47 protein-coding genes (1 of these 47 running past the window's edge) are annotated in these 57,671 nt (G+C 50.9%); 26 read left to right on the top strand and 21 right to left on the bottom strand.

Annotation, left to right across the window (positions count from 1 at the left end):
- Together AAF564_03065 and AAF564_03060 are read left to right on the top strand one after the other, a co-directional pair.
- On the top strand, nt 1–281 hold the 3' portion of the coding sequence (locus tag AAF564_03065; protein ID MEM8484499.1) for a RidA family protein. 109 nt of this gene lie to the left of the window's left edge; 281 of the gene's 390 nt are visible here — the last part of the coding sequence; the start codon falls outside the window, past its left edge; it ends in the stop codon at nt 279–281.
- A gap of 29 nt (nt 282–310) precedes the next feature.
- Entirely contained in the window at nt 311–1,072 is a 762-nt protein-coding gene (locus tag AAF564_03060) for a PIG-L family deacetylase (protein MEM8484498.1), read from the top strand.
- Nucleotides 1,073–1,138: 66 nt separating this feature from the next.
- Here the strand turns inward: AAF564_03060 and AAF564_03055 are convergent, their stop codons facing one another.
- Nucleotides 1,139–1,789: a CDGSH iron-sulfur domain-containing protein gene (locus tag AAF564_03055; GenBank protein MEM8484497.1), complete on the bottom strand. Its 651-nt coding sequence runs from the start codon at nt 1,787–1,789 to the stop codon at nt 1,139–1,141.
- Nucleotides 1,790–2,057: 268 nt separating this feature from the next.
- On the opposite strand from AAF564_03055, the gene AAF564_03050 reads away from it, so the two are divergent.
- Nucleotides 2,058–2,513, top strand: a complete 456-nt coding sequence (locus AAF564_03050; protein ID MEM8484496.1) for a DUF411 domain-containing protein — start codon at nt 2,058–2,060, stop codon at nt 2,511–2,513.
- 166 nt (nt 2,514–2,679) lie between these two features.
- Here AAF564_03050 and AAF564_03045 read toward each other — a convergent pair whose 3' ends face one another.
- The 3 genes from AAF564_03045 to AAF564_03035 all read right to left on the bottom strand — a co-directional run bounded on the left by AAF564_03045 (nt 2,680) and on the right by AAF564_03035 (nt 6,807).
- Nucleotides 2,680–5,439: a pitrilysin family protein gene (locus tag AAF564_03045; GenBank protein MEM8484495.1), complete on the bottom strand. Its 2,760-nt coding sequence runs from the start codon at nt 5,437–5,439 to the stop codon at nt 2,680–2,682.
- Nucleotides 5,440–5,780: 341 nt separating this feature from the next.
- Nucleotides 5,781–5,969, bottom strand: coding sequence for a hypothetical protein (locus AAF564_03040; protein MEM8484494.1), 189 nt, complete (start codon nt 5,967–5,969; stop codon nt 5,781–5,783).
- 49 nt (nt 5,970–6,018) lie between these two features.
- On the bottom strand, nt 6,019–6,807 hold the full coding sequence (locus AAF564_03035; GenBank protein MEM8484493.1) for a DJ-1/PfpI family protein: 789 nt from the start codon (nt 6,805–6,807) through the stop codon (nt 6,019–6,021).
- An 84-nt stretch (nt 6,808–6,891) separates the two neighbouring features.
- Here AAF564_03035 and AAF564_03030 point away from each other — a divergent pair, with 84 nt between their 5' ends.
- The 7 genes from AAF564_03030 to AAF564_03000 all read left to right on the top strand — a co-directional run bounded on the left by AAF564_03030 (nt 6,892) and on the right by AAF564_03000 (nt 14,961).
- Entirely contained in the window at nt 6,892–7,560 is a 669-nt protein-coding gene (locus tag AAF564_03030) for a DUF4159 domain-containing protein (protein MEM8484492.1), read from the top strand.
- A gap of 124 nt (nt 7,561–7,684) precedes the next feature.
- Nucleotides 7,685–8,863, top strand: coding sequence for an alpha/beta hydrolase-fold protein (locus AAF564_03025; protein MEM8484491.1), 1,179 nt, complete (start codon nt 7,685–7,687; stop codon nt 8,861–8,863).
- Between the two features lie 577 nt (nt 8,864–9,440).
- Nucleotides 9,441–9,791 carry a hypothetical protein gene (locus AAF564_03020; GenBank protein MEM8484490.1) on the top strand — a complete coding sequence of 117 codons (351 nt, stop codon included), beginning with the start codon at nt 9,441–9,443 and terminating at the stop codon, nt 9,789–9,791.
- A gap of 347 nt (nt 9,792–10,138) precedes the next feature.
- Complete coding sequence (gene glyA / locus AAF564_03015) at nt 10,139–11,446, top strand: serine hydroxymethyltransferase (protein ID MEM8484489.1); 1,308 nt, start codon at nt 10,139–10,141, stop codon at nt 11,444–11,446.
- A 75-nt stretch (nt 11,447–11,521) separates the two neighbouring features.
- Entirely contained in the window at nt 11,522–12,124 is a 603-nt protein-coding gene (locus AAF564_03010; protein MEM8484488.1) for an orotate phosphoribosyltransferase, read from the top strand.
- 36 nt (nt 12,125–12,160) lie between these two features.
- A complete protein-coding gene (gene tatC, locus AAF564_03005) occupies nt 12,161–13,054 on the top strand; it encodes a twin-arginine translocase subunit TatC (GenBank protein ID MEM8484487.1) in 894 nt (297 codons plus the stop codon).
- A 242-nt stretch (nt 13,055–13,296) separates the two neighbouring features.
- Nucleotides 13,297–14,961 carry a S41 family peptidase gene (locus tag AAF564_03000; GenBank protein ID MEM8484486.1) on the top strand — a complete coding sequence of 555 codons (1,665 nt, stop codon included), beginning with the start codon at nt 13,297–13,299 and terminating at the stop codon, nt 14,959–14,961.
- 189 nt (nt 14,962–15,150) lie between these two features.
- Here the strand turns inward: AAF564_03000 and AAF564_02995 are convergent, their stop codons facing one another.
- Nucleotides 15,151–15,348, bottom strand: a complete 198-nt coding sequence (locus AAF564_02995; protein MEM8484485.1) for a dodecin family protein — start codon at nt 15,346–15,348, stop codon at nt 15,151–15,153.
- Nucleotides 15,349–15,555: 207 nt separating this feature from the next.
- On the opposite strand from AAF564_02995, the gene AAF564_02990 reads away from it, so the two are divergent.
- Nucleotides 15,556–16,755, top strand: a complete 1,200-nt coding sequence (locus tag AAF564_02990; protein MEM8484484.1) for a M20 family metallopeptidase — start codon at nt 15,556–15,558, stop codon at nt 16,753–16,755.
- A gap of 135 nt (nt 16,756–16,890) precedes the next feature.
- On the opposite strand, the gene AAF564_02985 is transcribed toward AAF564_02990, so the two are convergent.
- Nucleotides 16,891–19,830, bottom strand: coding sequence for a spondin domain-containing protein (locus AAF564_02985; protein ID MEM8484483.1), 2,940 nt, complete (start codon nt 19,828–19,830; stop codon nt 16,891–16,893).
- 422 nt (nt 19,831–20,252) lie between these two features.
- Here AAF564_02985 and AAF564_02980 point away from each other — a divergent pair, with 422 nt between their 5' ends.
- The gene (locus AAF564_02980) at nt 20,253–20,489 is read left to right on the top strand and encodes a hypothetical protein (GenBank protein ID MEM8484482.1); all 237 of its coding nucleotides are present in this window, start codon (nt 20,253–20,255) and stop codon (nt 20,487–20,489) included.
- Here AAF564_02980 and AAF564_02975 read toward each other — a convergent pair.
- The 6 genes from AAF564_02975 to AAF564_02950 form a co-directional block, all read right to left on the bottom strand.
- A complete protein-coding gene (locus AAF564_02975) occupies nt 20,486–21,709 on the bottom strand; it encodes an allantoate amidohydrolase (protein MEM8484481.1) in 1,224 nt (407 codons plus the stop codon). The two genes, AAF564_02980 and AAF564_02975, sit on opposite strands and share 4 nt — an antisense overlap.
- Before the next feature lie 87 nt (nt 21,710–21,796).
- Nucleotides 21,797–22,942 (bottom strand): HD domain-containing phosphohydrolase, encoded by a 1,146-nt coding sequence (locus AAF564_02970; protein ID MEM8484480.1) that lies wholly within the window; start codon nt 22,940–22,942, stop codon nt 21,797–21,799.
- On the bottom strand, nt 22,932–24,149 hold the full coding sequence (locus tag AAF564_02965; GenBank protein MEM8484479.1) for a response regulator: 1,218 nt from the start codon (nt 24,147–24,149) through the stop codon (nt 22,932–22,934). The genes AAF564_02970 and AAF564_02965 overlap by 11 nt, the downstream gene beginning before the upstream one ends.
- Nucleotides 24,146–25,801, bottom strand: a complete 1,656-nt coding sequence (locus AAF564_02960) for an ATP-binding protein (protein ID MEM8484478.1) — start codon at nt 25,799–25,801, stop codon at nt 24,146–24,148. The genes AAF564_02965 and AAF564_02960 overlap by 4 nt, the downstream gene beginning before the upstream one ends.
- Nucleotides 25,802–25,803: 2 nt before the next feature.
- A complete protein-coding gene (locus AAF564_02955) occupies nt 25,804–26,349 on the bottom strand; it encodes a heme NO-binding domain-containing protein (GenBank protein MEM8484477.1) in 546 nt (181 codons plus the stop codon).
- Nucleotides 26,350–26,380: 31 nt separating this feature from the next.
- On the bottom strand, nt 26,381–26,767 hold the full coding sequence (locus AAF564_02950) for a response regulator (GenBank protein MEM8484476.1): 387 nt from the start codon (nt 26,765–26,767) through the stop codon (nt 26,381–26,383).
- Nucleotides 26,768–27,026: 259 nt separating this feature from the next.
- Here AAF564_02950 and AAF564_02945 point away from each other — a divergent pair, with 259 nt between their 5' ends.
- The 6 genes from AAF564_02945 to AAF564_02920 all read left to right on the top strand — a co-directional run bounded on the left by AAF564_02945 (nt 27,027) and on the right by AAF564_02920 (nt 33,547).
- Entirely contained in the window at nt 27,027–28,184 is a 1,158-nt protein-coding gene (locus AAF564_02945; GenBank protein ID MEM8484475.1) for a trypsin-like peptidase domain-containing protein, read from the top strand.
- Between the two features lie 218 nt (nt 28,185–28,402).
- On the top strand, nt 28,403–29,461 hold the full coding sequence (locus tag AAF564_02940) for a hypothetical protein (GenBank protein ID MEM8484474.1): 1,059 nt from the start codon (nt 28,403–28,405) through the stop codon (nt 29,459–29,461).
- Between the two features lie 157 nt (nt 29,462–29,618).
- Nucleotides 29,619–31,148 (top strand): AAA family ATPase, encoded by a 1,530-nt coding sequence (locus tag AAF564_02935; protein ID MEM8484473.1) that lies wholly within the window; start codon nt 29,619–29,621, stop codon nt 31,146–31,148.
- Between the two features lie 67 nt (nt 31,149–31,215).
- The gene (locus AAF564_02930) at nt 31,216–31,707 is read left to right on the top strand and encodes a GNAT family N-acetyltransferase (GenBank protein MEM8484472.1); all 492 of its coding nucleotides are present in this window, start codon (nt 31,216–31,218) and stop codon (nt 31,705–31,707) included.
- A 16-nt stretch (nt 31,708–31,723) separates the two neighbouring features.
- Entirely contained in the window at nt 31,724–32,458 is a 735-nt protein-coding gene (locus tag AAF564_02925) for a glycosyltransferase family 2 protein (protein MEM8484471.1), read from the top strand.
- A gap of 162 nt (nt 32,459–32,620) precedes the next feature.
- The gene (locus AAF564_02920) at nt 32,621–33,547 is read left to right on the top strand and encodes a branched-chain amino acid transaminase (GenBank protein MEM8484470.1); all 927 of its coding nucleotides are present in this window, start codon (nt 32,621–32,623) and stop codon (nt 33,545–33,547) included.
- Nucleotides 33,548–33,614: 67 nt separating this feature from the next.
- Here the strand turns inward: AAF564_02920 and AAF564_02915 are convergent, their stop codons facing one another.
- The 3 genes from AAF564_02915 to AAF564_02905 are packed head-to-tail and all read right to left on the bottom strand — an operon-like array spanning nt 33,615 to nt 36,212.
- Nucleotides 33,615–34,364 carry a queuosine precursor transporter gene (locus AAF564_02915; protein ID MEM8484469.1) on the bottom strand — a complete coding sequence of 250 codons (750 nt, stop codon included), beginning with the start codon at nt 34,362–34,364 and terminating at the stop codon, nt 33,615–33,617.
- A 21-nt stretch (nt 34,365–34,385) separates the two neighbouring features.
- A complete protein-coding gene (locus AAF564_02910; GenBank protein ID MEM8484468.1) occupies nt 34,386–35,480 on the bottom strand; it encodes an ATP-binding protein in 1,095 nt (364 codons plus the stop codon).
- 3 nt (nt 35,481–35,483) lie between these two features.
- Nucleotides 35,484–36,212 carry a response regulator transcription factor gene (locus AAF564_02905; protein ID MEM8484467.1) on the bottom strand — a complete coding sequence of 243 codons (729 nt, stop codon included), beginning with the start codon at nt 36,210–36,212 and terminating at the stop codon, nt 35,484–35,486.
- Nucleotides 36,213–36,611: 399 nt separating this feature from the next.
- On the opposite strand from AAF564_02905, the gene AAF564_02900 reads away from it, so the two are divergent.
- The 4 genes from AAF564_02900 to AAF564_02885 all read left to right on the top strand — a co-directional run bounded on the left by AAF564_02900 (nt 36,612) and on the right by AAF564_02885 (nt 42,086).
- Entirely contained in the window at nt 36,612–36,986 is a 375-nt protein-coding gene (locus tag AAF564_02900) for a hypothetical protein (protein MEM8484466.1), read from the top strand.
- Between the two features lie 264 nt (nt 36,987–37,250).
- On the top strand, nt 37,251–39,281 hold the full coding sequence (locus AAF564_02895; protein MEM8484465.1) for a FlgD immunoglobulin-like domain containing protein: 2,031 nt from the start codon (nt 37,251–37,253) through the stop codon (nt 39,279–39,281).
- Between the two features lie 29 nt (nt 39,282–39,310).
- Nucleotides 39,311–41,497, top strand: a complete 2,187-nt coding sequence (locus AAF564_02890) for a PEGA domain-containing protein (GenBank protein ID MEM8484464.1) — start codon at nt 39,311–39,313, stop codon at nt 41,495–41,497.
- Nucleotide 41,498: 1 nt separating this feature from the next.
- The gene (locus tag AAF564_02885) at nt 41,499–42,086 is read left to right on the top strand and encodes a hypothetical protein (GenBank protein ID MEM8484463.1); all 588 of its coding nucleotides are present in this window, start codon (nt 41,499–41,501) and stop codon (nt 42,084–42,086) included.
- Nucleotide 42,087: 1 nt separating this feature from the next.
- Here the strand turns inward: AAF564_02885 and AAF564_02880 are convergent, their stop codons facing one another.
- The 3 genes from AAF564_02880 to AAF564_02870 form a co-directional block, all read right to left on the bottom strand.
- Nucleotides 42,088–43,518 carry a DUF1501 domain-containing protein gene (locus AAF564_02880; protein ID MEM8484462.1) on the bottom strand — a complete coding sequence of 477 codons (1,431 nt, stop codon included), beginning with the start codon at nt 43,516–43,518 and terminating at the stop codon, nt 42,088–42,090.
- 52 nt (nt 43,519–43,570) lie between these two features.
- Entirely contained in the window at nt 43,571–46,621 is a 3,051-nt protein-coding gene (locus AAF564_02875; GenBank protein ID MEM8484461.1) for a PSD1 and planctomycete cytochrome C domain-containing protein, read from the bottom strand.
- A 248-nt stretch (nt 46,622–46,869) separates the two neighbouring features.
- Nucleotides 46,870–48,849, bottom strand: coding sequence for a heparinase II/III family protein (locus tag AAF564_02870; GenBank protein MEM8484460.1), 1,980 nt, complete (start codon nt 48,847–48,849; stop codon nt 46,870–46,872).
- A gap of 177 nt (nt 48,850–49,026) precedes the next feature.
- Between AAF564_02870 and AAF564_02865 the strand changes: the two genes are divergently transcribed.
- Nucleotides 49,027–52,404: a carboxypeptidase regulatory-like domain-containing protein gene (locus tag AAF564_02865; protein ID MEM8484459.1), complete on the top strand. Its 3,378-nt coding sequence runs from the start codon at nt 49,027–49,029 to the stop codon at nt 52,402–52,404.
- Nucleotides 52,405–52,495: 91 nt separating this feature from the next.
- Here the strand turns inward: AAF564_02865 and AAF564_02860 are convergent, their stop codons facing one another.
- Nucleotides 52,496–53,740 carry a serine hydrolase domain-containing protein gene (locus AAF564_02860; protein MEM8484458.1) on the bottom strand — a complete coding sequence of 415 codons (1,245 nt, stop codon included), beginning with the start codon at nt 53,738–53,740 and terminating at the stop codon, nt 52,496–52,498.
- Between the two features lie 157 nt (nt 53,741–53,897).
- On the opposite strand from AAF564_02860, the gene AAF564_02855 reads away from it, so the two are divergent.
- Nucleotides 53,898–54,335, top strand: coding sequence for a BLUF domain-containing protein (locus AAF564_02855; GenBank protein MEM8484457.1), 438 nt, complete (start codon nt 53,898–53,900; stop codon nt 54,333–54,335).
- 13 nt (nt 54,336–54,348) lie between these two features.
- The gene (locus AAF564_02850) at nt 54,349–54,846 is read left to right on the top strand and encodes a BLUF domain-containing protein (protein MEM8484456.1); all 498 of its coding nucleotides are present in this window, start codon (nt 54,349–54,351) and stop codon (nt 54,844–54,846) included.
- A 63-nt stretch (nt 54,847–54,909) separates the two neighbouring features.
- Here AAF564_02850 and cmoB read toward each other — a convergent pair whose 3' ends face one another.
- A complete protein-coding gene (gene cmoB / locus AAF564_02845; protein MEM8484455.1) occupies nt 54,910–55,881 on the bottom strand; it encodes a tRNA 5-methoxyuridine(34)/uridine 5-oxyacetic acid(34) synthase CmoB in 972 nt (323 codons plus the stop codon).
- A 156-nt stretch (nt 55,882–56,037) separates the two neighbouring features.
- A complete protein-coding gene (cmoA, locus tag AAF564_02840; protein MEM8484454.1) occupies nt 56,038–56,817 on the bottom strand; it encodes a carboxy-S-adenosyl-L-methionine synthase CmoA in 780 nt (259 codons plus the stop codon).
- Nucleotides 56,818–56,930: 113 nt separating this feature from the next.
- On the opposite strand from cmoA, the gene AAF564_02835 reads away from it, so the two are divergent.
- A partial coding sequence (locus AAF564_02835; protein MEM8484453.1) for a sodium transporter occupies nt 56,931–57,671 on the top strand: 741 nt, incomplete at its 3' end.

Below are 57,671 nucleotides of genomic sequence, written 5' to 3'. Positions count from 1 at the left end.
ATCCGCTAGGGAAAGTGGTGGGTAAAGATGATGCTTATGCCCAGACTAAACAAATTCTCCGTATCATCGATTCGGCGCTGCGGGCTACGGAAGCGCGCCTGCAAGACGTCGTACGGACGCGGATCTACGTTACAGATATTTCCTTGTGGGAAGATGTTGGCCGGGCGCATGGCGAAGTGTTCGGCGACATTTTGCCCGTAGCTACGATGGTTGAAGTCAGCCGGCTCATTAATCCCGACATGCTCGTGGAAATCGAGGCAGACGCGATCATTCCTGAGTAATCCATACCAAAACGAACAACCCACCCAACATGTCAAAAACCATCCTGGTTATCCAGGCCCACCCAGACGACGCAGAAATTTTTTGTGGCGGTACCCTCGCCCTTCTCAGTGAAAAAGGGCATCGCATTGTTATTACAACCATGACGTCGGGCGGCATGGGTGGTGTTGGCATGGATGAAGCAACCACCGCGCTAACCCGCAAAGGAGAAGGGGCCGCTGCAGCAGCTGTAATTGATGCCGCTTATATCTGTATGGATCAGCGTGACGGCTACCTCTTTGACAGCCCAGAAATGCGCATCGAAACAACTGACTTAATCCGCCGGGAGAGGGCTGATGTGGTGCTCACCCATCTTCCCAATGACTACCACCCCGACCACAGGGCAACCAGTTCTATCGTTGAATCCGCAACCTTGCTTGCAACCCTGCAGAACGTACCGAGCAAGATGGAGCCATTGAAAGAAACACCCATCCTCTATCACACCACCCCGTTGCACCTGATGGGCCACCTTGGCACGCCGTACGCACCCAATTTCTACGTCGACATTAGCAGCGTAATCGACACCAAACGCAAAATGATTGCCGCACACCACTCACAGGTTGAAGTTATCCGGCAGATGTTTGGTAAAGACCAGTTTGTGGAAAACATGCTGGATGACCACGACAGAAAGCTGGGCCCCAAAATGGGCAGCGAATACGCAGAAGCATTCCTCCAGCACAAAGGCGGTGGCTTCCCTCAGACGCCTTTTATTCAGCAAGCATTGCGTGAGTATACGCGGCTGCAGTTGACGTAGGCTGCACCCCATCCTGCAGTATTACTCCCTGCAGTTTTACTCCCTGTGGTGTTTTGCCGGCAATGTTTAGCCCGTAAAACCAATTGCTTTGTGTGCACCGTCGCAAAACGGTTTGTTTTTGGAGGCACCGCAACGACACAACGCGCACTTTTCTCCTTCAACGTGTTCTGCGCGGCCAGCTGTATACACCGTGTGAACCCCTTCGACCAACAACGGACCGTTTTCAGCGAGGCGAATCGTGAGTCCGGCTGAAGCATCTTCACCAGCCGGCTTCACCTTTGGATTTTCAAAACCCGCGGCATCAGCAAATCCTACCTTGTTGTGCCGGCCATCACAAAGGGGTTTGTTTTCTGAAGCGCCACAGCGACACAACGCCACACGGGTATCTTTCAAGACAACCGTACCTTCTGCACCTGTAATTTCCATATTGCCACGAACGTAAAGCGGTCCATCCGCAACAACATCAACCGTGTTCTCCTCAGGCACTTCCGCCGTTTTGCCATCAGACAAGGTATACTTCAGGGCACCGGTCGGGCATTGCAGAATGACCTCCGCAACGGTGTCAGTTGCCGCCTCATCTGGTGAAACCCATGGCTTTTTGGCCGGATCAAATACACCAGGCAATCCCTTCACACATGCTGCCGCATGTATACAACGTTTGAGGTCATATGACACAGTGACTTCTTCACCAGCATACTCGTATAGTTTTTCCTTCATGATGTGCACTTGAAAATAAGCAGTTCCAATATGAGCAATTTATCAGCATAGGCTAGCAAGTTCGCAGAGCGAATGCAAGTCCTGCACGCAACAGACAAACAGATTTATGTATATCTTTTACACAACGATCGGATTTCCTACCTACAACAGATCAGTTCCATCAAAAGAAATTACGTGATCGTAGGCAAGCCGGGGTCTAAAAGAACACAAGCCGTCTTTAGCCGTATTGCGATAATACAGTGCCTGCAAACAAACCTCTTCTCGCAACATGAAACTCCTTCGCTACACGTTTTTTAGCCTGCTGGGCCTATTCCTGGTCTCTGCATGCACGCCCAGCAACAGCCAACCTCGGCCTAATATGGTCGTCTATAAAACACCTACCTGTGGGTGCTGCAAAAAATGGGTTACGCACCTTGAAACGGCGGGCTTCACTGTAAAAACAACTGACCTGGATGACCTGAGCGACATCAAAACGCAGTTTGGCGTTCCACAGAAGCTGCGGTCTTGCCATACAGCTGTTGTCGACGGATACATTGTAGAGGGCCATGTGCCGGCTGATGTTGTCGAGAAAATGCTGCGTGAGAAGCCAGATATAGCCGGCATTTCCGTCCCTGGTATGCCCATTGGAAGTCCGGGCATGGAGGTGGAAGGCCGTCCTGCAGATCGCTACAATGTGATGGCTTTCAATAAAAATGGCCAGACCAGCATTTACGCACAGCGGTAAGCGATCCTAAAATTTGCCCACAAAAAAAGACTGGCGCTCAGTTGAGCGCCAGTCTTCAGGCAATCACTTACAGCCTGACCACATTGGAGGCAACATTGGGTGCTGGCAGCGCACCACCAAACAATGATATGGGTTTGTAGATGCAGCCAGCAGAACGTTACATGCCTTAGTCCATCACTTCTCCGTTCTCGTCGAGCAGGTAAATGTCACCCAAATCGAGGTCACGAATACCAGCTTCAATCTTCGCACGATCGCCTACGATAACCCATACCAGGTTGTCTGGCTTGAGCACCGTTTCAGCAGCGCTTGCGATTTTATCGATACTCAATGAGCGCACCTGGCTCGTGTACGTATCGTTATAATCGTCAGGCAGATCGTACTGCACCATTTCGGCTACCGAGCTCATCACAGCACCATTGGTTTCCCAGCGGCCGGCCAGTGTAAGGGTCTGGTTGCGCTTTGCACGGTCAACTTCTTCCGGCGTCACAGGGTTGTTGTCGAGGATACCTTTCAGCTCCATGACAACTTCCTGCATCGACTCTTTCGTTTTGTCGGTTTGCACGGGTGCGTAGACGAGGAAAGGGCGCTGGCCTTTTGCGTCCCAAATGAGGCTTTGAGCACCATAGGACCAACCTTTGTCTTCGCGCAAGTTCATGTTGATGCGCGAAATGAAGGCGCCACCAAGGATGGTGTTCATCGTCTCAATTGCGATTTCATTTGGGTTGCCTTTTGGCGGCGCAATGTGGCCGGCAAAAATGATGGACTGCTGTGAGCCCGGACGATCCATAATGTAAACGCTGCTACCCGGCCGGTGCGCTACTTCATTGATGTTCTTCTGTGGCACTTTGCCTTTTTTCCACTTGGAAAAAGCGCCTTCCAGCATAGGCTTGAGTTCGTTCATCGAAACATCGCCAACAACAATCATTGTAGCATTGTTTGGCTTGAACCAGGTATCGTGGAATTTCATCAGGTCATCGCGCTCAATGGACGTAACCGACTCAGTTGTTCCAGATCCCGTGAGTGGCAGACCATATGCATGATCGCTACCGTAAAGCAGGCCAGGAAAAACGCGAAGCGCCATCTGAACAGGCGTTACTTTTTCACGTTGGATGCCCACAAGTCTCTGCTGTTTTAGCCGGTTAAAGTCAGCTTCCGGAAAAGAAGGATTCAACACAACATCCGCATACAAGTCGAGCGAAGCTCCGAGTTCTGACTTCAGGGATGAGAGCGTTACAGACGAAGCATCAAGGCCCGAAAATGCGCCAATGCTGGCACCGAGCAGTGCAAGTTCTTCACTGATTTCGAGTGCCGTTTTATCCTTGGTCCCTTCGTCGAGCATGCTCAACGCCAGGCCGGCCGTACCTGGCTTCGCAAACTGGTCAGCCGCATAGCCGGCGTCGAAGACAAGGCGGAAGTTCACAACCGGTACAGCATCCCGTTCAACCAACACCACATTCAGGCCATTTTTCAGCGTTGTCTTCTGCATGGTCGGAAAAACCGCGTTTGGCGGATTTTCAACCTCAGGCATTACAGAGCGGTCAACACCTTCACCCGTGGCAGCAAGTTCAGGGTATGGATGTACTTCAAGCGAGAAGACACCATCTGACAACCACTCACGCGCAGCCTGCAACAGATCGTCTTCAGTTGCGCGCTGTACGCGCTCCAGACCTACCTGATAGAAATCTGGCGTACTGGCGTACACTTCGTTCTGTGCGAGAATATCCGACTTACCACCAAAACCACCAATACGCTCAGCACCACGGATGAAGCTGGCGACGTACTGCGTTTTCACACGACGTAACTCGGTTGCCTCGATGCCGTCTTCGAGCAATCGCTGCAGTTCTTCCTCTACAGTAGCTTCAACAGTTGCCAGGTCAACGCCAGGCTTTGCAGTTACCTGAATCTGGAATTGGCTACCAATTTCACCGGTGGAGATGTACGCAGCAGCAGCAGTTGCAATCTGGTCGTTGTATACAAGCCGCTCATATAGCCTGGACGTTTTGCCAGAACCGAGTACATCTGAAACCAGGTTGAGATGATCCAGGTCAATGTGACCACGCTCAGGAACGTTCCAAACTTTGTAGATACGCGCCTGCGGTACGCGGTCTTCCATCGTCATCCGGGTTTCACCGGTGCGTCGCGCAATCCAGGCTTCTTTCTTGGCAATGGGTGGTCCCGGTTCGATGTCGCCAAAGTACTTTTCTACTTTTTCGCGTGCCGCCTGTGGGTCGATATCGCCGGCAATCACGAGGGTAGCATTGTTCGGGCCGTAGTAGGTCTTAAACCATTCCTGTACATCTTCAAGCGATGCTGCATTCAGGTCTTCCATCGAACCAATAACGCTCCACGAGTAAGGATGGCCTTCGGGATAGGTATTTTCTGCGATGGTCGTCCATACTTTGCCGTAAGGCTGGTTTTCGCCCTGTCGTTTTTCATTCTGAACAACACCACGCTGTTCGTCGAGCTTGCCCTGGTCAATAGCACCAAGCAGGTGCCCCATACGATCCGACTCCATCCAAAGCGCCAGGTCGAGTGCATTAACAGGCACATTCTGGAAATAGTTGGTCCGGTCTTTATTGGTGGTACCGTTCAAGTCGGTAGCGCCAACTTTTTCGAGGACCTGGAAGTAGTCGTCATTGAAATTTTCTGAGCCGTTGAACATCAGGTGTTCAAACAGGTGAGCAAAACCAGTTTTGCCTTTGTTCTCATTTTTTGATCCGACATGATACCAGAGGTTAACCGCAACAATGGGCGCTTTGGCATCCTGGTGCACGATAACGGTTAACCCGTTATCCAGCACAAATTTTTCGTAGGGAATCTCGATCGGGCTCTTGGAAGCTTCAGGGGAAGCAACGGGATTCGTATCCTGTGCAAACGCCGGCAAGCTGATGAGAAAGAGTGTCAAGACGTGAGCAAGTATCCGCATGCAATAAGTCTCCTTGTTATTTTTCAGAGTTATTTTTCAGAAAGCACTTCTCACAGGTCGGCACCAACAAGCTGTACAACTACACCTGGTAAAAGAGAAGAGGGGTTACCATCTTGCGTGCAATTTTGTGTATTGCATTTATACATAAACACGCAAGAATGGGATAACAACGACATGCCATCAGGCAATAAAAAGGCGGGATCAGTGGCAGTACCAACCCAATTCTAAACGGCACATCTCTCGGGCGTACGAAAGGATCTTCGTTTTGTTGTACGTAGAAACAGGGCAAAAAATATGGGACACCGCCGCTTGTTCGTCAGGGTATCGCTTGACGTGTATGGCTACAACATGGCGTTCAATTCATCTGTCAGCATAGCGCGTTCTTCTTGTGAAAGCTTCTCCGCGTCAACAAAGTTGCTATCATCTCTGGCTTCATCTTTACTGGCGCGCTGTTGAACTGCGTTAATAATGACTGCCGCTGCGCCTGTTGCCACTGCAGAAATAATCAATGCGCGAAAGAGTTTGGACATATCAGAACTTACAGGTTTACAAGTTTAGCATTTCGGACCTTTAGCCCATCTATGGGGATTCTACGATCAAGTGCGGGACCTGTTCGAGATCCCAGCCCCATACCAGGCCGCTGGCTGTTTTATCAGCATGTGATTTTGAATAGACGTGTTCTACCAAATAGAAAGCCGGCTCGTAACTCATCGCTCCGCCTACTGAAGTGATGTACTTTCCATCTACAACAAATCGTTCCTCATACCGCACATCAATGGACGGAAACATCGCCGCAAACCGGTCTCGGTCTCCAGGGAATGTAGTAGCAATCCGTCCATCCAACACACCTGTAGCTGCCAGAGGGAAAGCGCCGTCACAAACGGTTATGACGTACCTGGCAGCATCAACCGTTTCAGTCAGCCAGCTCATGAATACTTTGTCTTCAAGATCTGCAGTCATGCTGTTCACGGTACTCGGCACAATGAGTACATCGATATCGGGATGGGTATCAAAGGTGAAATGTGGCACGACTTCTATGCCTTCGAAGGTTACCACAGGGTCCAGCGATGGCGCCACAATAAATGGCTGCATATAACGAAGCGAGTCCCGAAAAATGCTATGCTGGATCACGTCGTACGGGGCCATCAGTTCGGAATTGTAAACACCTTCCAATACGACAAATCCCACATTCAACACGTCGCCGCCAGCAGCCTCTGCTGCGTCCGCAAGTGCCATCTCTTCCATAACCCGAATGCGGGAGGCCGCTTCAGTTACAGATTCAGCCGGCGCACAAGCTGTTGCAACAATTAGAATTCCTGCCAGCATGAAACCGGCAACGGTATTGACGTATAAACGAAACTGAAGCATTGAAATCGAATGAGTCTGGTCCATAGCCGGACGCTATTCGCCCCGGCCTGATCGGCTACAGAATACAACTTTACCGCATAAATAATGATACGCGCGCTGTTCACGTTCTTTATCATCCTCCTTGTGCTGCCCGCACCCACGGCCCACAGCCAGGATGCCCATACTGTTCAGATTGCACGCATCAAATACGGTGGTGGAGGCGACTGGTACAGCGATGACCAATCGCTCGTAGAGCTTCTCAAATATACGCGCGCACAAACCCTGATTGACGTAGCCCCACGCGAAGAAGTAGTAGAACTCGGTAGCGATAAAGTTTTCACCTATCCCTATCTCTACCTGACTGGCCACGGCAACGTACGGTTCACTTCAAGTGAAGCCCAGCGCTTGCGACGTTATTTGGAAGGCGGCGGCTTTCTGCATGTTGATGACAATTATGGCCTTGATCGCCATATCCGGAGAGAGATGAAAAAGGTTTTTCCAGAGCAGGAGTTTGTAGAAATTCCGTTTAGCCACTCCATTTACCACACCCATTTCAAATTCCCCAATGGCCTGCCCAAAGTACACGAGCATGATGGCAAGGCGCCACAAGGCTTTGGCCTCTTTCACGAGGGCCGCCTTGTTGTTTTCTATTCGTACGAAAGCGACCTCGGCGATGGTTGGGAGCCAGAAGCCGTGCACAATATCCCTGAAGACAAAAGACTCAATGCCCTGCGCATGGGGGTTAACATCCTGGCTTACGCCATGATGCAATAGGTACGATGTAATAGCGACACAGCTACAATCCTGATGCTGCTTTCCATCGAAATGACAACAAAGCAGTTGGGTGCGGGTCTTCTACCAAACAAATAGCCCCTAAAGACCCAGTAGCACAATCCCAATGTATAATCCAGTCCTTATTGTTCTATGCCTCCTGCTTTTGCCGGCGCTTCCGGGATACGCGCAGTCTGGAGGAGAAATTGTCATTGGCAACAAGTATTACATTAACTCGGAGCAGCTCGATGAGGCGCGCGAGTACTGGGTAAGCCTCCCCAGGTTTTACAACGACGACGCACAAACACACAAAACGTATCCAGTGCTCATCATCCTGGATGGACATTCCCATTTTCGCCCGTTATCGGGTGCCCTGCGGTTTATGGATGCTCCCTGGGGTGGCGGCCGGCGCGTTCCTGAGATGATTGTTGTTGGCATTCCAAGTACCAACCGGGAGCGGGATTTTACGCCCGACAAAATTGTTACCACACGAAAGAATGATACCGGCGGCGCAGACCAGTTCCTCAGTTTCCTCGAGCAAGAGCTTCTACCTGTTTTACAAGACAAGTACCGCGTTGCACCGTACAACATATTGGTTGGGCATTCGCTAGGCGGCTTGTTTGCATCTCACGTTTACATGAAAGAGGACACAGCATTCAATGCCTTCGTGGCTATTGATCCAAGCTTTGGAACATGGGATGTGGCAACGATGGATCAAAAAGTGGAGGCTACAACAAACAAATCCTTTGACCGATTCCTCTATATCGCAACCGCAAACTGGGGGACGAGAAATCTCAGAAACCGTGACCGGCACGTACGATTCTACGAAGCTTTGAACAAAAAAAACCCGGCACCACAATTCAGGGCAAAACTCACGTATTACGAAGATGAGCATCATGGCTCTATACCGTTGATCGCATTTTATAACGGCATCGCTGCGATGTTCGAAGGCTATGGATTGACGTATCGGGACGTTAAATCACCCGAACAACTGACGGCTCATTATAACACAATCTCAGACCGGCTATCTTTTAATTTCCTGCCACCAGAATCACTGGCCCAGCGAGCGGGTGTTGCTATGTTGAGAAGTGATGATCCGCAGGTACAAGCCGGCGCCATCGCTTTGTTGACATTGAATACGGTGAACTACCCAAATTCATCCAACGCGTTTCAACAACTGGGTACAGCTTATGCTGCGCTAGACGAAAAGCAGAACGCCATTAAAAATTATCAGAAATGCCTGGAGATAAATCCGGACGACGCGTTTGCCCAGCACCAGATCAGTTTGCTAAGAGGCGAGAATTAAGCGTTGCGTTTAATGCAGATTGTCGGGTGGCGAATACGAAGTGGTTGTTCTTGTTTTGATAAAGACGCATACAACAGCAGTGCTACCTGCGCCGCAACAGTGCAAAACGGAAGCACGAAAACACAATAACACGAAAAAAACTGGATCATGCTTCCAACCTTTAAATCGCATCAAATACAACCTTTCAGTGTTATGCGTGACGCATTTAAAGATTGCGCGAGCGCTGGTCGCAGCCACGCAGCACGTTGCAGGGCAAACAACCAGAACCTGTATGCTACGTAGTTCGTCTAATGAAATGAGCGTGTGTCATGCAATGGGTCCTGGCTTGTCAGCACATCATCCGGTAAAGTAATGATCTGCTAAGATTGGCGCGGTAGTTGCATGTTGATTTGCGCTTCTGGCTCCTGTTACATTAAGTTTTTAGCGCAATGTGTGCGGAAGCAGCCTGTAAGGGAGCCTGCCTGTTGTAGTGGCGTAACATTATGCGCTACTTTACAGTATCCCGTATTGATGGAAGCAAAATCCCGTTTTGCTATTGTGTATTTGTTGGATAACTATTTAACACATCTAGCGTCCAATGCGTACTTTTTTAATCTTCATCTTCGTGGTCGTTGTATCACTGTTTGTTTACAATCCGGAGCTTGATGATTTCAAGACCTACCTGGAGAAGTCTACACAGCAGTCTCAGTTTCAGCAGGAGCGTACGGCATTAACTGACCGTATGTTTAATGCTGACACAACCACTGCTGAACAGCAGCCTACTGGCTACAACACCGAACGAAACAACTTCTTTTTCTTCAGCATTTATCGCATCACCCTGACCAACGACTTCCAGGACGAAGAAGTTGGGAAATACCTGGGTATTGCAACCATGTTTTTCCAGATTGGCGAATCGGAAAACATGACTGCACATGCAGCACAACCTTAATGTGACAGGATGCGCTCCTGTCGTTTAATGGCAGGAGCGCAAGCTTTCTTTGTGCCCCACTACGATGCGGTATCATGCGCGCCGGCTCCTGATTTAGTATACCGGGAGCCCATGCTGCGTTGTGTCAACCGCACCCTCACCTTTCTGATTTGTGATCTACCACACATCCGGGCCTCGTGCCCGTATTTTGTTTACAGATTTCTTTGCAGAAATTGACACTTTTGGTGGCATTACTTGTTAGCTTTTGGACTATCTTATACCCTTTCCCAGATGCCATCCACAATTCCATGAATCGAAGGGGCATCGTTGATTATTCTTTCCATACGATTCTTTCATAGATACCGCTTATGAGCGAGTTGCAGTTTAACGACCCGGAAGTGTATGCAGCCATTGAGGCCGAGGTAACCCGGCAGAACGAAGGCCTTGAACTCATTGCATCGGAGAACTTTGTCACCCGAGCAGTCATGGAGGCCATGGGATCGCCCCTGACGAACAAATATGCAGAAGGCCTGCCGGGCAAAAGATATTACGGCGGCTGCCAGTTTGTTGATGTAGCAGAGGATTTGGCCAGAACACGCGCCAAAGCCCTGTTCAACTGCGATTGGGTGAACGTCCAGCCTCATTCAGGTGCCCAGGCCAATGCTGCGGTGTACCTGACGCTCCTGAAACCCGGCGATACGCTGCTCGGCCTGGACCTTGCGCATGGCGGCCATCTCACCCATGGCAGCCACGTTAATTTCTCAGGCATTATCTACAATGCAGAATTTTATGGCGTGGAGCCCGACGGCCCCAATGCCGGCCGCATCGACATGAACAAGGTGTGGGATACGGCAAAGAAAATTAAACCGAAAATGATTTCGATCGGGGCGAGCGCTTACCCCCGCGATTTTGATTACGAAGCGTTTCGTGACATTGCAGATAAAGTGGGAGCGTTTCTGTGGATGGATATGGCCCATACAGCCGGCCTCATCGCTACCGGTGCACTGAAAAATCCCCTCCCGCATGCACACGTTGTCACAACAACAACCCATAAAACCTTGCGCGGTCCTCGCGGAGGCATGATCCTTGTTGGATCTGACAGTGAAAATACCCTGGGTAAAGTTGCTCCCAAAAGCGGGCGCGTCAAAAACATGAGTGAACTCTTTGACGCAGCCGTCTTCCCCGGCACCCAGGGTGGTCCGCTGATGCATGTCATTGCCTCAAAGGCTGTTGCTTTTGGGGAAGCACTCAAACCTGAATTTGCGACATATTCAGCCCAGGTAGTTAAAAATGCCAAGGCTATGGCCAATCGTTTTACCGAAAAAGGCTACAACCTCGTATCGGGCGGTACAGACAACCACCTGATGCTTATCGATCTCAGAAACAAGCATGTCTCTGGCAAAAAAGCTGAAGCTGCGTTGCAGGCTGCTGAGATCACGGTCAATAAAAACATGGTACCATTTGACGACAAAAGTCCATTTGTCACAAGTGGGATCCGAATTGGTACACCAGCGATGTCTACCCGGGGCTTCAAGGAGGCAGAATTCGAAACAGTTGTTGATTTGATCGACCGCGTACTCTCCGCGCCAGACGATGTAAATGCGATCGAAAAGGTCAAATCGGAAGTCCATGCACTCTGCAAAGAATTTCCGCTCTATGATTTTGTTATAGCCTGATCGGAACGGATCGCAAAAAATGAGGTTCGTAACAAACCCTCGGCCATGTTTGGCACCTAGCATGAATCCAGTCGAATGAATCAAACGACGTCTAGTACTTCCACCCTTCCGACTACGACCTACTCCGATCTTGTGGAGCTGGGCCGTCGTTTATATGAGATGTCCCTCGTACGCCGTGACAAAGAAATGATCACGGATCCCCGGGGACAACCCATAGGATGGTTGCTCGACACACGGATTCCGATGCTGGATGCAGACATTTTCCAGGAAGTAGGCGCAGTGCTGGGAGAGCGCCTGAAATCCAAAGGCATTGAACAGATTGCCGGCTACGGGTTTGGCGCATACTCTCTTGTCTGTGCGGTACTGTCTGCATCAGGCACGCCAGCTTTCAAAGGCGGATTTATCCGCGACCAACGCAAAACCCACGGACGCCGCCGGCTTGTTGAAGGCCCACTCGACCGGACTAAGCCAGTTGTATTGCTGGATGACATCCTGAACAGTGGCCGCAGCGCAGTACGCGCCATCGGCCTCCTGCAACGCGATGGGTTTGAAGTGGCCGGCCTCACAACACTGTTTAACTTTACCTGGAGCGGAGGCCGTACCCGCGTAGAAGCAGAAGGCCTCTGGGTTGATTCGCTGCTCGACTTGAACTTGCGCGACAATGCCCACTCTCCTTGATACCCTGTACAAGCCTCACCTGCCATACACAATCCAATGAAGCTTTTTGGACTCAAATCGCTGGGAACGCTTGCCAAGCTGGGTAAAACAGCTGCAAGCTTGCCTGGTGGCGATGGTGCCTCTAACAACGTCGCCCCGCCCCCTACGGACGAGGAAATGGCCGAAATGGGCTTTTTGGATCACCTCGAAGAACTGAGAAAAACGCTATTCCTCGGACTTGGTGGCATTCTTGGCGCTACCATTATCCTCAGTTTTTTCAGTACCTGGATTATTGACGTCCTCCTGCTGGGGCCGGCGCAAAGTGACTTTTTCATCTACGAATTGCTCGGCATCGAAGCCAATACCCTGCAGCTTCAAAACCGTGTACTAACAGGCCAGTTCTTTGTACACATCGGTGTCATCCTCTCCGTAGGCATCGTTGTTGGGTCTCCCATTTTTATTTACTCGCTCTGGCGCTTTATTGAGCCCGGGCTGTACAAAAACGAAAAAAAGGGGCTCAGGTTTGCAGCCGTTTTTGCTACCTTTTTCTTTATGCTCGGCATTGCTTTCGGCTATCTCATCATCACACCGATGGCCATCCAGTTCTTCTCGAGCTATCAGATTTCATCGATGATTGTCAATGACTTCGATATCACCAAGTATTTTTCAATGGTGACGTTCTGGTCTCTCGGTACAGGTATCCTGTTTGAATTGCCAGTTGTCATCTACTTCCTGGCGAAGATCGGTATTGCAACACCTGAAGCACTGCGTGCCTCGCGTAAGTATGCCTTGCTTGGCTGCCTCATTGTAGGCGCATTCTTCACACCTCCAGATCCGTTTTCTCAGATTCTGGTGGCCATGCCGCTGTTACTGCTGTACGAAGCATCTATCTACGTTTCAGCATATGTAACCCGCAAGCGCGAACGCGAGATGAATGAAGCCCTGAAATAACGGCACTACCTGTAACGTACAATCTCAATCGGGACTGCTGTTTGTATAAACCAGACAGGAACGTCCCTCCTTTCAACACGTCACTATATCAGCTTCCCTACCTTTTCAGGTAGTGCCTCTTTTCAAGGCAATTGTGAACTGCTGTTCCTTTCCTGATTGTTGTCCGTGCCTAACTGTTCCTTTGGAATACTTCGATACTCTCAAATCTCTGCGCAAATACGACCCCAAAGCCCTTTATCATCATGAGAATAAATAAACAAACGGCACTCGTCTTCTCTTTTCTCTGTGTGCTCAGCGTTGGATTCCTTGCAGGATTCTGGATGCACGATGATGACGACAAGTACTTTGCGCTTCGTAAAAACTTTCAGATTTTTGGCGCCCTCTACGAGCAACTGGTTACCGACTATGTAGATGATCTAAATCCGGAAACGCTCATGCGTACCGGGATTGACGCCATGCTCACAAACCTCGACCCGTACACCAACTTTTTCGATGAAGCAGACAACGGTGACATTGAGATTATGACGCGTGGTCGGTACGGCGGTGTTGGCCTCAACGTAGGTATGCGGAATGGAAAGATGACGGTCATCTCTCCGACTGAAGGCACAAGCGGTTATTTGCAAGGAGTACGCACCGGCGATATTCTTATCGAGGTTGCCGGGCAGCCTACAAGTGGACTGTCTTTCTCTGATGTTCGCAATATCTTGCGCGGAGAGCCTGGGACAGCCGTAGAAATTTCGCTGAGCCGCGAAGGCATACCGGAGCCACTCGATTTCCTGCTAACCCGCGAAGAGATCCAGTTGAAAAACGTCACCCATGCAGGCTTCATTGGCGAAGGTAAAGAGGCCGGCGTAGGATACGTCAAACTCGCCCGTTTTACCCGTGATGCAAGCAAAGAGGTCAAAGAAGCCATAGAGCAAATGCAAAAAGAATCGCAGGTAAAAGGTCTCATCCTTGACCTGCGCGACAACAGGGGCGGCCTGCTGGATGAAGCTGTTTCCATTGCCCAGTTCTTTGTGCCCAAAGGATCTGTTATTGTGTCTACTCGAGGCCGCTTACCTCAAACGGAAAACACCTATCGCAGCAAGGTCACGCCTATTTTCCCAGACTTGCCCGTTGTGGTACTTATCAATGACATGAGTGCTTCCGCGAGTGAAATTGTCGCCGGTGCATTACAAGATCTTGACCGCGGCGTCATTATAGGCAGCACATCATTCGGTAAAGGGCTCGTACAGATAGTTAAACCGCTGCCGTATAACACGTCCCTGAAAATCACCACCTCGCAGTACTTCACGCCTAGCGGAAGAAGCATACAAGCAATTGACTACAAACTCCATGACGGCGCATTCTCCGAAATCCCCGATTCGCTGCGGCGCACATTTAAAACAGCTGCTGGACGGCTTGTAAAAGACGGGCGCGGTATCGAACCGGATCTCCCTGTTTCCCTTGGTGCGTCCAGCGAACTGGAACAGGCGTTGATCAGGCGCGCTGCATTTTTCTTTTTTGCCAACCACTTTGCTGCCAGCCAGCCTACAATCAACACAGATTTTGTAATCGACGACAAACTTTATGACGCGTTTCGGGCCTGGCTGAACACACAAGACTTTTCATATCGCACCCGGGCAGAAATGGCTGCGGAGCAATTGGGCAGCAACCTTGAAGATATAGGATACGCAGCGGTTGCAGATGAAATGTCAGCCCTTCAGGAGGCCATTAGAGAGGAAAAAGCAACCGACTTTGAACGACACAAAGTACGCCTCCAAGAACGGCTACGCGTCCAGATTCTTGCCCGCTACCATGGCGACGCCGCCCAAACCGAGGCTGCGCTTGCCGTTGACCCGCAATATGCATCCGCAATCGAGATGTTAGGCGACCACAAGGCATACCAGCAGGTATTCCTGCCCTAACGAAGGCGTCTCAAGCACATAATTACCCTGCTGATAGAACATTTTCACGTAGGCACTGCGCCTTTACGTGCTCCTCATCCTGTGTACTCACTTCAACTTTCGGGTATATGAAAAAACTGCGTTCCGAGAGATGGGCCTGATTTGCCCGGAACGCAGTGCTTTTTTGGTCTTCACCAGGTCAAATCCTGCCTAGCTAATAACAAAGGTCACTTTGCAGTTTACCCGAAAAGAAGTCACTTTGCCGTCTTCGACTATTGCCTGAATGCCTTCAGCATATACACCACGCACGTTTTTCAGCGTTTTGGACGCCTCTGATGCGGCATTTTTGATTGCATTTTCTACGGTATTGCCTTCTGCAATGACTTCAATCACTTTTGCTACGGACATATGTCTCTCTATTGTTTGTTGGTGAATTAATTCAATAAGCCCTCATATATAACATTTTGTGTGTACATCTGCCAATAACCAGCCCTAGAAATGCGCGCTGTATGCACGTCATTGTTACGTAGTTGTAAATAATGGCGGTGTCATGACCCGTTTCTCGCATAAAGGGTGTTGTTATATATGTATCCCTCACCCAACCAGGCCTCCCTCATGCATGAACTTGCCGCCTGTGTTTCGTTTTTACAACGACTCATTCAAACACCCAGTTTACCCGGTAAAGAAAGTCAAATTGCGCAACTCGTAGTGCAAGAGATGACAAACCTGGATTACGACAACGTCTACATCGACGACGCTGGCAACGTAATCGGCCATATACATGGCAGCGGGGAAGCCCCAGCCATGATGCTGAACACCCACCTGGATCACGTTGATGTAGGTGATCATTCAGCATGGCCTTTTCCGCCGTTCGAGGGCAAGGTTCACGATGCGCAAATTTGGGGCCGCGGTGCTGTAGACATCAAAGGGCCGCTTGCCTCACAGGTCTATGCTGGTGCACGCTTGCTCAATGATAGCAACCGTCCTCCCGGTGATGTGTACGTAACAGCTGTCGTTTTCGAAGAACTCGGTGGTCTGGGCGCCCGGCACATGGCAACACACTTGTGTCCGGAGCTTGTAGTCATTGGTGAACCAAGCGGCAATGCGTTACGACGTGGACACCGTGGCCGGCTGGAAATAATGGTACATGCCAAAGGCAAAAGTGCCCATGCCAGCGTACCCCACCTGGGGATAAACCCTCTGGATAGTATCGCGGCCTTCATTCTAGCCATGGAGCACATGGATATGGCGCATGACGTGGACCTTGGCACCAGCACCGTGGCAAAAACAATTATCAAAACAGACCAAATCAGTACCAATGTAATTCCTGCTGAAGCATGGCTTACACTGGACTGGCGTAATGTGCCGGCCGAATCTGAAGCGGATATCATCACCAAGCTGCAAACTGTCCTGGAAGCAAATTTACAATCCGGAGCCTCGGCATCTGTCGCACTCCCTCGGACCATAAAAACGTGTTACACCGGGTATCAAATGGAAATCCCTGCGAATGCGCCATCTTTTGTTACCCGGGCAGATGATACCGTGCTCCTCGCTGCCATAGATGTCCTACAAAATTCGATGCAACGCCCCATGCCAGCTGGTATCTGGAATTTTGCAACGGATGCCGGCCATTTTGTAAAACAAGGTGCTACCTGTATCGGAATTGGGCCCGGCGACGATAAACTTGCCCATACCATAGATGAGCGGATTCCTGTTTCACAGGTAGAAGAGGCGCTTTCAATCTATGAAGCATTATCCCGACATTGGCCGGCCAGGGTTACAAGCATGACGCCAGACACCTCTGTTCCAGGCTGAACTATTGCTAAAATTAAAAAGCTGCAGCCTGCTTCCGATCTTGCCGGATATACAGGCTGCAGCTTCTCTATGCTTGCAACGTGGGTTTGCTGGGGGCTAGCCTCAGCCAGCGTCACGTTGGTGCTCTTTTAGCGCTTACTTGAGCAGGGTCATGATTTTAGACTGGCTCTGCTGACCGTTGTATGTCAACCGGTAGAGGTAGACTCCAGAGGCAGCAGTTTGACCACTCAGGTCACGACCATCCCAGTTAACTTCATACACACCAGCTGTCTGTGAACCACTAACCAGTTCAGCAACTTTTTGCCCGAGGACGTTGAAAATTGCAAGCCCCACGTTTCCACCCTGCTGAATTTCGTAGCGAATGGTAGTGGTTGGGTTAAATGGATTCGGATAGTTGTTGTGCAGCGTGAAGCCGTCCGGCACTTCAAAAGCATCTTCGGTTGACACTGCTGTACCACCGTTGATGGTTACTCTGATTACGTCAGCAACATTTGGGTAAGAAAAACCACCAGGGCCCATTGTGCCATCTGCAATCAGTACTACAGGTCCGTTTTCATCATCACCTGTATTCGGACCCGACTGCCGTGGCGCCTGGTTTGCACCAAGTCCTGGCTCTTCGTTCACTTCCGTCCCACCATCCCACAAGAGGATCTGGCTGGTAACGTCGCCGTCTATTGGCGTTTCGCCATCGAACAGCGGGATGCCATTGCCGTCCGGTGCGTAGAACAAGTCGTTGGACTGTACAAACATGGTTGCCAGCGACAGGTAGTCTCCTGGTACTGCATATACGGTAAACTCATAGCCTTCGCCTGGGAAAATTGGCCCAGGTGCGTCTGCGCCGATTGGCGTATTGAAGTAGTCGCTTGAAACTACGCCGCTAAGGGTTGAGAGTGATGTTGCGAGTTCACCTGGACTACCGTCTTCTGCGAGTGCCTCAAGGCCTTCGCCACGGTCTGGTGCATCAACGGTAAAGAGTGGATCTCCCGATGTGTGCACAGCCCATACACCTGGGGCGAGCGGTACAGCTGCGCGGGCTTTGCCGGCAACCGAGTTCTCGTCCGACAAGTTCTCAACAAGGACGCGGAAAGGCGTCACAGGTGTTTGAGAAATTGTCACGCGGATCTGGCTGGCTACTGTTGGATAAGTGAAGCCACCAGGCCCCATTTCGCCATCAGCAATCAGCACAACGTTACCGCCCTCATCATCTCCAGTATTGGGACCAGCCTGACGCGGCGCCTGGTTTGCACCGAGACCTGGCTCTTCGTTCACTTCTGTGCCACCATCCCACAGATCAACATAGTGGGTGATGTTAGCGCGGCGCGCCATACCTTCTGCATCAAACAGCGGAATACCATTGCCGTCTGGTGCATAGAACAGGTCATTTGACTGGATAAACATCGTTGCAAATGACAGGTAGTCTCCTGGCAATGCTTCAAAGCTGAATTCATAAACGCCACCCGGGCCAATCGGGCCTGGTGCTTCAGCGCCTACAGGCGTGTTGAATACGCCAGAAGAAAGTACACCAGCTGTTGTTTCGAGTGCAGCCGCCAAATCAGTTGTAGCACCATCTTCAGCAAGTCCCTCAAGGCCATCACCGCGGTCTGGTGCGCCTACGGTAAAGAGCGGGTCTGGCGCATTGTGAACAGCCCAAACGCCTGGTGCAAACGGTACAGCCTGGCCCTCGCCATCAGCGGAAGCAACAGCGTCTGCAGCACCTACATTTTCTATACGGGCATAGAAGGTAACCGGCTCAAGCGGGGTCACGGTAACGCGAACGACTTCGTTAACAGCAACATACGTGAAACCGTCATTTTCGCCGTCGACTTCTACGATAACGCCATTTTCATCGACACCTGTGTTGGGGCCACTCTGGCGTGGTGCCTGGTTAGGCCCAACGCCGGGCTCTTCGTCTACTTCAGTTCCTGCATCCCAGAGGGCTACAGAAGCCGTGACGTCGCCTGATACCGGTGTATCACCATCAAACAGCGGCATACCAGCACCAGCCGGCGCGTAGAAAAGGTCATTGGACTGAATAAACATGGTTGCAAATGAAAGACCATAGCCTGGCTCTGCATCCACATAGAATGAGTAGCTACCACCTGGACCGATCGGACCAGGGCCCGCAGCGCCATCAGGCGTGTTAAATACGCCAGCACTGCCTACCCCCTCAACGCCAACGAGCGCATCAGCCTGGATTCCCGGGTTACCATCTTCTGCAATGGCTTCGATACCTGCGCCGGCAGCAGCGCCTGCTTCGAAGAAATTAACCGTAGGTGAATGTACTGCCCATGCACCAGGTGCGAGGGGTACCTGAACACCTGTAAGAGGCTCAAGCGCTGCATCATAAACGCCGGCGTTGCCATCTTCTGCAATGGCTTCGATACCTGCAGGCGCCTCGGTGCCCGACTCAAAAAAGGCAATTGCATTTGAGTGCACAGCCCATACACCTGGCGAAAGCGGAATGGTCACGGCACCGGTGGAGGTGGTGAGTCCATTTTCCACTGAAACGTTGGCAATGGTAACCGTGAACTCGGTACCACCATCGTGTGCCAGCGATACCTGGATAACATCCGCTACATTGGGATAGGTGTATCCGCCAATGCCCATTGCACCATCCGTAATCCGAGATAGTGTGCCATTTTCAGCAGCACCTGTATCAGGTCCTCCCTGACGTGGGGCCTGATCAGCACCTACACCAGGCTCCTGGTTAACTTCAGTACCTGCATCATACAGGAAAACACTGTTGGTAACGTCGCCTGTTACTGGCGCGCCCAATTCGTCAAACAATGCAAGCCCGGTACCTTCAAAGGTATAGAAAAGGTCGTTGGACTGGATAAACATCGTAGCCAGCGACAAGTAATTCCCGGGGCCGGCTGTAAAGCTGAATTCATAAGACTGTCCTGGGCCAATCGGGCCAGGGTCAGAAGCGCCAACGGGCGTGTTGAAGATACCCTTTTTGAGTACCGGCAATTCCGCACCCACGTTTTCAATGGTTACCTGGAATCGCGTGCTCTGGGCAAATGAAGAGGTTACACCCAACAGCAACAACGCCAATAGCGTAGTAATTTTTTTCATGATAGAAATTGATTGATTCTGATAATCTGTGCTTTGCTTTGAGGTAAAGTGCCTGACAGTACAGTTGCATAATTGTCTGCGCTTATCGCAGAAGAATCATGCCCACATCCGCTAATGAGAGATGACGGCTTCAAAGATGGGGGTAAGCGCTGTTGCTTTGTATCACAATTCTATAACAAGCCATAACAAATGTTGAAAGTTTTTCCGGCTCCCTCCTATAGTTGCCTTTCTGCGCCGGCCTATGTTGCCACCCAGGGCAACCCAATCAAGCTTTTTTACACCCTCCAAAGCGGGTAGGATATTTGCCTTCTGAACCCTATCTTTTGTCTACATTTCCTGTTACTGCGCTGCCTTTCATACTCGACTTCCAGGGAACGAAGACACACTTACCGACCGCCTTACGGCCCTAGCACATTCATATCATGACAGGAACGGAAAACACCCTCGGTTCCGTACCGATCCGTCTTGAAAAAGACATTCTCGACATATACCGCCTCATGCCCAGTCACGACGTTGAAAAACTGCTTCATCATATCGACTGGATGGAAGCAGAAATCACCCGGCTGAAACGCGAAAAAACCAAAGCAGAGACCGAATTAAAGCGCGTCAACGGTTTATTAAAAATCCAGCAAGGCGCCATCCGGCGCACCTCGTTTTAACGCCCCCCTGCAAGCTGTAGCACGGTATGCAATAATACATCTGCACCCGCCTCAACATCTTCAGGGCGCGTGTATTCGCGAACATTGTGGCTGACACCATCGCGGCTAGGCACAAAAATCATAGCCGCCGGATAGCGGCGCGCCAGTATTTGTGCGTCATGTGCGGCACCGCTGATCATGCGCCTGCACGAATAGCCAAGCGCTGCTGCTGCTGTTTCGACGGCCTCCACTGTTTCTGCGTTGAACGTGACCGGCGCCACTTCAGCAAGTGAGCGCACAGTGTAGGACAGTCCCTCTGCCTCAGCGATCTGACCTGCTGCTGCTTCTACTTTGCGCGCAGCGATCGCTAGCTGCGCTGGATCGGGATTTCGCAGATCAACGGTTACTTCGCCTGTTGCTGCTATAACATTGATGAGATTTGGAAATAGCTGGATGGCCCCTGTTGTAGCCCGCTGACCGGAACCCATGTCCGTTGCAATTTCGCGTACGGCGTGGGCAAGCGCTGCGACAGCATACCCCGCATCGTGCCGCATCGACATGGGTGTTGCGCCGGCATGATTTGCTACACCCGTGAACTTGTATTCGAGCCAGCGAATTCCCTGGACGCGCTCAACAGCGCCAATGGTAACCCCCTCACGTTCGAGCCAGGGCCCCTGCTCGATATGCAGTTCGACAAAGTGACCGATTTCCAGGTCTCGAAAATCCGCTGTACCTGCATATTGCAAACTGTCCAGATTTTCGCCAATCGTTGTGCCGTCTATCCCTTCAATCAAGCGAATTGTATCGAGAGACAACGCGTCAACCTGGTAGAGACTGCCCATCATATCCGGCATAAACCGGGCGCCTTCTTCATTTACAAAGGAAATCACCCCAATCGGCAACGCGGTTTGCAGGCCCGCATCGTTTAAGGACGCAATAACTTCCAGGCCAGCAAGCACGCCCAAGCTGCCGTCGAATCGCCCCCCGGTTTTCACGGTGTCGGTATGGGAGCCAGTGAGTATGAGTGGCCCATCTTGTTGGCCCTTGCGGATACCCAACAAGTTGCCCACGGCATCGATTTGCACATCGAGCCCCAACAGCGCCATCTGCTCAGCGACAAAGGTACGGCCGGCAAGGTCTTCTGCTGTAAACGCAAGCCGGCAGACCCCGCCACCCGGAATTTGTCCGATTGTGGCCAGGTCTGCCAGTTTTTGCTGAAGTCGGGTTGCATTGATTCGCATGACAGAACAGGGCTGGATTTTTAGAAGCGGTACAAAATAACACCGCCCTGCCAGGCACCCAACCTTCCCGTCAAACTATTTGTCGACTCAGGTAGCTTTTATCAGAATGCGTACCGGCTCGATGATATTTCTGTTTTCCGCGAAGTTGTGGATACACATCATCATGGCGTCTGAAATTTCCTGTTTTTCGGAAACCAGCAGTAAGTCACTTTTTGTGCGTACACCTTCAGCCAACAGCATGCCTGTAACTACGTGCTTGGCCCGAATTTCCTTCACCACATATTCTGCTTCAACGCCACTGAACACTTTTTTAAGCGCTTCAAGAACATCCGGATCATAGTGATCAGAGACGGCCAGCAACTGACCAAGCGCCGCTGTATGCGACTTGTCCAGTGACTTTTCGAGTTCGTAATCGTTGGCAACTTTGAGGATACGTGAAATGATTGGAATGCTATTTCCATAAACATCATCACGTGGATGTCCGCCGCCATTGAAGTGTTTTTCCTGGTACGCAACGGCTTCGGCAATTTCTTCGAGGCGCGGGATGTTACCCAGCAACTCTTTGCCGGCCTTCAAGTGTTTGAAGAACGTAAAGCTTTCGGTGTCATCCAGCTGTTGCCCCGAAAACCGTTTTGTAAGCACATCTTTTGGAATGGTAATACACCCAATCTGCGCTAACATTGCAGCAACTTCTACTTTCCAGACGTTGTCCAGCTCAAGCTGATCGGCGAGTTGCTTGGAGAGATCCCTAACCCGGGCAGAACGACTGAACAATTCGGGACTAACGATTGAGAGGATGTCACCAAGCAACTTGATGGTCCCTTTCAATGTCTGCTCGAGAAGCTGCTTCTCAGCACTCCTGAGGCGGTAGATTTCCAGGCCTTCATCCAGCGCCTGCCCGAGGGTTTCAGGCGGGCACGGTTTGGTTAGGAAGCGATAGATACGGCCGTTGTTTACTGCATCAATGGTATCTGACATGTCAGCCTGACCTGTGAGCAGCATCCGAACGCTTTCCGGGAAGTTCTGTCTGACAACAGAAAGAAACTCTGCCCCGTTCATACCAGGCATGCGCATATCAGATACAACAACCCCATACGGGCCGTTTGCTTCGAGCATTTCCAGGCCTTTCTCGCCACCCAACGCGGTATCTACTTCATAATCAAGACCGATATAACGCTGATAGCTCCGCAGGATGGCCGGCTCGTCGTCGACAAAAAGTATTTTATTCATCATTTTGCATCAAGGAATGTTGCGTTTCGAGACAAACTTGCCGCCAGTCTCCCAACTTTTCTGTTAATCCTAGGTTATTGAGGTAGTCCATGTGGATGATTGGCAATGCCCTGCAATTAGGATCGCCATATTCGTTTTCCAGCGCGTCCGCAATGTGTACTGCAGTGAGTGGAGAGAACGTTGTCCCCTTGCAGTCTTCCGGACGGTGATGGAAAGCCACCGCCTCTACAATGTTATCCCGGAAGCCCCACAAGCCAAGCAAATAGGCGCCAATTTCTGCATGGGTGGTATTGTAAACGGCCTCCTCGCCAAGTGCATAGGTCAACCCATGCGACTCTGCATAAATTGTGCTCTGGTCGTAATACTCCGGGAAGTTCGCTACAACAATCAACTTGCCCACATCGTGCATCATCCCTGAAATAAACGCGTCGTCTACAATGTCCTGAGGCTGCCCTTCAAACTTGGCAACTGTTTTTGCCAGCGCGCCTACAGCCAGGCAGTGGTTGGTAAATTTCTCTAGCGAAAACCGCTTGGATCCGTTGCTATTGAAGCTCTTGAATACGTGCACCGTCATCACAAGCGCTTTGATCACTTCAATGCCCAAGAGATTGGTTGCGTGTACCGGGTTCTTAACCTCAACAGGAAGACCAAAAAATGCAGAATTGACCATTTGCATGATTTTGGCGGACATCGCGATATCTTTCGAAATCACCTTGCCAATGGCCTGCATAGAGCCGTCCGGTGAATTCAGGATGTCCATCAATTCCATGTACACATTGGGCAAGCTTGGAATGGAATCCAGGCCGGCTACAATTTTTGACAAGCGCTTGTCTTGCAACAGCTCCCGTAATGAAAGCGATCGACTCAACACCTCCACCAACTCTCCTTGCTTTGTTGGCTTGGATAAAAATTGATGTGCATTTTCAGCCGCTTTCATCACCAGATCGCTATCCGGATAACCAGACAGCACCATCCTGATCATGTTCGGAAACTCATCTGCGACATGCTGTAGAAGTTCTGTGCCATCCATACCAGGCATCTTGATATCCGACACAATCATGTCGTACGGCTCTGCCCTGATTTTCTCGAGCGCCTCCTCGGCATCGGTGGCAAAATCTATATCCCATTCGCTATCGACATTGAACAGCATCCGGCGCGTCCCGCGCAAGACTTCTGGTTGGTCGTCTACAAAGAGGATGTGACATTTCATACAGCTACCTCCTCAGTCTCTTCATTCAGCGGAATACGAATGGTGAACGTGGTACCTTCACCCGGCGTTGTATCGACGTCAATCGCACCACCATGCTTTTCATAAATGACGTTATAAGCCACTGCCAGCCCCTGGCCCGAGCCTTTGCCCACTTCTTTGGTTGTGTAGAACGGGTCAAAAATTTTGGAGACCACGTGATCCGGTATGCCGGCGCCTGTATCCGAGATTAAAATTTCAGCATCCGTTTCGGTATACCTTGTTGTAATCGTAATCTGGCCATGGGCTTTGGTCTCCTTGTTTTTGTCCTCAATTGCATGCGCTGCATTCACGATCATGTTCAACACAACCTGGTTGAGCTCGCTCTGAAAACAGGGGACTTCAGGAAGATCTTCGGCGAGATTTGTCGTTAGCTCAGCGATATATTTCCACTCATTACGGGCCACATTAATGGTACTCAGGATGGCCTCGTTTATGTTGGAGAGCACTTTCTGCTTTGACCCCGGATGAGAGAATTGCTTCATCGAGCGAACAATAGATGCAACCTGATCCACACCGCCGAGGGTCTCCTCTATGGCAAACGGAATTTCTGCAGCCATGTATTTGAGCTTCCCCTTTTTCACGGCCTCTTCCATTTCACTGATCGCCTGGACCATCATGCCCGTTCCGCCCTGGACTTCATTCAGCAACTGCTGACCTTTTTCGATGACCGTATTCAGGCGCTCAAAAGCTACCCCGAGGAAGCGTGTATTGTCGCCAATAAATTGAATTGGCGTGTTTATTTCATGCGCAATGCCGGCGGCAAGTTGCCCAAGAGACTCGAGCTTCTGTGCCTGCATCAACTGCCCTTCCAATACCTTCCGGTCTGTAATATCGATCGCAAGAATCAGGTAGCCGTTAAAACTGTTGTTGGCATCGTATACAACGTTAACAACCACGCTTAAAAAACCTTCTTTCCCGTTTGCTGCTGTAAAAGGAATCTCAGGGACCATCGCATGGTCAACGTATTTGCTTTCAGCCATGTACCCTTCCAGCGACCCCAGAGACCAGGGTATTTCGCAAGCGTTGAGATCACGGCCGAGCACCGCTTCACCTGTAAGCCCAAGGGTATTGCTGGCCATCTCATTCCAGCGGGTAATTTTCCGATCTTTATCCACTCCAACAAGAATCGAAGATATCGACGCAAGCATTTGCTCCGTTTCCCGGTGCGAAGCTTCAATCATTTTTTTCGCCAGTTCCTGTTGGGTAACATCACTGGCATACACATTGACAAAACCGTGTGGCGCTATCCCTTTGAATGTAAACTGGTAATGACTGGCCTCCATCTGAGTGGTAGCTTGAAATATTTCGCTACCCTCTACAATTTGTTTGATATTGAGATCAGCAAACTGGGGCAACATGCTACTCAGCGTGTTACCCATAAACACCTGTTCTCCCAATACATTTTTTGCCCGCTCGTTGGCAAGCAGCAAGGCCCCCTCCGTGTCAAACCGCAAGACAGGATTCGGGCTGAGATCTGCAAACAAGGCTACCTGCGAGAGTTTACGATTGATCTCGAAAATCTCGCGGCTCTTCTCTTCAAGCAGCTTTTCTGCAGCTTTGCGCGCCTGCCGCTCCCGCTCCAGGCGCCTTTGCATCATCTCAACATTGCTCATGTTTAGCCTTGCTTTGTAAGGGTAAATTCAGCGACTTTACCTGTGCCGTCAGAAAGATCTTTCTGCGCTACATGGATGTCTTCTTTGAAATAGGCAATACAACCGGTCATCATACCATAAGCAAAGGCGGCAAAACCACGCGGCGAGGCATACTTCATGATTAGCGTACGATCATCAACCACTTCGTAATCAAACTTTGGCAGTTCAGCCTGTGGGTACAGCTTCTGAACTTCCACGTGAATGTGGTTGTCGATTGTTTTCAGAAAATCAAAAGCGCCGTCAATGCCGTCAAGAAAGCCAGGATAGCTTTCGATCAACTTTTGAAAGAGGTAGACGCCATACTTTTCAAGCAGATCACCAATTGGTACACCGGTCATGCTACTCAACTGGGTGACCATCTCTACCATTTCGCGGTGATCGTATGTGCCAACGGCCGTATAAAATCCTTGTGACTCCAGCTTGGAAGAAACAATCATTTCATCAGCGACTTCCGGGGAGAACGTATCCTCCACCATCTCTAAAAACTCTGTAAAAACAACTCCTTTCATGATGCCAGCTTATTTGGTTATTGAAATTTCTTCAGGCTGAGTGCGCGGATGTGTCTGCGCTAGATTCCAGTGATTCACTTATCGCAATAAGCAATTCATCGGTACTGAATGGCTTGTTGAGGCCATGAACTGCACCAAATTTGAGCCCGAGATCAAGGAAAAGACGATCAAGCGAGCCTGTCATAACCACAATAGGCAAACCTGGGTGTGCCCCTGCCAGCCGTTGAATTGTTTCAAGGCCTTCCATGCCAGGCATGAAAATATCGGTTAATACAAGGTCTGGACGGTCTTCTTCAATTAGCAGCAGGGCTTTGCGGCCTTCCTCAGCTGTTGTAACTTCGTAGCCGTTTATTTCCAGCGTGCGACGAATTGCGTTTCGCAGTTCGTCTTCGTCCTCAACAATGAGAATTTTAGCCATCAGTACGCCTTTGCTATCTCTGAAAATGTGAACTCCATATCCAGGTGCTGCCAAAAGACAGCAGAAGTCCTCCATCTGGTATCGGCTTTTCGATCTGTTAGCTTAAAGAGATGTGACAGGGATTCTGATCAAAAAAACGGGACACAGCAACAATGGTCAGGCCAGCGCGAAGAATTGCTAATCACACGTAAAAAAGAAACTAGCGCGTATTCCTCACGTAGGTATCATCAAATCATCCAATTTAGCATTAGCCTGGTTTATGGTACGTCTCGCCCTGTTTATTGCCACATGCTGCCTGATGTCTTGCAATCAGCAAGCTCAATCTCAGGAGCCCAATGAACCGCAGTCCGCTGCAACAGACTTTGCCAGCGTTGCGGAAGCCAATACACAGGTTATGTTGAGCCGGCAAAATGCCATCACCTATGCTGTTGAGAAGGCGAGTCCGGCTGTGGTAAGCGTAAACGTAATAGGAGTAGAGCGCGTACAGTATACCGACCCCTTTGCCGGTGACCCCTGGATGGAATACTTTTTTGGCCGGCGACGATCACGGGTCTACGAGCGGCAAGTACAGGCTGTCGGATCTGGATTTGTTATTTCCTCAGACGGCTATATCGTGACCAATGAACACGTAGCACACAACGCCGCCCAAATCACCGTCGCTTTTATGGATGGGGCAACGCTAGAAGCTGAACTGGTGGGCCGGGATGAAGCGACAGACCTTGCGTTGTTAAAAGTGGATACGTCCATGGCGCTACCCCACCTCAACTTCTCAGAATCAACCAATCCGATCCCTGGTGAATGGGCCATCGCGTTGGGAAATCCGTTTGGCCTTTTTGAGGCCGCAGAGCCAACAGTAACCGTTGGCGTTATTAGCGGCGTGGGTCGCGACTTTCAACCCCAGGAAAACCGCGTCTACAGAGACATGATTCAAACGGATGCCGCCATCAACCAGGGCAACTCAGGCGGCCCGCTTATCAATGCATTGGGCGAAGTTATTGGCGTAAATACTTTTATCTACACAGCAAGAGGCAGCACGGGCTCTATCGGGTTGGGCTTTGCGGTACCTGCGCACAAAGCACGGGACATTGTCAACGAGCTACGCACCAACGGCGAAGTTGACAGGTCGTACTATACTGGTCTTCGTGGGCTAGATGTCAACGACCGAATTGCGCGTGCGCTAGGCCTTGCACAGGCCCGCGGCTTTATTGTGCGCGACGTAGACCCCGACTCACCAGCTGAACGCGCTGGCTTCAGGCCCTATGATGTCATTCTGTCCTTTGAAGGTGAAGAAATTGACAACCAGATCGACCTCGCTGGCCGGCTTTATGACTTCCGCCCGGGCGACACCGTTAAGCTCGAAGTGCTGCGCGATGCCCGCATGGTCAATCTGAGCATGGAAATTGGGCGGCAAGGTTAACCATTTCTTCCAGCAACCTAAACGCAGGATTTTCATATATTAAGGGCAAATAATCCGTCGTCCTCTTTGTCAGGGACGATGACGTTTAGGGCACTGCAACCAAGTTTGCGGACAGGGTTTGCGGTGCCAGGACATAAAGGACCACAATTACGCGTGCGAGAATTTCTATCAGCACAGCTTCTTATCACCCCTTAATCATATCTCCCAGGTCATAGGATATGTCCCCGCTGCGTCCTCTCTACAGCAGAATTCATAATAGCCCGTTACTCCTGCTTATTCTGCTCCTTTTTGTATCGGGCTGCTTTCCAACAGCGTGTCAACGCCGTGAATCACGGGCGCTATTTCCCGCAGATTCCCTTTCCCGCAGACTCGCAGAAAGCACACCTGTCGACACATTGAGCCTGGTATGGGAAACTGCCGGCAACGCAGATCAACCGCTGCAATACCCACGCACCGTCCTTTTTGGCGATGATGACCAAATTTATGTCAGCGATGTCCAGCAAAATGTAGTCTACGAATTCCTGCCAACCGGCGTCCTCAACCAAACGGTCGAGTCTACCCTCTTTTCCTTCCCCTACCTGGCCGGGGTTAAAGGTGATACGCTATTGGTGTTAAATCCTGACGCCCAAAGAATCGATTTTTTCTACGAAGATCGCTCAGTTTTCCAAATTCCAACGCCACCCGATGCGCCATCCGAACAACGGTTGCAGTATGCCACTGCAGCAGGGGACAACGTCTACTTCAAAGTAATTGGCGAAGGCTTTGACGGCTACATTGCAAAACTCGACATGGAGGGCAGGGTTGTCGAAAAAAGCATGCTCGAAGGCCCGTTGTGGCGCCATGCCGGCATGTTGCGCATCTGGGGCGATTCCCTGATCAGCCTTTGTGGTTACCGTCCGATTGCAGACATCGTCCTGCCTGACGGCCGGGTTGACACCCTTAACCTTAACGGATTTGATTCCCCCATGCTGCCACGCAGCCGTGCTTTCATGCTGGGAGACGTTGACGAACCACCCCTACTCATGCCTTCGGCTGCTGTAACAGACAAACACCTCTATGCGCTTAACATCCGCCCCGGCTGGCTGCGTATAGACCAATTTGACAGAAACGGCCAACTGACAAAAAGGCTCGTACAGGATACGCCGCTGTTTAGCAAGGAATTTCGCCCCGTTGACCTGGACGTACGCGTTAAAGCTGACAGCACGGTTGAACTTGCCGTTATCTTTATAGAGCCTGAGCCTAAACTGGCCCTCTATCAGTTTGCCCCTTACAAATAAGCGTAGTATTCCTGTGCCTGATGCTACGGCATTAGCACGCCCCAATACGCCCCAGCCATACCTCCCCTCCGCTGCAAAAGGACAGAAATTCGTCCCTGGGAACTGCTTCATCCCGGTCGCGTGCTACCCTTCGTAAAACTGCCCAGGATTTTGATACATGAATGCATCTTCTGTGAACAAAATTAATACGCTCGGCCAACTCAAAGCATCAGGTTATGCGCCTCGGTCAATAAAGGACGAAATGCGTAGCAACTTGATTACAAGGCTCAAATCGGGTACTTCTGTTTTTCAGGGTATCCTGGGCTACGATCAGACCGTTATCCCACAGATACAGAATGCGGTGCTGGGCCGGCACGATTTCATTCTGCTCGGGCTACGCGGCCAGGCAAAAAGCCGGATTATCCGGTTGCTGCCGCAGTTGCTTGATGAATACATACCGGTGGTAGCCGGCAGTGAGATCAATGATGATCCGCTTTCTCCGATCTCCAAATACGCGCGCGACCTCATCGCTGAGCAAGGGGACGACACCCCCATTGACTGGCTCCATCGTAACAAGCGGTACGCAGAAAAACTGGCGACACCTGATACAACCATCGCGGACCTTATCGGCGACATTGATCCCATCAAAGCAGCCAACTTACGACTGACCTATGCTGACGAGGAAGTGATCCATTTCGGCATCATTCCTCGTACACATCGCGGCATTTTCGCGATCAATGAGCTGCCCGATTTGCAGCCACGGATACAGGTCGGCTTGCTGAATATTATGGAAGAGCAGGATATCCAGATTCGCGGGTTCAACATCCGGTTTCCGCTGGACATCATGATGATCTTCTCCGCTAACCCGGAAGACTATACCAACCGCGGTAACATTATCACACCGCTCAAAGACCGGATCGACAGCCAGATCATCACACATTACCCAAAAACCATTGAGATTGGCGTAGAGATTACACGGCAAGAAGCCTGGGACGAGCGAGATGGCGAAGACGCGGTTAAGGTAAATATTCCCTATTACTTCCGGGAAATCATCGAGCAAGTCGCTGTTGAAGCACGAAATAGCGAATATGTTGACCAGAAATCCGGTGTTTCCGTACGTATGACGCGTGCAGCGCTGGAAGACCTGATTTCGTCTGCAGAGCAACGGGCCCTCTTGAACGATGAGTCTGAGACTACTGTCCGGATGTCGGATCTGATTTCAGTTGAGCCGGCGGTTACCGGTAAGGTAGAACTCGTATATGAAGGAGAGCAGGAAGGCGCACAGAATGTCGCCCGACTCCTGATTGGCCGCGCCATCAAGTCAGTTTTCACCCACTATTTCCCCGACCCAGACGACAAAAAAGAAGGCCGCTCGCCATACCAGGAAGTTATCACCTGGTTCTCTAAAGGGAATGAACTCAGGCTGAGTAACGACCTGAAATTTGAGGCTTACCACAAAATGCTGAAGTCTGTAAAAGGACTTGAGGCAATCATCAACAAATACACCAAACCCAAAGACGTTGCAGAAGCTGCTACAGCGATGGAATTCATCCTTGATGCCCTGCATCAGTACTCAATGCTTGGGAAAGATTTTGCAGATGCAAATGCTACCTACACGGACATGATGGGGTCGATGTTATCCTCTATTGGTCCGATCAAGGACGATGATGATTTTGATGAAGATGATTTTTATGGCAATTACCGGTAACGGAAAACGGCTCAGGTAAACACATACCTGAGCCGTTTTGCTGACTGGCCCTTCGGTAACCTGTACTATGTCATTGCAAATACGCGAAGCCACGCCGGCAGATGCTGGGCGGCTCTCCTTCTTGATCAATGCACTGGCTGATTACGAGCATTTATCGCACGAATCAAATCCGGATGCAGCAGCACTTGCCCGGCACCTTTCTCCCGATGCCCAACCCCGGTGCCATGCACTTGTGGCTGAGCAAGATGGTGAAGTGATCGGGATGGCCCTCTATTTCTTCAATTATTCTACGTTCCTTACCCGGTGGAATATTTTCCTGGAAGACTTGTTTGTTTTACCAGACTTCCGGGGTACAGGCACAGGGTTTGCGCTCCTGAAGGCATTGGCCCGCGTCGCAGTTGCCCATAACTGCGAGCGCCTGGATTGGAACGTACTCGACTGGAACCAGTTGGCAATCGACTTTTATGAAAAGCTCGGCGCCAAGCCCATGGCAGACTGGACCACAATGCGACTTGCCGGCGACGCCCTGCAACAAATGGGTGCACCGGAAGCTGCATAAGACGTATAAACCGACCATGCGAGTTATTGTAATCATTCCGGCATTCAATGAAGCCCGGTCTATCGGCAAAGTTATTGGTGACCTCCCCAAAGACCTCGTCGAAGAAGTTGTTGTAGTCAACAACGCGTCCACAGACGAAACTGAAGCCAATGCCAAAGCCGCCGGCGCTACAGTAATCAGGGAAAGCAACAAAGGATACGGATGGGCCTGCCTGCGCGGTATCGCGTACGCAAAAACCAAAGAGCCTGACGTTATTGTTTTCCTGGATGGCGATTACAGCGACCATCCGGAAGAAATTGTAACGCTCCTCAACCCGATTCGCGACAATGAAGCAGATTTTGTGCTTGGCTCGCGAATGGTTGGGAAACGAGAAGCCGGCGCTATGTTGCCCCAGGCACTCATAGGCAACCGTATTGCATGCGGACTCATGAAGTTCTTCTGGAACGGGCAATTCACCGACCTTGGCCCATTTCGGGCTATCCGATATACCCACCTGATGGCACTCGACATGCAGGATAAAACCTATGGGTGGACCATCGAGATGCAAATTAAAGCCCTCAAAGCTGAAATCAGATATAAAGAAGTCCCCGTCTCCTATCGCAAGCGTGTTGGTGTCTCTAAAATTACTGGCACCGTCTCAGGTACCCTGAAAGCATCTTTCAAAATCCTCTGGACCATCGCTTACTATGCCCTCGCTACCAGCCAGCGTGCCTCATTGGTAATGAAAGAACGTATTCAGGCCGCTACCTAAAGTCTTCTCGCCGCTACTTTTTTGAGGGATACCTACCAGCATTTCGCCCATTCCCGGGTCGAACATTTCAAGGTGCATGCCGTTTGTTGTTTTCCGCCGATGTGATGTTCTGCGGAAATCAGAACCCCAACGTTTACACGTCATAAACCCAGCAAATATATTATGCAGCACGACATCTGGTTCAATGGAAAACTTGTACCTCATGAAGATGCCAATATCCACGTGCTATCCCATGTAGTTCACTACGGTTCTTCTGTTTTTGAAGGTATTCGCTGTTATGAAACCGAAAAGGGATCCGGGATCTTACGTCTTCGTGAGCACCTGCAGCGTCTTTACGATTCTGCCAAAATATATCGGATGGAGATTCCTTTCTCCCTTGAAGAACTTGAAGCTGCTACGGTAGAGACAATCGTAGAAAGCGGTCTGAAGTCTTGCTACATTCGCCCGGTTGTGTTTCGCGGTATGGGTGGCATGGGCGTAAACCCGTTGAAGAATGAGGTGGATACGGTTATAGCTGTATGGAAATGGGGTGCATACCTTGGCCCCGAAGCGCTTGAACAGGGTGTAGATGTACAGGTAGCTTCCTGGAGCCGTATGGCGCCAAACACCTTCCCATCGCTTGCGAAAGCCGGCGGCAATTACCTGAATGCCTCCCTCGTAAAAATGGACGCGATCCTGAATGGCTTCAATGAAGGCATCATGCTAAACACACAGGGCTATGTCGGAGAAGGCAGTGGTGAGAACCTGTTCCTGATCCGCGACAACGTCATCTATACAGCGCCTAGCAGCCTTTCTATTCTGCCTGGTATTACGCGTGATTCCATTATGACATTTGCCCGCGACATGGGTTATTCTATCCGCGAACAGCTTATTCCCCGGGAAGCGTTGTACCTTGCTGATGAACTCTTTTTCACAGGTACAGCTGCGGAAGTTACCCCTATTCGTTCAGTAGATCATCACACCATCGGTAGTGGTAGTCGCGGACCAGTAACAGCAAAGTTACAGCGGGCGTTTTTCGATCTGGTAGAGAAAGGCGTCGATCCACATGGCTGGATGACTCCCGTCAAGTTTCCAGTACCCTCAATTTAGGTTACATCCCTATATTGCTTAATCGGCGCGGGCATTTCAATAGCCCTCGCCGTAAGGCATCTGCTCCTCAAGACTCTACTTCTTCTTCTCGACCTTCCGCCTGCGCAATCAATTCATTGGCCGTCTCAGCCCCAAGGTACCGATCCATCACCCAATGTGCTGCATAAATGACGGGGGTGATCAGAATGGCTATGATGAACTTGTAGCTGTAATTGAAAAGCGTGATGGCCACAATTTCCTGGAAAGACAGTTGCCCCGCAAATGCGACCAGTAATACAATAAATGTATCAAGGAACTGTGAGCCAAAAGTAGACCCGGTAGCACGGAGCCAGAGGTGCTTTCCCTTTGTAAGCTTACGCAGCCAATGAAACAGCGTGATGTCTGCAAACTGCCCTATGCCGTAGGCAACCAGGCTGCCAAAAATCACGCGGCCCGATGCGCCAAATACCACATTAAAGGCCTCATCCGGCACTGGTGAAATAGAAGATGTAGGGACCGCCATCGCAATTTGCAGGAGCGCAAATTCGAAGATAATCATCACCATCCCGATCAACGTCACAAACTTGATCCCCTTCTTGCCAAAGTACTCGTTCATCAGGTCGGTAACGATGAACGTGATGGGGAAGGCGATCACGCCGGCAGTCATGATTACAGATGTAAATTCCTGCCCGAGAATATTGATGGTGAAAGGCAGTTCAAACGCCGTAAAAAACTTGCTGGCCGTAGCCTCAGCAACCACTAGGGCTGTCAGAAACACAGCAGCACACACCACAAACAACTTTTGCGGCCGACTCAGTACGTAAGCTTGGCGCATCATTACACTTCTGGAATACGGAGGTTAGTTGGAGACAGGAGCGGCCGGCTCTGTTTCAACAGGCTGCAAGGTAAAACCAAACGTAGAGCCTGCATTCTGTTTACTGTCGATGACCATTTCCGACCCGTGGGCTCCCAAGATATGCTTTACAATCGCCAGACCCAAACCTGTACCACCCTGCTCGCGCGACCGGCTTTTATCCACCCGATAAAACCGTTCAGTCAAACGTGGGACATGTTGCGGTGCAATGCCAATGCCATCGTCAGCAACGGTCACTTTGATGCGCCCTCCAGCAGTAGCCCTCGCAACAATTTCAACAGAGCCGGCGGGGTTGCTATACTTGATTGCATTGTCAACCAAATTAATCATTACCTGGCTAATTCTTGCTTTATCACCCAAAATCTTCGGCAGTGTAGCAGGAATTTTATGGTAAAGGGTTACATTTTTTGATTCAGCAAATTGTTCGAGCTCATCTGACACTTCATTAACAACATCCGAGAGCCGAAAAGGACGCATCACCATTTCCAGTTCGCCAGTTTCGATGCGAGAAATCTCCACAAGGTCGTTTGCCAGATTGCGAAGCCGCTTGGTATTTGCCAGAATCTTGGTGAGAAAGCGTTCGTTGACACGGTCGTCTGTAAGCGCGCCATCCAACAGTGTTTCGGCAAACCCTTGAATTGTAAAGATGGGTGTTTTTAGTTCGTGCGAGACATTGCCGAGGAACTCCCGGCGATAATCTTCAATCTTTTTGAGCTCGTTCAACTCCTTTTCCATCGCGAGGCCGGTACGATAGACCTGCCAGTTCAGCGCATTCAGCTCATCTCCCCGCGGCAAGTGTGCCTTTTCAAGGTTCTCAAATTTGTGTTTCCGAACCTGCTTGAGGGTCGTTCGTGCCAGCGTGATACGGGTTACCAGGAGTTGATGGGAAATCCAATAGGCAGCGCCGGCTAGCAGCAGTGGAAAAACGATGTGACTCCAAACCGGATACGCATCTGCAATAAGATGCACCAGCATTGAAACAACGAAAGCGACCAGACCAATCCAGCTCGCAAGCTTCAGCGAAAGTCGGCTAAACCGGAACCGCCGCCGTACATTTTTACGCTTGAGATTACGGTCCATCTGTTAAGCCAGAAACTTATAACCGACGCCTTTTACGGTTTCAATATAATCATTTCCGAGCTTTTCCCTAATCTTCCGCACGTGCACATCTACCGTACGGTCGACTACATAAACTTCGTGTCCCCATACCTGATCGAGCAATTCCTGACGGGAAAAAACCTTGCCCGGGTGGGATGCAATGAAATAGAGTAGTTCAAATTCTTTCCGGGGCAACCGAATTTCCTGGCTGCCTCCCTCTTCGTGCATATTGACCAGGTATCGATCTCGATCAATTTGCAAGTTGTGTATAGAAAGCTGCTGAGGTTTCGTGTCGTTACGATTTGCACCACGCAACAGGGCACGAATCTGGCTAAAGAGTACGGGGATGGATATCGGCTTGGAAAAATAAATATCAGCGCCAACATCCAGTCCCTGCACCTGAATTTCTTCTTCTGTACGCGCCGTGAGCATCAGAATCGGGGTATGCATCAGGTACGCATCCTGGCGCAGCCGGCGACATACTTCTATGCCATCCATGCCAGGCATCATGATATCCAGAATCACAAGATCCGGCTTCATGTTGCGCGCCAATTCAATTCCTTCGATACCATTTGTAGCAGCGGCCGTTTTAAACCCCTCCTGCTCAAGGTTATACTGGAGTAGTTCAATGATATCGTCTTCATCATCGACAATCAGAATAGAATGTCCCTCTTCGAGACCAGGTTGTCCTTTGTGGGTATTGGAAGATGCCAATGTAGTATCGGATTGTTAGTTGGACAGACCGCGAGCGATTTCGCACAAAAGTTAGTGCCTACTGCAATGGATGCGTGTTATGGAATCATTAAATCACATCGGTTCATTTAGACTTCGTGATTGACAGTTGTCGGCATCAATAAAATTGATGGTAATCTGTTCCGCCCCTTAAGTTTTGCAATAGTTAGTCGATATAGTCCATACATAGTCTGATTTGCTGAAACCCCGCTAACTTTAGCGCCGTCAGCCAGAATGAAAAACCTTAGGGCGCGCCTGGCCTTCTTTTCCGCCAAAATCAATTCAAACAAGCGCTTATTCTGGCATATACGGCCCCCAATGCCTGCTTCAGCAAGTCTGTTTGCCTGAAACCAAGTTCTTTTATCCCGCAAAACCACCTTGATGAAGAACCCCCTTACCGAAAAATACGAGCGCTGGTTCAAGCGCAATGCAATTGGCGAGCAGAAAGAAAGTGAAGGGAAATTTGAAGATGCCATTCGAATGTATGAAGCCAACATTGACGAAGGTGCCTACACACTATTTCCGTATGAACGCCTTGCCATCCTCTACAAGCGAAAAAAAGATGCGCGGAATGAGCAGCGCATCATCAAAAAAGCCATCAAAAAGCTAAACGAACGATCATCAAAAAAGCCACTGGATAGCTATCTCTTCAACTTGCTAACCAGTTTGCAACGTCGGCTGGCAGATCTGTCTGAAGACACATCCGACTTCCTACATTTTGAGGATCGATGGGCTAAAAAAAGATTACCTTATTAACTAACCACTTCTCTTTACGGACACCCTGAGCGCGGCAGCTACGCTTTATGGCCAACCAGATTATGCGCCAAAAGCACATAGCCATCGTGACTGGATACGTACCAACAAATCCCGGTTGTTGCTTTTTTTGTTTGATGCCAGGATCTGCATCTACCCATCGGGTATGATGCAGACCAAGCCAACTACCTTGCTAGTTGCAATTCCTGAAGTCAAACCTGGCAAACGATCCACATTCGTTGTTGTATTCAGTTTCATCACGTCTCCATGTTGCGCCCTCTTCTCCTGGCTTCTTTGCTTTGTGTGCCTGGCTTTGCAGCCAGGGCCGCTGCGCCCGCATGGCATTTCGTTTCTCACACTGCGGCCCCTCCGGTAACAAACACAGAAGACCCAAAAACAACTACGCCAACAGCTACTCAAACGCCTGTTGTCGTCAATTCTCTGCCTGACATTGCCTACAGCCTTACGGCCGGCTCTTTCACCATCAATCTGACTGAAGTTTTTGAAGACACCGATGGTGGTGCCCTCAGTTTCTCAGCGATCTCCAACAATCGCAACGTTGCCACAACAGAGGTTGCTGGCAATATCCTCACCGTGACGCCCCTTTCGCTTGGCAGTTGCCGGATTCGCGCTACAGCAAGAGACAACGACAACGGCAAAGCAGATGATACCTTTACGCTGATCATAAACAGCAACCAGCCCCCTTCTTTTGCGCCTGAAGCTGAATTCAACAAACAGGTGCTGGTATCTAACGCAGAGCCAACGGCTATCGACCTGTCTGGCCTCTTTATCGACCCAGACGGTGACAACCTTGTTTATGCCGCTGAATCTGAGGACAATGAAATTGCAACAGTTGAGATTAACGATGAGACCTTGCAACTCAACCCCGGCCAACCCGGAGAGACAAGAATCTCACTGTCTGCGAATGACCAAAATGGCGGCATTCTACTGGCGACATTTGCTGTAGAAGTGATTCTCGGTTACCCCGCAACCATGGCGGTTGACATCGGCATTACGTTTGGCGACTACCGGGACCAGGGCAATTACCGGCTCCTGGCCCTTCCTGGCAACCAGTCCATTTTCCTTGGTAACCTCATCGAGGGTGACGCTAATAAAGACTGGGTTGCATATGCACCGGACACCTCGAATACGGGCCGACTTGTGCCCTTTGAGCGGTCACCCAGCTTTGTCCTGAATCCAGGCTCAGGGCTTTGGCTGCTCAGTAAATCAGACTGGGAGCAACGCGAAGTTATCGTAGAGACGGTTCCGTTAACCAGTGAAGGCGTTTTTGAAATCCCACTACGAGCAGGCTGGAATATTATCTCAAATCCGCTTGATCAGAATATTCCCTGGTCAATTGTAGCAGCATACAACGGCGTTTCTCAGGATATCTGGCGCTGGAAACAGGGATATCGCGTCGTCAATACGTTTTATTCAACACTCAACGAAGCCGAGGCATTTTACTTTAACAATGTTGAAGGTCTCGAAAGTCTAAAGCTGCCCTATTCGTTTCAGACAGCGGCTGCAAGCAAAAGCGAGACACGCTACGGGCAACAGGCTACGGGCATTCAGCAGCCGGCAATCATACTCGAAGCCACGCATGGCCCGTCCAGCGCATCAGCTGGTGTACAGATTGTACACGCGCCGGAAGCAGAAGACGGTTTTGACGGTCGCGACAAATATGCGCCACCCGTCTATTTTGATGCGTTTTCGCTGCTAATCGCGCCGGCGCATCCAGACTTTGCCCAACAGAAACTTGCAGTTGAAGCCAGAAGCACCTCGAATGAGGCACAGCTATACGACCTCGAACTAACCGCTCCCGAAGCAGGACCGGTCACACTCCAACTCTCCGGTACGTTTGATGAAGATGTAGTTCTGGTAAATCGCCTCGACACCCAACATTACCGTTTAAAAGACGACCCATTACCCACCCTCCATCTGGAAGAGCAGGTCACCCCGTTTACGCTGCTTGTTGGTGGCCGCGATGCCGTTGAAGAAGCCTTACGTAGCCTGAAGCCAAGCATTTATTCGCTTAAGCCAAACTATCCCAACCCGTTTGGCTCGCGCACGACCATAGAATATGCCCTACCCGAAGCACAGCACGTTGACTTGAGGGTTTTCGACTTGATGGGGCGGCATGTAACTACGCTTTACCAGGGAGAACAGGCAGCCGGCCTGCACCGCGTCCAGTGGCACGGGCTCGATCAGCACCAACACCCCGTAGCTAATGGTGTTTATTTCTACCGGCTTCAATCCCAAACGTGGACCCACACGCGCAAGATGACCCTCATTCGCTAATTTCGCTTACCCAGGTGCACCGTCATCGCATGAATCCACAAGAACACCACACACACGAATCCACCCTCTATGGCTACAAGCTGTTAGAGATAGAGGGCAAACATGCTGCCTGGACAACGTACAAGGCAACAGAGGAGGCATCTGGCAAACAGGTTTCTGCGCTGGTATTTGATACTGCTGTCTCACAAAACCCCCAGATGGTTGAGGCGCTGGAAGACTATGCCTTTCAGGCGAGCCGACTCAACCATGTCAATCTGCAGCAGGTCATTACCCTTAAAAACGGCCAGGATGGCTGTATGCTGGTCAAAGAATACGTTGAAGGGACCCGGCTTGATATGTACCTTCAGCAAAAGCAGGGCATCAATTGGCAACATGTACTGCGTTTTCTGAAACACATGCTACATGGGCTCGGAGCCGCACACGAAGCCGGCTTCATGCAATGTGTACCCACACCTCAAAATGTTGTCATCGCACGCGGCAATACGGCAAAACTAACAGACATGGGCGTGCAGCTCATTATCCGTAAACACAGTTTGCTGTCTGACGACAGCAGCGTCAGCGACAATGCAAATCCTTACCTCGCGCCCGAGTCGGCAAAGGAGGATTTGATTATCCCAAATGCGGCCTCCGACATTTATGCAGTAGGATTGCTCGGCTATGAAATGCTGACCGGCCATTCACCGCGCGGGCAAAGTGAATCCAATTACTTTGTTGAAGAAAATCTGACCAAAGCGCTGGCCCAGCCTATCAAGCAACACAACAAGGGCGTCCCGGAGCAGTTCTCAGAAATAATACAGAAAGCAACCGAGCACCACGCCATTCATCGTTTCAACAATGCAGAGGCAATGCTTGAAGCGCTGGAGGAATTGACACCGGCAGCAGCAAAGCCCAATGTGGTCTATCACAAACGCGTGCAGCACAAACGCCGCCGATTTCGGTTGTCACCAGCCACCGTCCTGATTTTGACAGGCCTCGCGGCCTTGCTGGGTGCCGGCTACTACTACAAGCCGATGCTGCAGAAACAGAATCCTTTTGAAGCCCTCAACCCGGCTGCAGTACCTCAACAAGAGCGCCCGGTGCGTACAGCCGGTCCACTTAATGAAGCTGCTGCTGCTGTGCCCGCAACAACGCGCCCGCTCACTGAAGACGCGGCAACCAGCGCAACTGAATCAACGCCAGACAGCGCGAATGCCGGCAATTCACCAGCTGGCGGCACAACACAAGATATTGAAGAAAATACGCCGGCTGAAGTGCTCGAACAAACGGCCCAAGCCATGGCGGCTCCAGCTGAAGCAACACCCTTAACAAAAGAGCAGGCAACTGTTTCCATAAACACAGCTGAGCGTGTAATCACACCGGAAGAAGTTGCGCCAGCAGAAGAGCCACAAGTTGTTGAGGACAAGGCGCCCGAGTCAGCGCCACCAGCAGCCAGTACACAGCTTCCGTTTCAAGCCACAACCGTAGCTGCACTGATCCAGGAAGAAACTGCGGAAGAAACACCCGTAACCGAACCAGTGACTAGCGGCCCATCCAGGCAGGCATTAGCGGATGCAACAGCAACGCGGCGTACCCTGATTCTGACGAGTGAACCTGGTGGCGCGATGGTGTCTATTGAAGGCAAAGCAATGGGGACAACACCTTTCCAGTTGTCGAACATCACCAGCGAGCAAGTAGACATTGTGTTATCCCTGCCGGGGCACAAATCTATTCGCGAACAGATTGATTTGGCGAACGACAGGATAACTGAGCTGTTTTTTGACCTTCTGCCAGAAAATCGTCCCCTCATCCTTAATGTTTTCCCCTGGGGCAATGTATACCTGGATGGAGAACTGGTAGCTGAACGCGTATCAGGGACGGACACCCTGTTTATCGCACCAGAGAACTACACCCTCTCGATTGAACATCCTTCGTTTGGCGTGTGGGAGCAAGCGCTTGAGCGCGGGGCGGCTGCTCCACTTAGCTTTGATGTTGATTTTACAGCACGGGCTGCGTTTCGCATAGCTGCATACGATGACAACAGGCAAACACTGGCCGGCGAGGTCTTTATCAACGGCCACAATACACGGCAAACTACTCCCGTCACTATAGAACTTCCCCTCGGAAAACATACCATTGAGGTAAGGGCTGAAGGATATGAGCCCATACAGATCACACGCCTCATCGAGCGCAACAGCGCAGAACCAGAACCTATAAAGCTCCAACTCCAGAGGAAATAAGATGCCCCTTCCCCGCATCCAACTAAAAATCCGTTTTCTGCTCCCAATCTGCATTTTGATGCTGAGCCAGCCTGTTGCAGCACAGCAAACAACAGAGGTTTGTGAACAGGTTACCGCAGCAGCTGAACATCTGTTTTTCAATGCAGTGTTCGACGAAGCCATCGAAACACTTAATGCATGCCTCAAGGCTGAAGAAGAAGATCCGGGGCTATTGCTGGATGCTGAGAAAGCAGAGATCTATTTGTTGTTGTCGCGTGTCTATTTTGCAGACCAGCAGCGAGCAGAGGCAGCAGATGCCTTGACAAAGTTGTACCAGTTGAAGCCGGCCTATGAAATGGCCGAAGCATTACCGCCGCCGTTTCTTGCCTTTGCAGCTGACATCCAGGAAATCAACAGCGATGAAGAGGTGTTGGACCTACAGCTTGTGCCGGCGCCACCCATCGCAGAAGAGCGCAAACTCAACAACAGGCGCTGGTTGCTGATAGGAGGAAGCGGGCTATTTGCTGTAACTGCTGTGGCGATTATGAGCAGTGGCCGATCCAGTACATCCAATGTCTTCCCGCCAGCACCAGGCCCACCGGGCCAATAACTCAGGTTTTCAGAATCGGCTGAATGACGTGTCCGTGTACGTCGGTAAGTCGAATATCCCTGCCGCTGAAGTGGTACGTCAGATTCTGATGATCCACGCCGAGGAGGTGTAACATGGTTGCATGCAAGTCGTGGATGGTTGTAGGATTTTCGACAACGCGATATCCGTATTCATCTGTCGCCCCATAAATCATCCCGCCTTTTATGCCTGCGCCGGCAAGCCACACGCTGAATGCAGAAGGATTATGATCGCGGCCATCAGTACCTTGTGCAAAAGGGGTACGCCCAAATTCTCCTTCCCACACAATGAGTGTTTGATCAAACAGGCCGCGAGATTTCAGGTCTTTGATTAGCCCGGCAATGGGCTGATCGACTGCCAATGCGTTGAGTTCATGCCCTTTTTTGAGTTGAGCATGCTGATCCCAGCGATCATACCCGACATTCGGACACGTTAACTCGATAAACCGCACCCCGCGCTCAACGAGCCGGCGCGCCAGCAAACATTGCGCAGCGTAACCGCGCGTATGCTCATACGGCGCATCAAATCCATATAACTTTTTCGTAGCAGCCGTTTCACTGCTCAGGTCTGCCAGTTCTGGTACAGAGGCTTGCATGCGAAACGCAAGCTCATAGTTTGCTATCGATGCCTCAACCTGATCCGCTTGCCCCAACTGTCCCATCAGGGTCTTGTCCATGCGCTTCATCAGGGCCAGCTTGTTGGACTGCTGGGTCGGATCTGCCTCCAATGGCAGGATATTGGACAGCGGCTGGTCTTTTGCCCGCAAAATCGATCCCTGAAACGATGCCGGCAGGAAACCGCTGTTAAAGTTATCGAGCCCCCCGGGTGGAATAAGACCGCCATCAAGCACTACATATCCCGGCAAGTCCTGGTTTTCAGTCCCCAATCCATACGTCATCCAGGCGCCCATACTTGGCCGGCCCTGAATGCCTATACCCGTATGCAAAAAGTAGTTGGCGTTGGTATGCTCCGGGAAGCTGGACACCATAGAGCGGATCAGTGCAAGGTCGTCTACACACGTGGCGATATGTGGGAAGAGCGAACTGACGGACATGCCACTTTCGCCATATCGATTAAAAGACCATGGGCTCTTCAACAGTTTGCCGACGTTGTTAAACTGCGTGTTGTCGACTTTAAATTTATCATACGGATTTTCACCATGCTCACGATCGAGCCGCGGTTTCGGGTCAAATGAATCAACCTGGGAAACCCCACCATCCATATAGAGAAAAATAACGCTACGTGCCTGCGGCGCGAAGTTCGCAAGTTTCGGCGCCATTGGCATCTCAGCGCCTGCCATTTGCCTGATTGCGTCTTCGGGCCGGCATCCCATTGCCGTGCTGCCCATCAAACCCATTAACGCCATTGAGCCAAACCCATTGCGACACAGGGTCAACATTTCACGCCGCGTCATCCGGCAGGTTAAATGATGGTTGTTTGACATGTCTTTTCCCGCAAAGGGCCGGCTAAACCAGGTGAATAAATTCTTTCATATTGAAAATGGTATGGCAGAAGTCCTGCCACAACCGTTCATCGTTCAGCGTACTTTCAGCATCTATCATCCCTGCGTCTAACGCGTAGGTGCGCGCCTGTGCCTGGAGGAAAGCAAGGGCGTTTTCAACTTCCTCAGGTGTGGGCACCCGCGCAAACGCGCGTTGATAAATCAACCGTATTCGCTGCGCTGTGTCCAGGTCTTTTAGCGCAATAATTTCTCTGGCCCAGTGCCCGGCCTGATCATATACAAAAGGATCGTTTAGCAGGGTGAGCGATTGCGCCGGCACATTACTCGTATTGCGTTTCCCAAACGAAGTGAACGGAATGGGCATATCGAACACAAGCATAAACGGCTGGAGGAAGTTGCGGCGAACAGACAGGTAGATGCTACGCCGTCCATCACCATCAAGCGGCCCTGAAGCAGCCGGCCGCCCCCGACCTTCCATAAATTCGGTGAGATGAACGGGAATATCTTCACCAAACATCTCTGGATTAAATCGACCTGAAGCAACTAGCATAGCGTCTCGAATGGCCTCTGCCTCTATCCGCCGCACAGGGTAGTGCTGCAGGTATATATTTTCGGGGTCTATTTCCTGGGATTTGGACGAAGCTACCGTTGCGCGCTGGAATGTATTGGACCGCACCATGTGTCGGAGCATTTGTTTGATCGACCAGCCTTCTTGCATAAACTGAATCGCCAGATTATCCAATAGCGCAGGATGTGAGGGGTATTTACCCTGGACACCAAAATTGTCAACGGTCTCTACGATGCCTTTTCCAAACACGTAGTGCCAGAGGCGGTTTACCATCACGCGGGAGGTGAGGGGGTTATCGGGTGCCAGCAAGGACTCAGCAAAATGTAGCCGGCCGCTGCCATCGGTATCGTATGGCGTTTGCAAACTATCGAGGAGCGTGAGGCTTCGCCGGGCAACCAGCGTTTCACTGGGAGAAGCGACTGCTCCACGGATAAACACAGGATGATCCGCGCCATCGCCGTCAATCACACCCATATAAATGTTTGAAGCCGGCAGTGCCGTTTTTGCGGCTGCAATGTCGGCACGCAGATCAGCCAGCAGCGGCGTGGTATCTGCATGCACCCGGGGGAGTGTACCCTGCTGTAGTAATCCGTTGAGTAATGCCACATTGTCCTCGTCTGCACTGCCCGCCTCCCAGTTGCTGATGGTGGCGCGGATATGCTCTGACGAAACAACCTCCGTTGTATTGATCAACGCATGCAAAGCGGGAGATTCTTCATCGTGTGCCACCGCATATACTGCTTCAATGTATGCGGTATCAGCCTTTTCAAAATGCTGGCGTTTATAGCTCCCCGGCAACATTTCCAGGTACACCTTCTTGCCTTTCCACATCTTCACATCAAACACGTAGTCCTGCAAAACGGTTGTATCAACAGCTGCTTCCAATCCGCCATATATGGGATACTGGATCAACTGGAAATTATCCATAATAACACGAATACTGGCCTGATGGCCGGCAGCACGAACGGTGATGTAATTGTGGTTCAGTTCAAAATCCGGAGAACGCAACGCACCAAAGAGCCGGCTTGATCGGGTAGCACTGGAAACGGATGGTGGTGCAAGGCCGGACAATGCGCCAGCTTCAAACACAGGCATCCCGGCAACCGGCTTGCTTTCAAACGCGAGCCCTTGAGGACGCCACATATCGTAAGTCCCCGCAGTAAAATCTCCCAACACTTCAAAGGCCGGCGTATCCGGTACTGTCAGCACTTCTTTGACGGCTTCGACCGCAATGGCGTCAGCAAGCGGTTGTTCGCGCCACACATCAGCCACGGTTCGCCGCACTGCGTCATGCAATGTGGAAAGCGCTGTAGCCTGGTCGATGACTTCAGGTGTAACGTTCGCGCGTACAGCGTACCGCGAGCTTCTTATCATCCCGTAGAGGGCATAATAATCTGTCGTTGGAATCGGGTCGAATTTGTGGTCGTGGCATTTTGCGCATGAAACCGTCAGCCCCTGAAACGTCTTCGAGGTGACATCGATAATGATATCGTTGCGATCGCTTTCTTCGATGCGTGTATCAACAGGACTGTGTTTGCCTTCCCCAAGCCCGTAGAACACAGTGCCAATCGCAGATTCGTTAAATCCGTCAACGGGGTGCACGCGCGGTTTTTCTAGCAGATCGCCGGCCAGATGCTCTTTTACCAGTTCGTCGTAAGGCAAGTCGGTATTGAAAGCGCGGATCAGGTAATCGCGGTATGTGTTGGCACCAATCACGGGGTAGTCAAACTCATGGCCGCGCGTATTGGCATACCGGACAAGGTCCATCCAATGCCGGGCCCAACGCTCTCCAAAATGCGGGGAATCCAACAGGCGATCAACCAGGCGATCGTACGCATCCGGCGATTCGTCTTCAAGAAATGCCTGCACACCTTCCGGGGAGGGCGGGAGTCCGGTTAATACAAAAGATAGCCGGCGAATTAGCGTTTCTTTGCTGGCTTTTGGCGCCGGCGCGAGCCGCTTGTCTTCCAACGAGGCCAACACAAACCGGTCAATTTCATTCTCAACTTCCCAACTGCGACGTACCCGAGGGGGGCGCTGTTTTTCTGGAGGCACGAGTGCCCAATGCGGTTTATACGCCGCCCCCTGGTCAATCCATTTTCGCAGCAGGCCCACTTCGTGATCCGATAGCACTTTTTTGAGCTCAGGCGGCGGCATTCGTTCTTCAGGATCGTGGGCAACAACACGCTGAATCAGGGCGCTTTCGTTGCTATTGCCCGGCACCAGGGCACGCACGCCACCCTCTAGTTCAACCATTGCACTATCGCGTAAATCGAGGCGTAGTCCGGCTTCCCGAGAGCTGATATCGGGCCCATGGCATACGTAACAATTTGCAGATAGCAGGGGCTTGATGTGCTCGTTGTAATCTACAATCTCGGGAAGCTCCGGTTCGCCAGACTTCCCAAACAGGAAAGCACCACTTGCCACAACAGCAAACAGTAGCAGAACAGTCAGGGGTAGCTTCATCCTGGGCGCACGGTTTTGCATGGCAGACGATGGTGGATTGAAAGGCTGCGCGAATCAAGATGGCACACGCGTAAAACTGAACGATCGCATGCAATTCATTTAAATTCGCAGTCTGCTCATAGAATAGCAAGTTAAGCGGACCAACTGCAGGCTGGATTTTTAGCCCACGCCGTATCTTACCGGAAATCCGGTGCTTGCTGCAGCCATATCAGGCGGCTTCATAGATACACCGCCAGGCGATCTAATACGCCATCCCCCCTTGCAGGGCCTCAATCAGCCTTGATAAAGAGTTGGTGTTCACCGGTTAGCGTTTCGGCCCTGCTCACCAGCAAGATGCGGGTTAGTTGTGGGCCCCACACTGTCCGCATGCTGGCATCATCGAGCGGTATCTCTTCAATCACCACCTCAAATTGCGCCGGATCGTACGTCAGGGTTACATCCTCTGCGGGTAGCGCAGCTTTTACATCCTGCGCCCTGAGGGTAAGGGTGCCGTTTTTCTTGCGTACCTGGCGCGGCGTCATAAAAGAAAGGCTGTAGGGCTCAACAAATTCTCGGAGGACGTATTCTTCGTCCAGCACAATGTGTTCATCGCGAATCAGGGTAAAGGTGCGCAACCAGTAATCTAATTGCGCAGTATCTGGATATGCTTTACGCAGGTTTACTTGAAAACGGGTCCGTTCGTCAAACGTTTTGAACACCACATCCCGGGCCTTGAACGCAGCACCAGCCTCCTGCATTACCCCATTGATGGTGGGCAAATTGTGGTAGGCCGACTGCATGCTCCAGATGTCATAACGCTCACTGCTGAATGTCTTTGCCGTATACTGTCCTACGCCGGCATCCACAAACACAGGATGTCCGTTGTGGTACACCATGAAGCTGCCAATATCATTGTGGTTGTGGCTTTCATCATTGTGCCCCCCCTTTACAGCCAGGTAAAAACCTTCACGGGACTCATGTTTTTCCCGCGTCATCACGACCTCTATATCAGGAAGCCAGATATCACCAAAGAGCGGCTCAAACGGTGTAGTTGCGGCAAGTTCATCCAACACAAAGAACGCCGGCAATTGTCGGTTTAGGTGGCCAAACACTCCGGGGATGAAGCCGGCGCCAAAGTTTTGCTGCGCAGCGGCAAATGCAGCAAAGCCCGTCATGCGCTCGTCTTCAATCATTTTCCCATAGCGATAAATGAGGGCCGGCTCAACATTAATTTTGCCTCTGGCGTCGGCAAAGTTGATGAAATACGCGTCAGCGATGTAGCCGAGGTAGATATACGAGCCCATCGCTCTTATAAGCGGTTTGTCAAAGATATTAATCTTGCCATCGGACGCGCTATGCAGGAGTTCCAGGGTGTCGAACATAGAGCCCGCCGCCCTGCCCCAGTACCCTGGCCCCTCATCACAGCCCCCATCTCGCGGATAGGAGTTAATAAACAGATCTAGGCTGCGCATAATTTTGTAGACAGCAGCCTGCCGGCGTGCTTCATCTGCCTCAAGCAAGAGCACCATGGTAAGCCAATTGGAATTAATCCAGGGATTCCAGTTGTTGATTCGTCCGCCTTCAAATCCCATCCACCAAAAGTCTTCTCTTGCAAGATTCGGGGATAAAATACGGCGATCCACTTCGCTTCTGATCCGCTGTCGAATCAAGGGAGACAGGTCATCCAGCTTATCGCCGAGCAGGTAATCTGTCCATGCGAGAAGGCTTCCGGTTTCAGCTGCAAAGAGGTCAACGGTGGGTTCATTTACATCGGGCAGTCCTGAGCCGGCCTTTTGCAGGCTCAGGTGTGCCGGCACCCCCCAATACGTCTCCTCGCTGATGGCCCAGATGCCATTGAGAATATCATCCATAAACCGGCCACGGTTTTCCATGGCTTCAGCAACAACGAGCTTCGCCAATTTCTCCCGCCGCGTATTCGCCAGCTTCTGATAGGTACTCCGGTTGCCTGTGCGGACGTACTCAAGCAATACTGTTGCTGGCAAAGCAGGCCAGTTTGTACCAAGCAATTGCTCCGCAGCATCGATGTGCGCGCCACGCACAGCATCAGGTACCTGCTGCCAGCCGGCATCGCCAGCGCGGGGATAAGGCTGCCAGTCTTGCAACGGGGTGATTAAAGCTGGCAGATCAGCTTCAGCAAACTGCGTTGTGAGATAGTTGCGTTTTCTCGTATGCGGACTCTGCGCGGCGAGGTCCACGATATCACAAAAGCACAAAGCAGCAATAAGCAGAAAAATCGAGCAAATTCGCATCACTTATATTTATTAAAATACCTTTTAAAGATGCCTTGTTCTCCTCCTTGTATCAGGGAGACTGCAATAAAAAATAAAAATCAGGAATAAGTCCACCCCTGCGTATGTCTAGAGGGTGTTCACAAATAAAATTACCGGGGTACCCGGTAACACTTCAACTCATCCACAGTTCTAGTCATGAAACACCAAGTACTCCGGTTTAGCCTATTTCTCTTCTGGTGCATGGCAATTATGCCCGCCGTTTTTGCGCAGCAGACCCAGTTGCCCGAATCGCAGGAAGCTCGCCGGCAAGTGCTGCATGCAATACAGGGCATGCAGGCTTCGCTCCACAAACATCCGACGCTGCTTAACACCCTGAGTGCAGCCAAGTTCAGTGCGAACGACTCCCTCGACGCCGGCGGCATCACCGGACGCATAGAAGGCATTGCGGATACTGACAGTAGCGCCTGGGTACTGGCCGTAGCAGCGCACCTCTTTGAAGATCCTACGGCATGGGCATTTGGCGAAGTAAGGCCAGGGGGTGAGTACATCATTACAGGCCTGGATCTCGGATCATACCTCATCATGGCCGGCGCCGACGGCTTTATGCCGCAATTCTTCAGCAATGCGTACAATATATGGGAAGCAGCGATTGTCGAAGTGGCCCCCAATGAAATCACGGAAGGCATCAACTTTTTCCTGGAGCCCGCGCAATCCGGCGCAGGCGCCATTACAGGACGCGTAATAGCAGAAGATACAGGCGAGCCCATTGCAGGCGCCCAGGTCTATGCATTCAGTGCCAACAATTCTTTTGTTAGCATGCGGACCGAAACCAACGACGACGGTACGTACGAACTCCCCGAACTCAGAAGCGGCGCGTACTACGTACAGGCTTACGCTGAAGGATATTTCAACCAGTTCTACGACGGTGTGCTCAATATTGAGCATGCCACAACGGTCGCTGTAATTGACCAGGAAACGGCATCCGACATTAACTTTGCCATGAACCAGGGCGGCACCATTTCAGGTACTGTAACAGGTGCTGACGGTGCCCCAATCTCAGGTGCAAACATTCAGGTTTCAGCGCTGCGTGAACGCGGCGACTACGATGGGTATTTTTATGGATGGGCAGTTACAGACGACGCAGGCAGTTATACCGTTTCAGGGCTCGGCGATGGTGACTATGTAGTGGGCGTCCACCATTATGGGCCTAATTACTATGTGAACAAATGGTATGACAATGCAGGTTCATTTGAGGAAGCAACGCCGGTGCCCGTTACGCTGGGTGAAGATACGTCTGACATCAATTTTGTTATCGAGTCACCCACCGCGTTTGGCAGTATAGCCGGCGCACTACGTCTCGAAGATGGCGCGCCCCTGCAGAACGCCATCGTACGACTAGAATCGATTGACACCCCAGGATTCTACTATTTCGACTACGCCTATCCGGATGAAAATGGCAACTACGCCATGGATGATGTGCCTGTTGGTACCTACCGCGTGGTATTAGAATACTGGACCAACTGGTTTTATGACGTGATGTGGTACGACCAGGCTGACAACGCTGAAGAAGCAACACCCGTTATGGTGGTAGAAAACGAGCGGGTCACAGATATCAATTTTGTTGTCCCTGTTGCTGAAGGCGTTATTTCTGGCGTCGTAACCAATACAGAAGGCAAACCCATTGCGAACGCTTACATCCAGTTGAACAATGCCTACCGTGATGATGGTACGGGCGTGTATCTATGGGCCTATGCCAATACCGATAACGAAGGCAAGTTTACCATTGAAGGCTTGCCAGATGGCGAATACGTAGTCTCAGCCTTTTTCTGCTACTTCTATGAATGTGTGCAGGAGTGGTGGCCCGATGCTAAATACGCGGAAGAAGCAGAACCGGTTGTGATTGCCGAAGGCTTGAGCAACCCGCCTTCGGTGGAATTTGAATTAGATATCCAGTTAGGCGATGCTTCAATTTCCGGTAAGGTTACCCGCAATACAGGGGAAGTTCTCGCCGGCGCTGTGGTATCTATCGCGCCTTATGTAGACTTTTCTGACTCTACAGGCAACGGCAACCCTGACTTTCCCTGGGTATCCGAAATTCAAACTTACACAGACAGTGAAGGCAACTACACCTTCAACTACCTGCCAGCTGGCACCTACCGTCTTTTTTCTTCTTACTGGGAAGAAGGGGCTTCAGGCTTTGCCTGGTATGAAAATGCAACGGATATCGTGAATGCCACCCCGGTAGACCTCGGCGCAACGGAGGCCTTGATCGACATCAATTTTGAACTGAACGTCCGTTCCTACTTTGGCACACTGGCCGGCCGCGTGGTGCGGGAAAATGATGTACCCATTGAGCGGGCTTATGTAGAAGTGAACTCCTATTACAGAGACTACGACCAGGATATTGCGTTCTACCCTTCCGACTGGTATGGCGTCACTGATGCTTCTGGTGCATTCAGTATCGAGCAGTTGTATGAAGGTGAATACATGGTGTCGGTCTATGCACAAGACGCACATCTTGCAGCACTGGACTCGGGCAGCGTAGAAATTTCGTACGTCCAAATTCGAGGCGGAGAAATAACAGAAATCGATGTATCCATGGTTACGCAACAGGATGGCAATGCAGAAATTGCCGGCCGCGTAGTCAATGATCAGGGAGACCCACTGGACGTCAGCATCATCAAGGCCATCCCGGTTACGGATGACGGTGCAACCTATTACACAGCGATAGCAGATGAAGATGGTGCGTATCGTTTTAGCAACCTGCCCGATGGCGGCTATTATGTCCTTGCCCGTGGCCCGATGCACATCACCGAGTATTTCAATGATACCTCCGATCCTGACAATGCAGAGTTGGTTGAGACGTCGGAAGACGCGCCGGCTACCGCTATCGACTTCTCGCTGGAGCCTTTCTATTACTACTACGACTTCGCCGAAGGAGACGCACGCGGCCTGCCAGATGTATCGGGCCAGGCGAGCCTCGTCTACGGTAGCGTGCACAGCCAGGATGGCGAGCCCCTTGCTGGCGCAACAGTCTACGTGGTTGACGAAGCAGGTGACGCCCTGATGTCTACAGAAACATTTGAGGATGGCATGTACGAACTGGCGGGGATCCAGCCAGGCCAGGAATACCGTATCAAGGCTACGCATGTTGGGTTTGAGAGCCAGTTCAACGGCGAAGCCCGAAGCGTTGATGCTGCTGACGGGCTCACCATGAACAGCGGCCAGTACGAGTTTAATTTCTCGCTCAGCAAACGCAACACCTCCGTTGGTAACGATGATCAGCCTGCGGTACCAACCCGGCTTGCACTCCACGGCAACTACCCGAACCCGTTCCACGGCACAACGCGGATCAGCTTCTCGTTGCCACAAACAACACACGTAGCCATCGAAGTGTACGATACGCTTGGCCGACGCGTGACAAGCTTACACGAAGGTATACTCAATGCCGGCACCCATGACATTGCATGGCGTAGCGCATCAAACGCCAAAACACTGCCAAGTGGCCTGTACTTCTACCGCATTGTTGCCGGTGACCAACAGCAAACAGGCAGCATGACCATGTTCAGATAAACTTGCTTGCCCCAAAAGCAGAAACGCGGAACTGAGACATCGCTCAGTTCCGCGTTTTTTTATTCGATTTTTTTTGCTGACCTGTAACCCATCAGTCTACCAGGGACTGATACAAGGCAACCCTGAAATTAGGCAACAGCGGATAGCGGCCATAAGGCATTAGCTGTGTCATGAAGATCCCAATGACTTGTTCTTCAGGATCGGCAAAATAGTGGGTATTTGCTGCACCATTCCAGCCATAGGTACCTGGTGTCCCAATCACGCCGGGCGCTTTGTCTTCCAGCCGGACGCTGAACCCTAGCCCAAATCCGTACCCAGGTGCATGGACGCCGTCAATATGGGTCACGGTCATGTATTCAACCGTTTTGCGCCCAAGAATTCGCACACCATCCAGTTCGCCTCCATTGAGCAACATCTGTGCAAAACGAACATAGTCTGATGCCGTAGAAACCAGCCCACCACCACCAGAGAGAAAGGCAGGCTTCTGACTAAATTGTCCATTAGGCGGATCCACGACCATCAGCTTCCCGGTATTGTCTATACCATGGTTGGCTGCAAAACGGTTAATTTTATCAGCCGGCACAAAAAAACCTGTATCCACCATATTGAGCGGATCAAAAATCCGGGCATGGAGGAATTCATCAAATGGCTGTCCGGATAATACCTCTACAAGGTATCCCAACACATCTGTGGCCAGGCTATAGTACCACCGGTCGCCAGGCTCAAAAAGCAGGGGCAGGCTGCCCATTGAGGTTGCCAGTTTTTCCAGGTTTGGCCACCAGGCGCGGCCCGTCTCTTTGCGGTACAGCGAATCGACTACAGTATTGCTAAAAATGCCATACGATAGTCCCGAGCTATGGGTCAGCAGATGCCGGATAGTCATTTTGTTTTCTACTGGCCGCAATACCGGATTTGCTGCCGGCCCTTCTACATAAACTTGCTGATTTTTAAAGGCAGGGATGTACTTTTCTACCGGATCGTCGAGGTGAAAGGCCCCTTCCTCATACAGCATCATTAGTGCAACACTGGTGATGGGCTTGCTCATGGAATAGATACGGACGATTGTATCGGTGGTCATGGGTTCGCCCGTTGCGATATTGCGCGCACCATAGGCATTAAAATGCACCACTTTGCCATTGCGGGCGACAAGCGATATTGCGCCGGCAATTTGCGATGCATCAACATGCTTCTCCATCAACTGATCTACCCGGGCCAGCCGATCGCTCGATATACCCACATCTTCTGGCGCAGCTTCAGGCAGCCCCTGTGCCCCTGCATCAATCGTGAAAAGTGCGAGGCAAAGAACCAACAGGCAGAGGCGACTGGGTTTCAACATATGCTTATCCATTCGGGGAAATTAAGAATCTTTCATCGCTAGCAACCTAACAAATTGCGTAAAAAACTCCAATCGAAATCCCGGCTTAAGAAATCAGAAATCCAACCGATATAATAAAAGAATAGGTGCAAAAGAAAGCAATCTATACACCACGCCTATGGCAGACATCTTTAGCATTGTTTATGCAAGTTCGGCAAACAAAGAGCTGGATGAAACAGAGCTTCAGGAAATTCTAAATGAAGCCAGATGTAACAATAAAGCATCTGGTATCTCAGGTTTGCTGCTTTATGCAAACGGAAATTTCCTTCAAATCCTCGAAGGCAGCGAGGCTTCGGTTATGAATCTTGTACACCGCATTGAGCAGGATAATCGCCACCACGGCATTATTCGCTTAATGGAGTTTAGATCCTCCGAGCGCAGCTTTCCGGAGTGGAGCATGGGATACAGACAGTTGAGCGCCGGCGAGATGGAAGGTGCCCTGCCCGGATATATCAATATTTTCAAATCACAAGCAATCGCCGATGAAATACAGGCTAAAGTAAAACAGTCCGTATGGACACTACTCATGTCTTTTCGTCAGATTGTTAATGTATAGATCAGGTAACGCTATGGATACGCAAACAGCTAATACCGCCGTTGACACGGCGATTGAAGAAGAAGAAAAAGTTGAATACTTGCAGTTGATTTACATCAGTGCTGCCTCGGTTGATTTTACAACTGAAGACCTGACCAACTTGCTGAAAAAGGCACGCGAGAAAAACGCAAAAGTAGACGTGTCTGGTATGTTGATCTATCACGAAAAGTCTTTCTTCCAGGTGCTAGAAGGCCCTGAGGAAGAGGTTTACAGGGTCTATGACATGATCGCAGACGACCCTCGGCACGACGAAGTAAGACTGCTCTTGAAATCGGTTGTAGAAAACCGCAGCTTCGAAAACTGGAGCATGGGCTTTGTGAATACAGACCGTGAGCTTTTTGAGCAAATCCCTGGTTTTGCAGACTTTTTCAAACCAGGTTTTGCAGTGAAAGAAATGCGTACAGAGGGTAGCACGCTGGGTCGTGTGATGTCTGAGTTCCGCGAAGGAAAATGGCGTCAGACCATTTCCTAAATCTTGGTTAGCCTGCCTGTTGCGTACACGCAGGGTAATGCCTGCGGGTACGCAACAGGCAGGCTATCTTTTTGCCGTAATTATTGCACGCCGCGGGGCCGGGTATCCCTCGATCGTTCGCGTGTTATCGTTTGGGTCGAGGTAATCTTTTAGCGACTCAAACCGCATCCATGGCGTGTTGCGCTGCTCTTCTTCGGTGGTCAGTGCAACATCAACAAGTTGCACATCTTTGTACCCACAACGCTGCACCCACTGCTGCAGTCCGGCCGGCGTAGGGATAAACCAGACATTCCGCATTTTGGCGTACCGATCTTTTGGCACCAGCACCTGGCCTTCATCCCCTTCGATTACGAGTGTTTCAAGGACCAACTCCCCCCCAACACGCAACAACTCTTTGAGCTTGTACAGGTGATCAAAAGGCGATTTCCGGTGGTACAATACCCCCATCGAAAACACAGTATCAAATCCAACAAGATTCTCAGGCAAAGCTTCTATACCCAGCGGTAGCACGTAAGCCGGCACATCACCGATAAAACTCCGAACAGCCTGGTATTGCAGCACAAAAAGCAGATATGGGTCGATACCGACTGCAAGCCTTGCGCCTTCACCAAGCATTCGCCAACAATGATACCCACTCCCGCATCCGACATCCAGGACCCGTTTGCCGGAAAGAGGCTCAATGGCGTCGATCAACCTGTCCCATTTAAGATCAGAGCGCCATTCTGTGTCGATATGAATACCAAACAAATCATACGGCCCTTTGCGCCAGGGATGAAAAACCTGCAATGCCGTCTCTAGCGCCGCTCGGTCCTTGGGGGAAATATCATCAGGTGAGCCAATGCGAATCACCGAATCGCTGAGATCAACAGCTGAAGGCTGCACATTCGGAAATTCTTTGAGTGTCAACAGCCACAGATCCAGATCTCCGTGGCGCCTGGAATCAAAAGCCTGCTGTAACTGCGATGGCAACACATCTAACCATGACTCCAGCGGAGAGATAGCCAGTTGCTCGTACAGTGAGGTGTAATCTATCAAATCACAAATGGGGGATGTTCAGGGGATAGTACTTTGCGTATGTGGGTACGCCGGGGGTGATGTGTGGTGGTCGAACGGGTCTTTTCAGACAGCCCACAAGATAGGAAAGCCCGCCAACCGATGCGTCATCCTATGGATTTTTCCGAGCTTTATTCACTAAACAGCTTTCATGGCCAGCAAAGAAGCAAAATTCAGGCTTTGAAACCACACCGCAGCCCGCTCGAAACCGGCGGTCTGTAACCGGTCCTGATGGGCAGGCAACGAATCCGGTATCAGCACGTGCTCCAGCGCTGATCGTTTTTGGCTGATCTCCATCTCACTGTACCCGTTAGCACGCTTAAAGTCGAGATGCAACGCAGTCATCAATTCCTGCTCTCCCGGATCTTCAAACACGACTTTTTCAGATAAAATCAAAACCCCTCCCGGCAGCAATCCGTCGTAAATGCGGGCCAGTAAAGCAACGCGCTCCTCCGGCGCTATGAACTGCAAGGTATAGTTCAGTACTACAACCGATGCCCCTATAATTTCTGTAGCGCGTATATCTGCGCACTGCAATTCAACAGGAACGTCAGGGCTGCGGCTATCGAGGGTATCCCTGAACGATGCAATCATAGCCGGCGCATTGTCGACACCAACAATGCGGCTCTCTGTACCCACAAGTGCCGATGCCATCGCGAGGGTTGTGGCGCCTAGCGAACATCCCAAATCATAACACACCCCACCGGCGCCGGCATACCGGGCCGCAAATAGCCCGGTCATGGCTACCACCGTTGTGTAACCGGGGACAGAGCGTTTAATCATATCGGGGAATACATCTACAACGGCCTGATCAAACGCAAACTGTGCGACCTGGCTACGGGGATGCGCGTACAAATCGTCTTTCCTGTCTCCTGATCGCGGCGATAAATCAACGGACAAACTGGCCCTCTTCTTCATGTTTCTTTATCAATTCTACTCCTGCTAAACGATCTTCTGCTACGCATCGTTTCGAATTTTCTTGTAGATTAGGCTCCCACCTACCCCCATCCCACCAGAAAATTCTTTGGACCATGGAATTCATTAGTACCCCGGATTGGGTTGTCATTGCACTCTATTTCGTCGCAGTATTCGCCGTTGCCTTTGGCGTGGGCCGGCGAGCCAAAAATAACGAAACGTCAGCCGGCTACTTTCTTGCCGGCCGGAATGTCGGCTGGTTTGTAATTGGCGCCTCCCTGTTTGCGTCGAACATCGGTGCAGAGCACATCATCGGCCTTGCCGGTACAGGCGCTGACAGCGGCCTTGCTGTAGGGCAATTTGAAATTCTCGCCTCGTTAATGTTGCTATTGCTTGGCTGGGTCTTTGTCCCGTTCTATCTCAAGAGCGGGGTCTTCACCATGCCCGAGTTTCTGGAGCGACGGTACGGCGAAGGCGCGCGCTGGTACCTGGCCATTATTTCGATTTTAGGATACATTCTGACCAAAATCTCCATTACAATTGCCGCCGGCGGGATCGTTTTTGAAACCCTGATGGGCATCAATTTCTGGACAGGGGCCCTCATTGTCATCCTGGCCACTGGTGTTTACACCGTATTTGGCGGGCTGCGCGCCGTACTTTATACGGACCTGCTGCAGATGTTTGTCCTGATTGGCGGTGCAATTGCGGTTACCTTCATTGGGCTTAACGAAATTGGCGGCTGGAATGCCATGTACGACGCTGCAGGAGGTAGCTTCTTTACGCTTTGGAAACCGATGTCGGACCCCGACTTCCCGTGGACTGGGATTATGTCTTCCTGTGACAACTTGTGGACTTGT

The organism is Bacteroidota bacterium, from assembly GCA_039111535.1.
Classification (GTDB): domain Bacteria; phylum Bacteroidota; class Rhodothermia; order Rhodothermales; family JAHQVL01; genus JBCCIM01.
Note: the sequence above shows the minus strand (reverse complement) of the source record. Positions and strands in the feature narration are given on the sequence as shown.

Coding starts and splice junctions, on each gene's coding strand:
- AAF564_02980 (MEM8484482.1), top strand. CDS start 20,253: ATGACAGGAACGGAAAACACCCTCGGTTCCGTACCGATCCGTCTTGAA.
- AAF564_02910 (MEM8484468.1), bottom strand. CDS start 35,480: ATGGACCGTAATCTCAAGCGTAAAAATGTACGGCGGCGGTTCCGGTTT.
- AAF564_02900 (MEM8484466.1), top strand. CDS start 36,612: ATGAAGAACCCCCTTACCGAAAAATACGAGCGCTGGTTCAAGCGCAAT.
- AAF564_02925 (MEM8484471.1), top strand. CDS start 31,724: ATGCGAGTTATTGTAATCATTCCGGCATTCAATGAAGCCCGGTCTATC.
- AAF564_03050 (MEM8484496.1), top strand. CDS start 2,058: ATGAAACTCCTTCGCTACACGTTTTTTAGCCTGCTGGGCCTATTCCTG.
- AAF564_03020 (MEM8484490.1), top strand. CDS start 9,441: ATGCGTACTTTTTTAATCTTCATCTTCGTGGTCGTTGTATCACTGTTT.
- AAF564_02920 (MEM8484470.1), top strand. CDS start 32,621: ATGCAGCACGACATCTGGTTCAATGGAAAACTTGTACCTCATGAAGAT.
- AAF564_02875 (MEM8484461.1), bottom strand. CDS start 46,621: ATGCAAAACCGTGCGCCCAGGATGAAGCTACCCCTGACTGTTCTGCTA.
- AAF564_02880 (MEM8484462.1), bottom strand. CDS start 43,518: ATGACGCGGCGTGAAATGTTGACCCTGTGTCGCAATGGGTTTGGCTCA.
- glyA (MEM8484489.1), top strand. CDS start 10,139: ATGAGCGAGTTGCAGTTTAACGACCCGGAAGTGTATGCAGCCATTGAG.
- AAF564_02995 (MEM8484485.1), bottom strand. CDS start 15,348: ATGTCCGTAGCAAAAGTGATTGAAGTCATTGCAGAAGGCAATACCGTA.
- AAF564_02955 (MEM8484477.1), bottom strand. CDS start 26,349: ATGAAAGGAGTTGTTTTTACAGAGTTTTTAGAGATGGTGGAGGATACG.
- AAF564_03035 (MEM8484493.1), bottom strand. CDS start 6,807: ATGCTTCAGTTTCGTTTATACGTCAATACCGTTGCCGGTTTCATGCTG.
- AAF564_02930 (MEM8484472.1), top strand. CDS start 31,216: ATGTCATTGCAAATACGCGAAGCCACGCCGGCAGATGCTGGGCGGCTC.
- AAF564_02935 (MEM8484473.1), top strand. CDS start 29,619: ATGAATGCATCTTCTGTGAACAAAATTAATACGCTCGGCCAACTCAAA.
- AAF564_02940 (MEM8484474.1), top strand. CDS start 28,403: ATGTCCCCGCTGCGTCCTCTCTACAGCAGAATTCATAATAGCCCGTTA.
- AAF564_02870 (MEM8484460.1), bottom strand. CDS start 48,849: ATGCGAATTTGCTCGATTTTTCTGCTTATTGCTGCTTTGTGCTTTTGT.
- AAF564_02990 (MEM8484484.1), top strand. CDS start 15,556: ATGCATGAACTTGCCGCCTGTGTTTCGTTTTTACAACGACTCATTCAA.
- AAF564_03055 (MEM8484497.1), bottom strand. CDS start 1,789: ATGAAGGAAAAACTATACGAGTATGCTGGTGAAGAAGTCACTGTGTCA.
- AAF564_02860 (MEM8484458.1), bottom strand. CDS start 53,740: ATGTTGAAACCCAGTCGCCTCTGCCTGTTGGTTCTTTGCCTCGCACTT.
- AAF564_03010 (MEM8484488.1), top strand. CDS start 11,522: ATGAATCAAACGACGTCTAGTACTTCCACCCTTCCGACTACGACCTAC.
- AAF564_02855 (MEM8484457.1), top strand. CDS start 53,898: ATGGCAGACATCTTTAGCATTGTTTATGCAAGTTCGGCAAACAAAGAG.
- AAF564_02890 (MEM8484464.1), top strand. CDS start 39,311: ATGAATCCACAAGAACACCACACACACGAATCCACCCTCTATGGCTAC.
- AAF564_03030 (MEM8484492.1), top strand. CDS start 6,892: ATGATACGCGCGCTGTTCACGTTCTTTATCATCCTCCTTGTGCTGCCC.
- AAF564_02885 (MEM8484463.1), top strand. CDS start 41,499: ATGCCCCTTCCCCGCATCCAACTAAAAATCCGTTTTCTGCTCCCAATC.
- AAF564_02895 (MEM8484465.1), top strand. CDS start 37,251: ATGTTGCGCCCTCTTCTCCTGGCTTCTTTGCTTTGTGTGCCTGGCTTT.
- AAF564_02865 (MEM8484459.1), top strand. CDS start 49,027: ATGAAACACCAAGTACTCCGGTTTAGCCTATTTCTCTTCTGGTGCATG.
- AAF564_02950 (MEM8484476.1), bottom strand. CDS start 26,767: ATGGCTAAAATTCTCATTGTTGAGGACGAAGACGAACTGCGAAACGCA.
- AAF564_02975 (MEM8484481.1), bottom strand. CDS start 21,709: ATGCGAATCAATGCAACCCGACTTCAGCAAAAACTGGCAGACCTGGCC.
- tatC (MEM8484487.1), top strand. CDS start 12,161: ATGAAGCTTTTTGGACTCAAATCGCTGGGAACGCTTGCCAAGCTGGGT.
- AAF564_02965 (MEM8484479.1), bottom strand. CDS start 24,149: ATGAAATGTCACATCCTCTTTGTAGACGACCAACCAGAAGTCTTGCGC.
- AAF564_03000 (MEM8484486.1), top strand. CDS start 13,297: ATGAGAATAAATAAACAAACGGCACTCGTCTTCTCTTTTCTCTGTGTG.
- AAF564_02915 (MEM8484469.1), bottom strand. CDS start 34,364: ATGATGCGCCAAGCTTACGTACTGAGTCGGCCGCAAAAGTTGTTTGTG.
- AAF564_02945 (MEM8484475.1), top strand. CDS start 27,027: ATGGTACGTCTCGCCCTGTTTATTGCCACATGCTGCCTGATGTCTTGC.
- AAF564_02985 (MEM8484483.1), bottom strand. CDS start 19,830: ATGAAAAAAATTACTACGCTATTGGCGTTGTTGCTGTTGGGTGTAACC.
- AAF564_02960 (MEM8484478.1), bottom strand. CDS start 25,801: ATGAGCAATGTTGAGATGATGCAAAGGCGCCTGGAGCGGGAGCGGCAG.
- AAF564_03060 (MEM8484498.1), top strand. CDS start 311: ATGTCAAAAACCATCCTGGTTATCCAGGCCCACCCAGACGACGCAGAA.
- AAF564_03045 (MEM8484495.1), bottom strand. CDS start 5,439: ATGCGGATACTTGCTCACGTCTTGACACTCTTTCTCATCAGCTTGCCG.
- AAF564_02970 (MEM8484480.1), bottom strand. CDS start 22,942: ATGATGAATAAAATACTTTTTGTCGACGACGAGCCGGCCATCCTGCGG.
- AAF564_03025 (MEM8484491.1), top strand. CDS start 7,685: ATGTATAATCCAGTCCTTATTGTTCTATGCCTCCTGCTTTTGCCGGCG.
- AAF564_03040 (MEM8484494.1), bottom strand. CDS start 5,969: ATGTCCAAACTCTTTCGCGCATTGATTATTTCTGCAGTGGCAACAGGC.
- cmoA (MEM8484454.1), bottom strand. CDS start 56,817: ATGAAGAAGAGGGCCAGTTTGTCCGTTGATTTATCGCCGCGATCAGGA.
- AAF564_02850 (MEM8484456.1), top strand. CDS start 54,349: ATGGATACGCAAACAGCTAATACCGCCGTTGACACGGCGATTGAAGAA.